The organism is Flavobacterium sp. 103, from assembly GCF_003096795.1.
Classification (GTDB): Bacteria; Bacteroidota; Bacteroidia; order Flavobacteriales; family Flavobacteriaceae; genus Flavobacterium.
In genome coordinates, this window is record NZ_QENX01000001.1 from 2,917,501 (window position 1) to 2,975,171 (window position 57,671).

Genomic DNA, 57,671 nt, shown 5'->3' on the forward strand with positions numbered 1-57,671 from the left:
AAACAATCCATTGGTGTGCATGTTCGCGTGGAGCCCAGGTGTTAAAGGCACTCAGGTGCTTTTTATATTGTCTTTGAAGTTTTTTACCATTGACACCGAAGAAGCCTCCAATGGTATGGCAATCAGTAGCGCTGCTATCTATTAATTTCTTTTAAAAAAGCCGCAAACTCTTGAGTCATGCGGGTTCCCTTGGCTGCTAACTGCCAATCTCTTTTAATAATTTCTCCTGTGGTTTTATTGGTCCAGCGACGTCTTTTGATGTGCAGATACACATACTTACCCCGCAGAGGAAAGTCCTGAATAGTAATCTGATCCTGAAAGCCCTTTGAGACTAATTCAAGTGCGTCAAACTCTTTTGGTGGCTTGGCATTCTCTTCAAAATATAGGTGTACTATTTCTTCTGTGTTAGTAGCGGAAATCACTTCAAAGTGATCTACTAAAAAATCAGGTAGCATAAATTTTAAAAGGTCTATAGGAGTCATCTCTAATTCTTAGATTACAAATTTCTAATTTTATTTTGACATTTCCTCCCCAGGTTTTGTTCTTGATCCAATAGCAATTTTAAAAACTATTCAAAATTACCCTAGATAGATACTAAATTGTCTTAATATGTAATATATCGTTTTCGTAAGGTTAAAATAGCATTTGTATCGGAAAATGCAGTTGTGTTTTAAACAGAATTATGATACTACTTTAGCAATAGAAATTATTACTAATTTAAAACAACAGTATTATGAAAGCGATTTTAAAACTTAGTCTGGTAGTATTGGTGGCAATGACCACGATGAGTACTTATGCAATCGATGGTGATTTTTTACTTAATGTAAAAAAAGGAACGGGTAAAGAAATTAGTTTTTCGGTAAATGAGATTCAGAAGGCCAATGTAACGATTTACGATAAATTCCACAATGTAATCTATTCTGAGACTGCCACGGGAAAAGGGGGGATTTTGAAAACCTACAGCCTTGAGGAGTTTCCTGACGGGGTTTATTTCCTGGAAGTGGAAACCAATCTGAAGAAAGTGACGCACGAGATTGTGATCACCAATGAGGTTTCTACACTATCGAGAAAATCAGTGGCCGAGGTGTACAAAGGGGATCTGAAAATGAAGAACCAAAATGTGGCCACGGTGAATTAATTGGGTTATTTTAAAAAAAGTGCTTACTTCGAAATCACAAAAAACACCTCCTCTTTGGGGCTTTTTTTTTGTTTATAGGACAATACTAAATTTAATCATTAAATACTAAATACGGTTATGGAAACGTGATTGCATGAGGGATGGGAATGGCATCTCCCGATTTAGAAAAACAAGGCTTTTCTGCCGTAGTTTTTGTTAATCGGGAATACAATGCACAGCCCGACCCGTAGGGACATGCCATAAAAGAAATCGAGAATTTAACTAGGGTTTTTGTGGTATTAAAAGTTTATCATCATTATGTTTTACGCTTCTAGTTTTCTATGTAGGTAATCAGAATAGTATCCTGACAATATTAAGGCAATGACTGTGGTTAATCCAAAAAAGGGATTAATATTAATCAGTGAATCTTCAGAATTGACTACTACAAATGAACCGTAGCCGAGATATCCGTATATTGATGATAAAAGGGCGAACATGGAGGCCAAGATAGATACACCTCTAATTCTAAAACGAAACGTGGCCCATAATAATATTATAATAAATAGATATTGATCATTTGGATGATCATAAGCAATTAGTAAACATACTAATACTGTTGCTAATCCTAAGAAAATAGCTTCTAGAAGTGAAGTGGAGATAATTTTTATGTGATGACGATAGAACCAAGATATTAGAAAAGGAGTTATAAGTATTGTACCAATTAAATCACCTTTCCATAGAGTTGTCCAATTGGAAATAAAGTGGTTTGGTACACTTAGACCCCAAAACGAAATAGCTGAAACGCATAACAAAGAACAAATACCACAATATAAAACGCTTATTCCTAAAAAGGATATAACTGAAGATCCTGATTTTAATGGATATTCGCCTTTGTTGATTGAATTAATTAAGTAAGTACTTATTATTACTGCGATTGCGACTCCTGTAGCTACTGATGCTGAAGAGAGTATGGTTTCGAGTAATGATTTGTCCAGCATTTTGCAAACATCCCAAAAAGAAAACATATTTGCGACAAATGATCCTATCCAAACTCCAACTATTGCTTTGCGTCCTATAATTAATACAGCAGCAAGTGCAAATCCTACGTCGGGGAAAATTGGAGATAGATTGTCTGGGGAGACAGTTATTCTGAAGCTCAAAAAAGCAAGTACATTGAAGATAAATGCAACCAAAATAATTTTAAATGTTGAAGATTTTAAAAAAAAAGGCGTGTAATAATCGTTTGCATCTAACTTGTACATAATTAATGGATTTTTTTTACTCTATTGAAATTCAGAAAGCTAATGTAGCAAATTTAGTATTTAATTTTTAATTGTATTTTCTTTAATGACTTAAAAAGTGTTTCTACAACTTATTTTTGTACAAAACTTTACTATTCGTTTCGTGTAATTAGTGTCCCGAAATTTATCTAGCAGTGTATATTTATGATTTAACCAAAAAAATAGAGGCTGCCTTTTCAGACAACCTCATAATATATTTTTAAATAAAATTGGAATTACATTGTAATAGGAAATTCAATTCCGTTTTGAGTATAAGTGCCTTTATTGTCACAATCTCCATTGCCATAATTAATTGTTCCGTTTAAAATAGTACTTTCTACTTTTAGTTTTCCTTTGGATACATAATCACAAGAGAAATTTTTAACTAAAGGTTCTAAAACCGTTAAAGTGATTTTGGCACCATTCTGTTTGGTAACAGTATGAGTTCCTTCAATCATTTCGTACGTGTTGTCTGTTAATGTAGGTGTTGTTGCTCCAACAGTTTGTTTTATTGTATAAGAGCCTGCGTTTTGATATACATCCCCTTTAGTATCTGTAAATATACCATCGGTAACTGTTCTTGTCCATTGAGGTACAGTTGTAGTTGTGTTTTTGTACACAATTTTTCCTGCTACTTTATTGCCATTTACAGAGTAGTCTACCCTTTCAACAGTCATGGTGCTGCCTGTCTCCGTAATATAATTAGAAAAAGTGATTTTCAATTTTCCTTTTCTGGTGATGCCATTAGTTACGCATCCTGTTGTTCCAAAATCTACATAGAATGTTTTAGGAAAAGTTGATGTTATTGGATCCATTGTCACGGTTCCACATGAACTGGTCAAAGATTTTCCTGTTTTTTTAGCAGTTAATTTGTCGAATGATACTTGAGTTCCTGTTTGAATATCCATTTCATTTACCGCATCAATAGAAGCTGATGCTACTACTGAACTATTGTCGGTAGCACTCAAAGAATCTTCTTTTGTACATGAAATAAATAGAAAACAAGTAAGGGTAAATGCTGCTGATAAATAAAAGTTTTTCTTCATAAAAAATAATTTTTAGGTTAGGTTTATTTAATTTGGGTAAGCAAATTTATTATTTTATGTGAAGTATCAATGGTTGTGACTGTTAAATATTGAATTAAATGTTAATATTTTGTTTTTTTGTAGTAAAAACAATCAATTAATGGAATTTGAAATGACTGGAAACATTTGGTAATTCAGCCAAATCAAGTTCCAGTTCAGTAGTACCATCATCAACAAATGCTCCTACAGTAAAGGAACCATAAGCATAAAAATTAAGTTCGGCTGATTGTTTGTCTACTTTTACGAGCTTGAAAGGTGGGTCGTCAAACGTATTATGCAAAGCGAATAAAACTAGGTCGCCGTTTGTTAATGGATTATTTTTGGGATTTGTAGAAACTATCTGGAGGTTTATTTTATACAATCCTTTGGTTTCTTCAATAACAGTTGCTTTTAATTCTCGCTCATTATTTATGGCACTTGATTTCCATTGTCCTTTTTGAGGATCATCATGATGGGTGATAAGGCCTTTATGCAGTTTCATTTTGGCTTCATTAATCATTTTATCCACATGCAACTCTATATTTCCGTTCCCTTTTTTGAATTCGTCAGAATCGACTAGTTTTTTAACAACAGCTTTAATGTTGGAATTAGACATAGTTGGTGCGTTTACCTTGTCGATTAACGCTTTGACCAATTGCTCTTTTTCATGAACCAAACTTTGAAACTCGATAATCTTTTTATCTTTTTGTTTATTCTCTTCTTTTGCTTCAAGCAGCTTTTCCTTTGTAATTTCCAGTTCTCTGCGGATCAAATTGTCGTCAGCATATTTGTATTTGTTGGATAAAACCAATCTCATATAATTGTATCCGATAAATAAACCTAAAAAGCTGAAATAGAAAAGGATGCCAATTGTGTAGATATTCAATAATTGGTCATTATATTTTGCAGCTATTCTTATATATTCTGCAAAGGAATTGATATATCCAGGAATTTCTTTTAAATTGATTAAAATAAAACCGACAATTATTTTAGTTAACCAGTCTGAGATTCCGATTAAGCCATTGTTGAGTGCATAATCTTTTCCTGTTTTATTGCCTCGCCTAGGCATTCCAAATAAAGTGCCCAAAAAAAATGAACTAATAAAAGCTGCTATTCCTAGTGTTAAACCTATAAAAAGAATTTTTCCGCCCATTTCTGGAATTGTGATGGGAAAACCAATAAGAGGAATCATTCCCAAAAAAAGACCCATATATAATGTGAGTAAAACCGAAGTTTCAGCTTCTTTACCTGTATTTTTTTCTTTCTCTAATTCCGTTTCATTTTGACTTTTGGTTTCGTGATTCGTCATAAGCGTAGATTTTAATTAGGTTCTAAATCAAATTAGTTTTTAATTGGTTTGTGAAGCTTAATTTTAAATAAAGAAATGAACTCATTTTCCCGAAAGGAGGGATGTTTTTTAAAGAAAGAAATGAAGACTGCTAGATTCTAAGAAGCCAAATAAACGATTCGTTTATTTCTTTCAATTCTTAAAATTAAGCAAAAAAATAACAAAATGGAAGCATAAGTGCTTATTTTAAATAAATTAGCTTTGGTTTTTGAAAAAATTAAGCAAAAAAAGCAATGATCTTGGGGCATAAAAAAACCTGCAAGTTTGAGCTTGCAGGTGTGGATTTTCCCTTTTAAAAAGCAAAGTAAAATTATTTGATCAAATCAAAACTTCTCTTCACGAAAGCCGTAAGTTCTTCGCCTTTCAAAAGGTTTTGAGATAATTTAGCCAAATCCAAAGCTTGTTTTACCAAACTTTCCTGAGCCGATTTGTCTTTGTTATTCAAAATGCTTGTAGCCAAATCTGAATTGGTATTTACAACCAAATTATACATTTCCGGCATATTACTCATTCCAAACATTCCACCACCACCAGACTGGCTCATTTCCTTCATTCTACGCATAAATTCAGGTTGCGTAATGATAAATGGAGCTGCATTGCTGTCTAACGCTTCCAATTGTACGGTATATGCTTTTGGAATATAAGTTTCTAATGAAGTTTTTAAACTTTCTTTTTCTTCTTCAGATAATTTAGAAATTGCAGCGTCTTCTTTCTTGATTAAGTTATCAATATGGTCAGAATCGACACGAACAAAATGCAATCCACTATTATCACCTTCAATTTTTTGAATTAAATGTGAGATAATTGGAGAGTCCAAAAGCAATACTTCATATCCTTTATCTTTTGCAATTTCGATATAAGAGTGTTGCGCTTCTTTGTTTCCTGCATATAAAACAACCAATTTTCCGTCTTTGTCGGTTTGTTTTTCTTTTAGGTTTTCTTTTAATTCTTCAAGAGTGAAGTATTTGTCATCTACTGTTGGGTATAAAACAAAAGCTCCAGCTTTTTCGTAGAATTTATCCTCAGATAGCATTCCATATTCCAGAACAATTTTGATGTCATTCCATTTTTGCTCAAAATCTGCTCTGTTTTCATTGAATAAAGATTTCAATTTATCGGCAACTTTACGAGTGATATAGTTTGATATTTTCTTAACAGCGCCATCAGCTTGTAATCCTGAACGGGAAACATTCAAAGGAATATCTGGGGAATCAACAACACCGCGAAGCATCATCAAAAATTCAGGTACAATTCCTTCTACATTATCCGTTACGTACACTTGATTTTGGTACAATTGAATTTTGTCTTTCTGAATTTGTAAGTCAGAACCTAATTTTGGGAAATATAAAATACCAGTTAAATTAAAAGGATAATCTACATTCAAATGAATATGGAATAATGGCTCCTCAAATTGCATCGGGTACATTTCACGGTAGAAATCTTTGTAATCAGCATCCGATAAATCAGTTGGTTGTTTTGTCCAAGCTGGATTAGGATTGTTGATGATATTGTCAACTTCTACTTCTGTAAAAGTATTTTCTTTGTCTTCAGATTCAACAAACTCGCCTTTCTTTTGTTCTATTTTTTCTTTTTTTGTTCCAAATTTAATTGGAATAGGCATGAACTTATTGTACTTGTTTAACAATCCAGAGATTTTAAATTCTTCCAAGAATTCAAGAGAATCTTCTGCGATGTGCAAAATAATTTCAGTACCTCTAGTCGTTTTGTCAGCTGGTTCCAATGTGAACTCTGGACTTCCGTCACAGGTCCAGTGTGCAGCTGGTTCGTCTTTGTATGATTTGGTAATGATTTCCACTTTTTCCGCTACCATAAAAGCAGAGTAAAAGCCAAGACCAAAATGACCAATGATTCCTGAATCTTTGGCAGAATCTTTGTATTTGTCCAAGAACTCTTCAGCTCCAGAAAAAGCAACCTGATTGATGTATTTTTCTACTTCATCGGCAGTCATTCCCAACCCTTGATCAATGATGTGGAGTTTTTTGCCTTCTTTGTCAATTTTAATTTCAATAATCGGAGAACCATATTCAACTTTAGCTTCACCAATACTGGTAAGGTGTTTTAGTTTTAAAGTTGCATCGGTTCCGTTTGAAATCAATTCACGCAAGAAAATTTCGTGATCACTATAAAGAAACTTCTTGATTAAGGGAAAGATGTTTTCAACCGAAACATTAATTTTACCTGTTGTCATGTTTTTATATGTATTAATGGTTTTACAATTGGTAAAAGTAACTTTCAAATAGAGTACCAATTACTTTGAAAGTGACAAATTGTCGTAAGTAAATTATATAAACAAAAAAATAAATTTTAATAATTTTCATATGTACCTTTGTGCTTACATTAATTTAAAATTGAAAAAAAAATGAGGAAAATTCTTTTAATATGCACTATGGCCATTTTGGTTTTTGCATGTAAATCTGCGTCTACTGCGCCTGCAACACCGGAGCCAGTTTCTAACGCTCCTATAACAAAATTAGACAAGACTTCTCAGGTCGCAATAAAAGGAAATTGGCAGATTACGAATGTTAGTTATCCAGGTTCGGATTATATTAAAGTAAACTCTTTTAATCTTGCTGATTCAAAATGTTTTGTGGGAAGTACATGGAAGTTTATTTCAAACAACAATAAAGGGAATATGACTTTGAACAGCCCTAGTTGTGCTGCTTTTACATCTGATATCACTTGGTATGTGAATAAAGAAGGACAGTTTGTTCTAAAGATTTTAGACGAAGGACTGAAGTCTAAAAAAGTAAAAACTGGTTTCGTTCTTGGGGTTAGAAATCAAACAGAAACTTCATTTGAATTGATTGACAAAATAAACGTAGGGAATAATCCAACTGCTGTTGTTTACCAATTTCAAAAAGTTAACTAATTTATAATATAAAAAATAAGATGAAAAAAATAACGATTTTAGGATTAAGTAGTTTATTGGTGTTGAGTTTTCTTTTTACAGGTTGTGATTCTGTAAAGAATGCTAATAACACACAAAAAGGAGCAGGAATTGGAGCAGTTGCAGGAGGAGTTCTGGGTGCTGTGTTAGGAAATAATATTGGAAAAGGTGGAAACGCTGCATTAGGAGCTGCTATTGGAGCAGTTGTTGGTGGTGGAACCGGAGCTTTGATTGGAAACAGCATGGACAAACAGGCAAGAGAGATTGATCAAGCTTTGCCAGGTGCCGATGTTGAACGTGTAGGAGAGGGAATTCATTTGGTTTTGAATGAAAATGCAGTTCGTTTTGATGTGAACAAATCATCTTTGACACCTCAGGCTAAAGCTAATTTGGATAAATTAGTTCCTGTGTTTAATTCTTATGCAGATACTAATATTGAAATTTTTGGTTATACTGACAATACAGGAAAAGCAGATTATAACTTAACGCTTTCTCAAAAAAGAGCTGAATCAGTAAAATTGTATTTAGTTTCAAAAGGATTGGTGGCTAGCCGTTTCAAAACATCAGGATTTGGTATTGCAGATCCAATTGCTTCAAATGATACTAAAGAAGGTCAAAGTCAAAACCGTCGTGTAGAATTTGCAATTACTGCCAACCAAAAAATGGTTGAAGAAGCCAAAAGTAAACAATAGTAACATCTTAGAATGTTGAAAAAAAACTGCTTTATTATGAAGCAGTTTTTTTTTGGATTTAAATCAAATATGAACAAATTATTTTTCATAAAGAAACTATATTTGTTCTCTCAAATTTTAATGTTATAGAATGCTTCAAGTTCAAAATATTTCATTCGGATATACCGAAAAAATCATTATTCAAAATGTGGATTTCACCGTCGCCAAAGGACAGAATATAGCTATTCTTGGAGAAAGTGGTTGTGGAAAAAGCACCCTTTTAAAACTTATTTATGGCATGTATGACCTAAATGAAGGACACATTTTTTATAATGAAACGGAGATTCGAGGACCTAAATATAATTTGATTCCGGGGATGCCATTTATGAAATATTTGGCTCAGGATTTTGATTTGATGCCCTATGAAACGGTTGCCGAAAATGTAGGTAAGTTTCTTTCCAATGGTTTTTTGCCCTTAAAAAAACTGCGCATTCAAGAATTACTGGAAATGGTTGAAATGACCGAATTTTCCAATGTGAAAGCCAAATTATTGAGTGGAGGACAACAGCAACGTGTTGCATTAGCGAGAGTTTTGGCGTTGGAACCCGAAGTGTTGCTGCTGGATGAACCTTTTAGCCATATCGATAATTTTAGAAAAAATGCATTACGCAGAAATCTATTTGCCTATCTGAAGAAAAAAGGAATCACCTGTTTTATTGCAACCCATGACAGTGTTGATGCTCTTTCTTTTTCTGACGAAACGATAGTTTTGCATCAGGGAAGAATTATGGAAAAAGGGCCGTCTGCAGATGTCTATAATTATCCTTTGAATAAGTATGTTGCCTCTCTTTTTGGAGAAGTAAACGAATTGAGATTATCCCAATTGATGCCAATAGAAGGAGAAGATGAAATTATATTATTGTATCCACATCAGTTAAAAGTTGATCCAAGCGGTACTTTGCAAGCAGTGGTAAAACAATCTTTTTTTAAGGGAAGTCGCTATCTAATAAAAGCTGCTTTTGACAGGAAAGCTATTTTCTTTGAACATGAAACTGCCCTAGAATTCAATCAAGAAGTGTTGCTGAAAATTATCTAAATAGTGAGATATTAAATTACTCTTAGATTTATAAATAATAAGGCAAAACTACTAATGTCTAAAAAAACACTATATTGTGCTCTTGTTTTTTAAAAGATATTTAAATTTGTACCCTTGGTTTTAATAAAATAATAAAAATATGTACCATTCAAAAATAACGGGATTGGGATATTATGTCCCAGAAAATGTAGTGACTAATGATGATTTGTCTAAAATCATCGATACTAATGACGAATGGATTCAAGAAAGAACAGGGATTCAGGAAAGAAGACATATCATTCGTGGAGAGGATACGACGACTTCAATGGGTGTAAAAGCCGCAAAAATTGCTATGGAGCGCTCGGGTGTTGCTGCTTCAGCTATTGATTTTGTTGTTTTTGCAACACTAAGTCCCGATTATTATTTTCCAGGACCTGGGGTTTTGGTGCAACGTGATTTAGGTTTGAGAACCGTTGGGGCATTAGATGTACGTAATCAATGTTCTGGTTTTGTGTATGCTCTTTCTGTGGCGGATCAATATATTAAGACAGGAATGTATAAAAATATTCTTGTGATAGGTTCCGAAGTTCAATCAACAGGATTGGATATGACAACACGTGGAAGAGGCGTTTCTGTGATTTTTGGAGATGGAGCGGGAGCGGCTATTTTGAGTAGAGAAGAAGATTTGACTAAAGGAATTTTATCGACACATTTGCATTCCGAAGGAGTTCACGCCGAAGAATTGGTTGTGACAGCTCCGGGTATGGGAGGTCGTTGGGTAACAGATATTTTGGCTGACAATAATCCGGATGACGAAAGTTATTATCCTCATATGAACGGACAATTTGTATTTAAAAATGCTGTGGTTCGTTTTGCAGAAGTAATCAACGAAGGTTTGGAAGCTAATAATTTGCAGGTTTCGGATATTGATATGTTGATTCCTCATCAGGCCAATCTGAGAATTTCACAATACATACAAAAGAAATTTGGATTGAATGATGATCAGGTATTCAACAATATACAAAAGTACGGAAACACAACTGCAGCTTCTATTCCAATTGCTTTGACCGAAGCTTGGGAACAAGGAAAAATAAAATCAGGAGATACTGTGGTTTTAGCTGCTTTTGGTAGTGGATTTACTTGGGCAAGCGCTATTATAAAATGGTAATATATTCTGTTATTGATTAAAGAATTCTATAACTGTCGAAATAAAAACTCACAATAACATTCTTTTTAAACATAAGAAACCCCAGAGTTGGCATTCTCTGGGGTTTCTTTTTTGCAACCTAATTATTAAAACTAATCTTTAGAACCCGCCACTTCCTTGGGTTTCATTTTTATCTCTTTCTTTTCTTTGAATCGCTTTGTTTTTTCCAGTTCCAAAACGATAATTGAATCCTACATAGGCAGTTTGACTTTCCCAATGGAATTCACCAGTTTGTACTTTGGGTTTTGTGGCATCAAAAGCAAAATGCATACTATCAAATAAATCGCTTACTCTGGCAGTTATGGTTCCGCTACCTTTAAGGACTGTAAGGCTTGAACCTAAATCGACTCTCCACATTGGTTTTCTTAGGAATTGCAATCCTAAATCTTCACCACGGTACATTCCTGTCAATTGAAAGCGTAAATTTTTACTGGCTTTAAAAGTGTTGCTTATGCGAGAGTTAAAAGTAGTGACATCCACTTCCACGTAATCCGTTTCTACGTAACCTTTTGTTTTTTTGTTATAAACATCAAAACTAATATTTGCAGTATACCATTTTGTAAAATCAAGATTTCCTGAAAGTTCCACTCCAAAAGCATTGTTGTCGCCCAAATTGGCATAAGATAAAATTTGTCTTTCTGGGTCATTTGGATTCTCAAAAATGGTTCGTGAAATCTCGTCATTGATTTGGCGGTAAAACACTCCTGATGTTAGGGAACCTATTTTGGTTTTTCGAGTATAATTTAATTCAACCGAATTGGTGAATTGGGGACGTAATTCTGGATTACCTTCTGAGTCTATCAAAGGAGTACTCCATTCGCGTATTGGATTTACTTGGTCGATACTCGGTCTGTCTACACGTTTTGAAACACTAAGATTAAAGGAATCATTATCATTTGGAGCATAATTTAAAAACCCTGATGGGTACACCGTGAATAGATCATCATTAAAAGCACCATCGGCTTCATTTACTTTTTTGAATAAAGCATCAGCGTTGTATTTTTCAAAACGGGCTCCAACTTGTGCATTCCATTTATTCCACTGTTTTGAAAAAGTGGTATAGGCTGAATAAATTTTTCTTTCGTAATTGAAATTTGAGTTATAGGCACCATCCAAAAGGAAGTTGTTTTTGGTGTTTTCAATTCTCGTTTCTAATCCAGCTTCAAGCTTGATGGTTTCCGTCAAAGGATTGGTGTAATCCAAATTGAGTAAAACATTTTCCCCTTTATTGGTAATGTCATTCGTTTTAGGAGTGTTGAATACACTGTTTTCGGTATTGTCGTTGTTACTGTAATTACCTTCAAACTCAAGAGTATGTCCTTCTTTTTTGAATTTTTTCTTATAATCTAGATTATAGGTTTGCGTATAATTGTCGTTTTTAGTGTCTAATAATTGATTGATACTTGGTTCTGTAGGGTCTGAAAAATCTACATTTACTTTAGATTTTCCATTTTCGTCATTAATGTTTTGGGTTGTGTAAACAGAAATAGTATTGGTGTCATTCAAATAAAAGTCTAGTCCCACTTTGGCTAAGTGAGAGGTGTTCTCATTTGAAAAATCAAATTTTTGAGTATTTTCAATAGCTCCATTGTCATCAAATGTTTCTACTTGTCCATGATTATGATGTTTACCTGTCGTTAAGCCATAATTGGCATACATGTTCACTTTACCATTACGGTAATTCATGTCAAAAGAAGAGTTTGTTTTTGGGGTTTCACCAAAAGTTACTCCGCTGTTTATGCTTCCGTTAAAACCTATTTTAGCATTTTTGTTTAAAACGATATTGATAATTCCACTCATTCCTTCGGGATTGTATTTAGCAGAAGGGTTGGTAATTAATTCAATTTGTTTGATTGAAGTGGATGGAATTTGCTGCAATAACTGAGCCGCATCAACAGTACTTGGTTTACCGTCTACAAATACCCTAACGTTCGAATTTCCTCTAAGGCTCACTGCGTTGGTTTGTGGATCGACACTTACCGAAGGAATGTTGTTCATGATTTCGGCGGCAGTTGCTCCTGCGCTCAGTAAATCTTTCCCGACGTTGATGATTTTTCGATCTGTTTTTTGTTCGATTAAGGAATGCTCTTTGATAATATCAACTGATTGGAGTTCTGTAGCTTCTTCTTCCAAAAGGATTTCTATAGTGGAACTTTTTTTTGAAGAACTCAATTCAAACGAAGTAGTGTATTTTTTGTACCCAATGAACTCTACTTCTAAAGTGAATTTTTTCAGTTCTAAGTTTTTTATCAAAAAAGAGCCATTTTCGTCAGCAACAATTCCGGTAATTACTTTTCCGGCATCTTTTATTACTATTGAAGCATACTGTACGGGTTGGTTTGTTGCTTTATTTGTTACTTTTCCCGAAATAATTCCAGGGTTTTCGGCTTGTGCAATTCCTATAAAACTCAATAGGAAAAACACTAATAGTTTAATTTTCATAATTTGTTTTTTGATTGATTGTTTTGATTGATGATTGCAAGTAAGACTGTTTTGTCTTCTTTTTGTAACACTATTTCATGAAAAAATTGATAGATCTTTCCAAAAAATATTGGGAAACTTTGATTTTTAGCATTTTGTAACTAAATTTTTTTTTGATATTTTTTGGGCTTAAGTAGTTTTAAAATGCTTTTTTTTTATTTTTTAGGAGTAGTATTCTATATAAATTAGATTATGTCGAGAGTTAATATTCCTATTGAATGGAAGTAATATTTTAGGACACTTTCTTTTTATAAGAACTACCAACTAGAATGTTATTTTTCACTTTCTATATTTGGCGAATAAGCCTTATATTTGCACACTTAAAAAAATCAAGTATACATGTCATTATCCAATATTCTTACCCCATCTATAGAGAAAGCTATCCAAACTTTGTTTGATGTAACAATTGATAAAATAGAGTTTCAAACCACAAGAAAAGAGTTTGAAGGCGATATTACGATGGTTATTTTTCCATTACTTAAATTGGTAAAAAGCAATCCTATTGAATTGGGAAATAAAATTGGAAATTATCTTGTAGAAAATGTTCCGGAAGTCGCTCGTTTTAACGTGGTTTCCGGGTTTTTGAATATTGTGATTGCAGATCAATATTATTTGAATTTCTTCAACGAAATAAGAAGTGCTGAAAAATTTGGATTTGTGACGCCTTCGGCAAATGACAAAGCGGTAATGGTAGAATATTCTTCGCCAAACACTAACAAGCCTTTGCACTTAGGACACGTTCGTAATAATTTATTGGGTTATTCGGTAGCTGAGATTATAAAAGCTTCTGGGAAAAAAGTATATAAAACACAAATCATCAACGATAGAGGAATCCATATTTGCAAGTCAATGTTGGCTTGGCAAAAGTTTGGAAATGGAGAAACTCCTGAATCTACTGGATTGAAAGGCGATAAATTGGTTGGTAACTATTATGTGGCTTTTGATAAAGCTTACAAAGCAGAAATTACCGAATTGATGGAAACCGGAAAAACTGAGGAGGAAGCAAAAAAAACAGCTCCAATTATTCTCGAAGCGCAACAAATGCTTTTGGATTGGGAGAATGGAAAACCAGAAGTTATCGAACTTTGGAAAACTATGAACCAATGGGTTTATAATGGTTTTGCCACTACCTATAAAAATCTAGGTGTAAATTTTGACAGCTATTACTACGAAAGCAATACCTATTTATTGGGGAAAGATGTAGTTCAAGTAGGATTGGACAAAGGAATTTTTGAAAAAGATCCTGACGGTTCTGTTTGGATTGATTTAACCGATGAAGGATTAGATCGTAAAATTGTATTGCGTTCAGATGGGACTGCAGTTTATATGACTCAAGATATTGGTACTGCGATTCAACGTGTAAAAGACATGCCAGATGTTGGAGGAATGGTATACACTGTTGGTAACGAACAGGATTATCACTTTAAAGTATTGTTTTTAATTCTGAAAAAATTAGGATTTGACTGGGCCTCAAGTTTATTTCATTTATCGTACGGAATGGTAGATTTGCCTTCTGGAAAAATGAAAAGCCGTGAAGGTACTGTAGTGGATGCCGATGATTTGATGCAGGAGATGACTGATACAGCTCAAAAAATTGCCGAAGATTTAGGGAAACTAGAAGGTTATTCTGCTGAAGAAAAGTCAAAATTATACAATACAATAGGTCTTGGAGCGCTTAAATATTATATTTTGAAAGTAGATCCAAAAAAACGAATTCTGTTTAATCCAGAGGAATCTGTTGATTTTGCTGGTAACACAGGGCCTTTCATTCAATATACTTACGCCAGAATTCAATCAATTATCCGTAAAGCCGATTTTGATTTTGCATCCAATGCAGGAATTGAAGAACTTCACGAAAAAGAAAAAGAATTGGTAAAACAATTAGAATTGTTCCCAGAGGTGATTCAGAATGCGGCCCATAATCATAGCCCTGCTTTGATTGCTAATTATACATATGATTTGGTTCGTGAATACAATTCTTTTTATCAAGCCGTTTCCATTCTTGGAGAAACTGATTTGGCTAAAAAAACATTCAGAGTGCAATTGTCCAAAAAAGTGGCAGATGTTATTGCAGATTCCTTTAGTTTATTAGGGATTAATGTTCCAGAAAGAATGTAATTTTATAAATAAAATTTAAGGAGAGGCTGTCTATGTTTTTAGACAGCCTCTTTTTTAGTTGTTAGGGACGGGGGAATTTTGGTTTAATTGAGAATCATTGCAATTTTAATTCATTGCTAATTCATTGTTTGTTTTAACAATTTCGCCTGTTGAACTAATTTGTATATTTTGAGTTTGATTATCTTTTTTAAGTTTCAAATGGTATGTTTTTTTTAATATTGCTCCTTTTTGTTGAGAATATTCAAACTTACTTTTTGTAATTGTCCATTCAGGATACCACATAAAGACAAAACGCATTATTTCTCTTGGTAATTCTGCATTTGCATATTTTTCGTTAACCCTTACTAATACTCCGTGTTGATTGTAAGTTGCCACCAAGAAGCCTTTTTCATTTTCTAAAGTCACTAAATACTCGTCGAAATTTCTGCACTCTTCATTATCTACATTGTACGAAATGAATTCGTTTTGAGTGTTTCTGATAACTGCATCAGGATTGTTGTCTGGAATGTATTTTGAAACATTTTTAGTGTGTGAAACTAATACTTCTGGTAATACTTCCATTTTTAAAGTTTCTGCTTTTCTATCAGCTGTTTTTTGGTCTTGCGAATACGTCGCAGAAAAGAAGCTTAAGCAAAGGGCAAAGGTGATAATTGTTCTCATGATCTTGTATTTTTTTTATATTGTTTTTTTAATGATTTTTATGTTTTTTTATAGTATAAAAGTACATTTATTTTTGAAATAGTAAAAATATTTTTTTATTAATTTTTCAAAAAAACAAATATTTTTTTGCAAATACAACAATCTTATGTGTTTATTTTAATTTTAAATTTAATTATTCTTTATTTTTTAACACTAAGACATTATTTAAAAAGCTTCTTTTGGCAAACTGTAAAACAAATGAAAACGTTTGATAGAAATTAATGCTAAAAGCGTAAAATCCGACTTAATTATCAATCAGAAGACATGAAAAACTAGTCTTAAATTGTATAAAAAAATGATGCTTTTTTAAAACTAAATTTACACATTCAAGTTTGAATGCATAATCATATTTAACCTTTCTTTCCATAAAAAATGCCCCCAAATAGTGTCTAACTTTTTGGGGGCAGTCTATAAGCGGGACGGATTTTTTTATGTGCTGTCTCTATGTCTGTTTATCAATTTGAAACAATAAGATAATTGATTTCTACCGGTTTCAGTATTCTGTCTTCGCTGACACAATCTACCAAAAAGCGTAATTCCTCCAGTTCTTTTCTGTTAAGCAGAATAATAAAATTAGACTGTAAAGTTGGAATCGGAATCTTCTTTTCATAAATTGAATTTTTATATTGCCTTTCCCAATAATCAACATCTATTTGGTCCAAATAATTGGCAAAACTCGTCATTTCTATACTGCTCAAATCAAATGTCAAATTGTTAAACAGCAATTGATACATGTTTCTATGTTGGCAATACAAGAGAATTCCATTAGAGGTTCGGTTTAATACTTTTAGATTGCACATAAGCGAAATTCTTAATTATTTTATGAGTAAAGAAATCTGATTTTTGTTGGTTTCATTAGTCAATTTTCAATTGAAAAAAAGTCATTGAATGTTATCGTAGCATTATTTAATTAAAAATAAAATATTTGTTTGTAAAAAAGGAATTGACAGCAAATAATATGTATAATCATTTTTAGTTGGTTTTACTGTTTTTGGAGAAAGGAGGCTGGATTTATCTGGCCTCTTTTTATTGTTTTGAATTTTATTTTAAAACAATTGCTTTTTTATTTCTAATACTATTTAAACTTCAATATCAAATCATTAAATTTGCGCCTTAATTAAAGAGAAATACAATTATGTTCGATAATTTAAGCGATAAACTAGACAAAGCCTTTCATATATTAAAAGGACACGGAAAAATCACTGAAGTAAACGTAGCCGAAACTTTGAAAGAAGTACGTCGTGCTTTACTCGATGCCGATGTCAATTTTAAAATTGCCAAAGATTTTACTACCAAAGTAAAAGAGAAAGCAATAGGTCAAGATGTATTAACGACATTGCAACCTGGACAATTATTGGTAAAGTTAGTCAAAGATGAGCTTACTGAATTGATGGGTGGAGATGTTGCAGGAATCAATCTTTCAGGTACACCATCTGTTATATTAATGTCAGGATTGCAAGGATCTGGAAAAACTACTTTTTCTGGTAAATTGGCGAATTATCTTCAAACAAAAAAGAATAAAAAAGTGCTTTTGGTTGCCTGTGATATTTACCGTCCAGCGGCTATTCAGCAATTGTATGTTGTAGGAGATTCTATAGCTGTTGAGGTTTACTCTGAACCAGAAAATAAAAATCCGGTTGAGATTGCACAAAATGCAATTAAGCATGCAAAAGCAAATGGATTCAATGTGGTGATTGTCGATACTGCCGGTCGTCTTGCTGTTGACAAGGAAATGATGGATGAAATTGCCAAAGTGCATAAAGCCATTCAGCCACAGGAAACCTTATTTGTTGTGGATGCCATGACAGGTCAGGACGCTGTGAATACAGCAAAAGCTTTCAACGATATCTTGAATTTTGACGGGGTTATTTTAACCAAATTAGATGGAGATACTCGTGGTGGAGCTGCAATTTCTATTAAATCGGTAGTGAACAAACCAATTAAGTTTGTGGGTACAGGTGAGAAAATGGACGCAATTGATGTTTTCTATCCAAATCGTATGGCAGAACGTATCCTTGGTATGGGGGATGTTGTGTCGTTGGTGGAAAGAGCACAAGAGCAATATGACGAAGATGAAGCCAGAAAAATCCAAAAGAAAATCGCTAAAAACGAATTTGGTTTTGATGATTTCTTGTCTCAAATTCAACAAGTGAAGAAAATGGGTAATATGAAAGACTTGGTAGGGATGATACCAGGTGCTTCCAAAGCGATGAAAGATATCGAAATTGAAGACGATGCTTTCAAACATATTGAAGCAATTATACACTCAATGACTCCAATTGAAAGAAGTAAGCCTGCAATAATTGATGTAAAAAGAAAAGCTAGAATTGCAAAAGGATCTGGGACAAAAGTGGAGCAAGTGAACCAATTAATGAAACAGTTTGAGCAAATGAGCAAAATGATGAAGATGATGCAAGGCCCAGGAGGAAAAAACCTGATGAAGATGATGGGCGGAATGAAAGGAATGCCAGGTGGAATGCCGAGATAAAATAAGAATGTTTAAGGTTTAAAGTTTCAAAAAGATTGAAATTTTAGACCTTAAATTTTTTAAATTGAACAGAGAATAATTATATAATTTGAGTTTCGCCTTTTAAACTTGAAACTTTAAACCTCAAACATTTAACTTTTTAAAAAATGCAAATACTAGACGGAAAAAAAACATCGCAGGATATTAAAAATGAAATTGCTGCTAAAGTAAAAACAATGAAAGACAATGGGGAAAAAGTACCTCATTTGGCTGCTGTAATTGTTGGAACTGATGGAGCAAGTTTAACTTATGTGGGAAGCAAAGTACGTTCTTGTGAACAGATTGGCTTCGAATCTACATTGGTAAGTCTACCTGCCGATATTACCGAAGATGCATTACTTGCCAAGATTAAAGAATTAAACGAAGACGATAATTTGGATGGTTATATTGTTCAATTGCCATTGCCAAAACACATCGACGAGCAAAAAATACTTATGGCAATTGATCCTGAAAAAGATGTGGATGGTTTTCATCCTGCTAATTTTGGAAAAATGGCTTTGGATATGGAAACATTTTTGCCTGCAACACCGTTTGGAATAATGGAATTGTTAGAGCGATATAAAGTAGAAACTGCAGGTAAACATACCGTAGTTATTGGTCGTAGCCACATTGTGGGAAGACCTATGAGTATCTTGATGAGTCGCAAAGGTTATCCTGGGGATTCTACAGTAACACTTACTCACAGTAGAACTAAAAATATTGAAGAATATACTAAAAGTGCCGATATCATCATCACAGCTCTTGGTGTTCCAAATTACTTGAAAGCCGATATGGTGAAAGATGGAGTTGTAGTAATCGATGTTGGTATTACTAGAGTAGAAGACGCTTCACATCCAAAAGGATACGTAATAACAGGTGATGTTGATTTTGATGGAGTAAGTAAAAAATCTTCTTTTATAACTCCAGTTCCAGGAGGAGTAGGGCCAATGACTATCGCAATGTTGTTGAAAAATACGCTTTTGGCAAGAGAAATCAGAAGTAGAAAATAGAATAATATTTAAACTGTAATAAATTAGACCTCAAGCGAAAGTTTGAGGTTTTTTTGTCTTAAGACTACCATAATTATCATTACTTCCTGATTTTTTAAAAATATAAAGAATACTTTTGCAAAACTTAAAATAAACAACCCCAATGGACGATTATTATTCGGAAAAATTGAAAGAATAAAGCACTTGAAAAACATTCAAGATGCTATAACTTAACCTATAGAATTTTGAAATGAAAGCTTTTTACAAAAACAATAACGGATTAATCGAGTCTAATGAATGGACTCCAAACTGCTGGATCAATATTGAATGCCCATCTCCAATAGAGAAAAAATACCTCCTGGAAGAATTGCAAATTCCTGAAGAATTCTACAATGATATTGAGGATATTGATGAAAGACCCCGTATAGAAGTTGAGAACGGTTGGACATTGATAATTATTAGAATCCCGGTAAGTACAGATAATGTGAAATTGCCTTTTAATACGATTCCGGTTGGAGTCGTTTTTAAAGGAGAAATTTGCGTTACCATTAGTTTTTATAAAACAGAAATGCTAACGGATTTTGTTATCTATACTCAACGTAAAAATAAAGATATCAAAGATTATTTTGATTTGGTTTTAAAGTTACTCTTATCATCAAGTGTTTGGTATTTAAAATATTTGAAACAGGTCAATCAAAAGATAAAATTAGCCGAGGATAATCTGGAAGAGTCTATTAAGAATGAAGAATTACAGGCTTTACTCCAAATAGAAAAATGTTTGGTGTTCTTTATGACTTCCTTGAAAGGTAATGATATATTGCTTCATAGAATCAAGAATGTCAAATCACAAAGGGATTATTATGACCCTGATTTGTTGGAAGATGTTGAGATTGAGTTGCGCCAAGCACAGGAAACAACAAATATTTACAGTGACATCCTAACGGGTATGATGGATGCTTATGCCTCAGTTATTTCCAATAATTTGAATGCCATTATGAAGCAAATGACTTCTATTTCGATCATTTTGATGATTCCTACGGTAATGGCTAGTTTGTATGGAATGAATGTGCCAAATAACCTTGAAGACAATAAATATGGTATGCCTATTGTTATACTTGTCTCTGTTTTACTATCTATGTTTGGTGTTTTCTTATTCAAAAGAAAACGATGGTTTTGATATAAACGAAAAGCCGTTTCATTTAATTGAAACGGCTTTTTAGTATTTAATAATCTCCTCTTTTCTTAAATCGAGGGTCATCTCTTTTGATGAATTCGGTTCTTCGTTTTGGAGCTTCTGTTTTAGGTAAACTGGCTTCTTCGGTTTTACTAGAAGGCTCAATAAGAGCATTGAGTTCTTTTATTTCAGCATCGGTTAAATCGCGGTAGCGACCTACTGGGACGTCTAGTGAAATATTGATAATTCGGATACGTTTTAAGGCTGTAACTTCGTAGCCTAAATATTCACACATTCTGCGGATTTGGCGATTCAGTCCTTGAGTCAGAATGATTTTGAAAATGTATTTACTGATCTGCTCTACTTTACATTTACGGGTAACAGTATCCAAAATAGGTACGCCATTGCCCATTCGCTCTATAAAACGGTCGGTTATGGGTTTGTTTACAGTTACGGTATATTCTTTTTCGTGATTGTTTCTGGCACGCAATATTTTATTGACGATATCTCCGTCATTGGTCATAAAAATCAAACCTTCACTGGCTTTGTCCAATCGGCCAATTGGGAAAATACGTTTTGGATAATTGATGTAATCTACAATGTTATTGCGAACCTCCAGATTGGTGGTGCATTCTATTCCTACGGGTTTGTAGAAAGCCAGATAAACTGGTTTTTCGTTTTTCTCACGGATTAGTTTTCCGTCTATGCGTACTTCATCATCCGGTGAAACTTTGGTTCCCAGTTCTGGCACCACCCCATTGATGGTTACTCGGCCTTCTTCGATAAATTTATCGGCCTCGCGACGGGAACAATAGCCCGTTTCTCCTATGAATTTATTGAGGCGTTTTAGATTTTCTTCCATACTGCAAAAATAGTCTTTTTTTAGACTCCTTGAATTTTTAGATTATTAGAAAATGTGGGTATGTTTCCTGAGACAAAAAAATAAAACCCTTTAGCCCCGATAGAAGTGAAAATCCTTATGTGCCGGGGTTCGGCACATAAGATTGTAACGGATAGCGGGAACCCATAATTACAAAAAAGCCTATTCTTCGGCTTCAAATAAAAAGCGATATATTTCTTGGTACAAATCATCGTCGTGCATCGAATGGCCTAAATCTTGGGTTGTGATGAATTTTCCTTTTTTCCAGCCACTTGCGATTTTTTGGCCTTCTTCAAATGCGACCACTGTGTCGGTGGTGTCGTGGGCAATGATTCCTGCGATTTTAATATGTTTTGCAAATGCGCCACCGGAGAAATCTTCTAATTTAAAATTAAAATTTTCTAAATAGCGTTTTTCTAAAAGGCTGAACATTTTGCGATTGAGACTCAACATTTGGATATAATTGTCGATCAACGTTTTTAAATCGGAGGGAGCACCGAGAATCACCATTTTTTCAATGCTAGTTTCGGGGTGTAAATATTGATGATAGATACAGGCCGCGCCACCTATGGAGTGACCAATGATGATGCTTGGGTTGTATTTTTCGACCGCTTTGTTAATGAACTCGGCATAACGGGGTACGTTGAATTCCTTACCACTGCTTTGTCCGTGAGCGGGAGCGTCTATAGCAATGATGGTGCTTCCGGATTTTTGTAGATAGGGTAGCGTTTTCTCCCAACGGGCCGAATTGCTTTCCCAGCCATGAACTAAAAGGATTCTGGTGTTATTTCCTTCCCACGTATAGGTTTGAAACTGGTGTTCGTTGTACAGGAAGGTTTCTTTGATTGTGTTTTGCAGGATTTTTGGAAGTTGGTCATTGGCTATTTTTCCAATTCTGGGATTTGTAAACAGTGTATAGGATAAATGCAACGCCTTTTTTGGTTGAATCAAACTAAGTAGGTTGATGTAAAGACCAACGGATTTGACTGTTAGAAATCGGATGCTTTTTTTTAGACTCAAAATGTAGGGGTATAAAAAAAGCCTCGAAATTCGAGGCTTAGATTTTTTTAGAATTTACAAAACAATTGTTCCATTTTCTCTCTTTCTTCTTCAGCCAAAACACTGTCGACTAAGATTCTTCCGGAGTGCTCATCGATTAAGATTTTCTTTCTTGAAGCAATTTCTACTTGTGTTTGTGGTGGAATCGTGAAGAATGATCCTGCTGATGCGCCTCTTTCGATAGAAACAACTGCAAGTCCGTTACGAACACTGCTTCTGATTCTTTTGTAGGCTACCAATAAACGTTCTTCAATTAATGCTTCATATTCTGCAGATTTCTCAGTCAAGAAGATTTCTTCTTTTTGAGTTTCGGCCATGATAGCATCCAATTCTGATTTTTTATGTTTCAAGTGAGATGATTTAGACTCCAATCTCTCTTTTGAAGAAGAAATCACTTCTTTTTTATGCTCGATAGAAGCTTTCATTTCTTTGATTTGCTTTTCAGCCAATTGAATTTCTAATTCTTGAAATTCGATTTCTTTAGTCAAAGAGTTGAATTCGCGGTTATTACGAACGCTTTCTTGTTGTTTAGTGTATTTTTTGACAGCTTCTTTGTGTTCGTCAATTGCATTCTTTTTTTCTTTGATAAGGTTTTCGATAACTTCTAATTCCCCTTTCAATTTCTCTGAACGAGTGCTTAAACCTGCAACTTCATCTTCTAAATCCTCAACCTCTAAAGGAAGTTCTCCTCTAACGTTTCTGATTTCGTCAATTCTAGAGTCAATTAGCTGTAAATCGTAAATTGCTCTTAACTTGTCCTCAACACTTAATTCTTTCGTATTCGCCATATTCTATAAGTACTTAACTGGATTTGTATTTTCTTCCGATAAAATGATTGCAAAATTAAGGATTTTTTTTCTAAGATAATCAACAATATACTCTTTTGTATAGCGTTCACTTTCAAAATGTCCAATATCGGCTAATAAAAGTTGATTTTCGGCTTCATAATATTGGTGATATTTCAAATCGGCTGTCAAAAATACATCAGCACCGGCTTGAATGGCATTTTTTATCGCAAAACTTCCTGATCCGCCCAAGACTGCCACTTTTTTTATTTTTTTTCCTGTAAAGGCCGAATGACGAATTCCGTTGGCTCCCATTTTGTCTTTTGCATACTGCAGAAAATCCTTTTCATCCATTGGCTCTTCTAGTTCGCCAATCATTCCCAAACCAATATGATTAAAAGTGTTTTTCATATTGTAGATTTCAGTGGCAACTTCTTCGTAAATATGGTTTTCCCTTAATGCTTTTATGATTTTTGCTTCTAAATGCTTGGCATAAACAACTTCGATTTTAACCTCGGTACCTCTAGACATTACACCTCTTTCGCCAATGGTAGGCTCGCTTTTTTCATTTCCTTGGTAGGTGAAAGTCCCTTCAGAGTTGAAACTACATTTGTCATAATTTCCGATGCTTCCCGCTCCAGCTTCAAATAATGCATTTCGAACTTTTTCGGCATTGTCTCGAATGGTATAGGTAACTAATTTTCGGATGTGATTTTGTTTTGGGATTAAGATTTGAGTGTTTATAAGTTCTAAAGTGTCACAAAATATTTTGTTTACGCCTTCTGGATGGTTGTCTAATGCGGTATGGACAGCATAAATGGCAATATCATTTTTTATAGCTTTGAGAATCGCGCGTTCTACATAATTTTTTCCGGTTATTTTCTTTATACCATTGAATAAAATAGGATGAAAACAAACAATCAAATTGCATTTTTTGGCAACTGCCTCGTCAATTACATTTTCTAAAGCATCATGGCAAACTAAAACGCCTGTTGCTTCGGTATTTTCATTTCCTATTATTAAACCTACATTGTCAAAATCTTCGGCATAAGCCAATGGAGCCATTTCTTCAAGAACAGAAAGAATTTCTTTTATTGTAATCATTTGTTTAATCTTTTCGGGGTATTTATTAATCTGTATTTTATAAATTAATAACGCAAATTATTTGAAATTAATTTGTAGAAGTTACTATTAGTTTGTTTTTAATAATTTCCGCTCAAAGATAAAATATTATATTTTCGAAAAATGAATTTATTTCGAAAAATATTGCTTCTGTTTTTTATTTTGTATAACGTTTTTTGTAGAGCTAAATTTGCTATATTATGGGTTAATTTAGAGTTCGATATATGGAAAAACATCTGCATTGGAACATCTGTCCAAAACGTATTAATAAGCTTGTAATTTGTTGGTAGGGATTAGTTAGTTGTAAAAAAAAATCTTCTAATCAAACGATGTTATTTTGATTAGAAGAATTGATGTATTAATAAACAGCTTTAGCTTTTAAGTCTTTATATTCGGCTGTCATATCCAAAGCATTGTACACGCTCAAAAGACTTTGTAAAATCTCTTTGTCTTTCGGGTCTATTTCGACTGCTTTTTTGAGGTAAGGAATTACGCCTTTATAAATTTCTTCTTTTTTTGTTTTTAAGACATTGTATTTTTTCATGTCTTTTGCAGAAGCTCCTAATTTATCCATTTCATCATTTATTGTTTTTAGTCCTTCCAGTTTTAAAACAGATAAATTAATGTAAGCTTTAATGTATTGCGGGTCAATAGAAATTGCTTTCAAGTAAAAAGTTTCGGCTTCGGTTGGATTATTTGCTTTTGCGCTTAGTACTCCTAGATTGAAAACTAAATTCACATCATTTGGGTTCTTTTCCAAAATAGCAGCTACCATTTTTTTGTACAAATCATAGTCTTTTGATTCTAAATATAAGTCTGCTTCTGTTAAAGCCAATGAATAGTCCTCTGGATTTTTTTTCCGTGCATCCGAAATTGCTTTTTTAGCCTTTTCTGTTTCCCCGTTTTGAACATAAATCAAGGCAATGTTTTTATAAATTTCGCCTCTTTTTGATAATCCTTTTTCGGTTCTTGGTTTTTCATGGGTGCCAGCTTTAACAAAAATGTCTCTTTCATTAGCTGTCGGGAAGCTATCGTCTACTTGTGTTGTTTTGTTATATGCATAATAATTTGTTCCAATTCCAGAATAATTGATGGTTTTAAGTGTTTCGTAGTGTTTAAGTGCGGAAGTAAAATCTTTTCCACTTACAAAGGCCGATGCTGCATAATATAAGTTAATTGTGTCTTTCTTGTCCATTAAATAGGCTTCGTAGAGTTTTGAGCCACATTCAATAAACTTGTCTGCTTTGGAATCTTTTATTGCACTATTTACTAATCGTCCTTTAATACTTTTAAAGGAAACTTGCACCTGACTGGAATATTTTATTTTTCCTGATTCGGATTCGGCTTTGATTAATTCTTGGAAAGATTTTGCAGCCAAAGCTAAATTTTTTCCCTCTTCAATATTTTTATCGGCCAATCCTAAATAAGAACTTCCTTGAACAAAATAAAATAAGGTTTTGTCTTCATCATTCGAATTATAGATTTGATATTCGATACTTTTAAGGATAATAACGGCATTCTGAAGATTCCCACTATTCATTTCTTTTTCAGCTGCTTTTATTTTATCTTTTTGAGCTTGAATAGTTCCTGCAAACAATAACAATGTAATACCAATAATGTAGTTTTTTTTCATGTTGTGAAGATTGTAGGTTAGGCAAATTTGAGACTTTTATTACATTTTAAATTTTGATTATATCTATGTTTTTAGTGTAAATAATGTGTAATTGTTTGATTTTTAACAAAAATACAATTAAAATTTAATTGATAGCTCTTTTTTAGAAAAAAAATAGTGTAGTAAAATCGATTTCATAATTAGTTAAAAAATGGTATGCTAATTTGTGTTTATCTTAATCTCGGGTATCATTTTTTATTAAAAACGAATATGAAAAAAAAGCTTTTTTTGTGTGTTCTTTAATGTAGTTTTAAATTCTTACAAAATGAATATTCCTATTTTTTGAATATTTTAGACTTGTAATTACTTTCTGCATTATCATAAAATGTTTTACTTTCGTAAAATGAATTTACTGCGAAAAATATTGTTTCCATTTGCCATTTTGTATGGCTTTATTACCAGTATTCGGAATTTTCTTTTTGATACAGGAATTTTAAAATCCTATTCTTTTGATTTGCCCGTTATAGCAGTGGGAAATCTAAGTGTGGGTGGAACGGGAAAGACTCCTCAAATTGAATACTTGATACGGTTGCTCTCGGATAAGTATAAAGTGGCAACATTAAGCAGGGGTTATAAAAGACAATCTGAAGGATTTGTTTTGGCTAATTCAAATTCAAATGCTTTAGAATTGGGTGATGAACCGTTTCAGTTTTATCAAAAATTCAAAAACATTCAGGTAGCAGTTGATGCCAACAGAAAGAATGGAATCGAGCATTTGCTTTCCAATTCGAATTCTCCAGAGGTTATTTTATTGGATGATGCTTTTCAGCACAGAAAGGTGAAAGCAGGGTTTTATATCATGCTTACTTCTTATGGTGATTTGTACTGCAATGATTTTATGTTGCCAACCGGAAATTTAAGAGAGAGTAGAAGTGGAGTGCAAAGAGCCAATATTGTTATTGTCACAAAATGCCCATCAAATCTTTCTTTGAAAGATCAAAAAGCAATAAAAAAACAACTGAATCTCTCTTCAAATCAAAGTTTGTTCTTTACCTTTATTGACTATGATGATGTAGTTTATTCCTGCGAAAAAACGATAAAAGTTGCAGAATTAAAAAGTATGGATAAAATACTTTTGGCGGGAATAGCGAAGCCCGAATCGTTTTTTGCCCATTTGAAAAAAGAAAATGACGAATGTTTGACTTTTGCAGATCATCATCATTTTAGCGAAAGCGAATTGCAGGAAATTAAGAAAAAAGCAGGAGATAAGATTATTGTAACAACCGAAAAAGATTATGTGCGTTTGAAAGGAAGTATTTTAAGTAAACAGCTATATTTTTTACCTATAAAAAGTTCGTTTCTTTCAGATGGTGATAATTTTGATAAAAATATTTTGAAGTATGTGGGAGAAAGTACAAGAAACCGTTAGTTATATAAAAGCTAAAATAAATTTCACGCCTGAATTTGGTGTGATTTTGGGGTCTGGATTGGGCGGATTTACGGATGACATTATAATTGAATATACATTGCCGTATGAGGAAATTCCAAATTTTCCCATTTCGACTGTTCAAGGACATAAAGGGGCTTTAGTTTTTGGAACTATTGGTGGTAAAAAAGTGGTGGCCATGCAAGGGCGTTTTCATTTTTACGAAGGATATTCCATGAAAGAGGTGACTTTTCCGGTTCGTGTGATGAAGTATTTGGGTATTGAAAAGTTAATAGTTTCCAATGCCTCTGGAGGTGTAAATCCGAACTACAAAGTGGGTTCTATTGTGATTATCAAAGATCATATCAATTTTATGCCAGAACATCCTTTGCGGGGAAAAAACGATGAACGTTTTGGGCCAAGGTTTGTGAATATGAGCCAACCGTATTCTGTTGAAATGATTGCTAAGGCAAAAGAAATAGCACAAGAATTAAGTATTGAAGTTCATGATGGGATTTATTTTGGACTGCAAGGACCAACATTTGAAACCTTATCTGAATATAGAATGGTTAAGATTATGGGTGCCGATTGTGTAGGAATGTCAACGGTTCCGGAGGTAATTGTGGCTCGTCATATGGAATTGGAAACGTTTGGTGTTTCTATTATCACTGATATGGGAGATGCCGAAAGTATACTGACCATTTCGCATGATGAGGTTTTGGCGGCAGCGAAAAATGCAGAACCCCATTTGCGTAAGCTTATCAAAGAATTGATTGTAAGGGATTAGGAATTGGTTATGTTTTGGGCAATAATGGAGTAAAAATCTTCGGCTACAAATGGTTTTGTGATTACATCTGTCATGCCAAAAGAAAGTAACATTTCCCTGTTTTCATTTAATGAAATAGCTGTAAGGGCAAGTATAGGGGTTTTGGTGTCAAACTCCCTAATTTGTTGTGTTGCGATTGTACCGTTGATTCCCAACAAATGAACATCCATTAAGACCATGTCGAATGCTTTGCTTTTTAGCATTTGAATAGCCTCTTCACCATTGTCTAAAATGGTACATTTCATCGCTTTATTTGTCAACATTTTTTTGGTAATCATTTGGTTGATTTTGTTGTCTTCAACCACCAATATTTTTTTGTCTTTGAAGATTTCTGGATTGTAATTTTTGATTACAACTTTATTTAGCAAAGGTTTGCTGTCTACTTTGAAATTTAATTCAAAGGAGAAAGTAGAGCCTTCACCAACAATGCTTTTCAGCCTTATTCGACCTCCTAAGATACGAACCAATTTTTTCACAATGGTTAATCCTAATCCCGTACCTCCAAATTTTCTATTGATTTCTACGGATCCCTGTGAGAAACTTTCAAAGACTGTTTTTAATTTATCTTCCGGAATTCCAATACCCGTATCAATGATTTGGAAAAAGATAGTAGCATTTTCATTTTGATAATTTCTTAACCGGGCAAAAACACTGACTGTTCCATTATTGGTAAATTTCAGTGCATTATTGATTAAATTCATGAAAATTTGAGACAGTTTTGTGGGGTCGCCTATTAAATTTTCAGGTATGGCAGAATCTATTTTGAGAATGAATTTATTGTTGTTTATGGTGGCAATTTCTTTGAGAGAGTTTTGGATATCTCCCAATAATTGTTTGAGATTAAAATTAATGTATTCTATTTCTAATTTATTGGATTCAATTTTATTTATTTCTAAGATATCATTGATAAAGTTAGTTAAGTAGTTGCCTGAAAATTTTAATGAAGACAAATAATGCATCTGTGATTTTTTTGGATGTTCTTCCAATAGTAGGTGCGTAATTCCATTGATTGCATTTAATGGTGTTCGGAGCTCGTGACTCACTGTAGATAGAAATTCAGATCTTGCTTTTGAAGCCTCTTCGGCTTTGTTCTTGGCCGCAATTAATTCATTGTTTTTTTCTTTCAATAATGAATTGGTTTGATTACGAATGATGTTGTTCTTATAAAGTGATAAACTCAAAAGTGATAAAATTGAAATAATTGCAATAGCCAAAATACTGATGAGCTTGGAAAATTTATCTGCTTTTTCCTTTTCTCTATTTTCTTTTTCAATTAATAATTCTTCTTTTTTTCGTTGAGATTCTTTAAAAGTTTCATAGTCGTTAGTGCCAAGTTTTTCTTCATTTGCAAGTACTATGCTTTCCTTTAGATTCAGGTGTTTTTTTAAGTAGGTATAGGCGGTAGATTTGTCCAGTAATTTGTCATAAACCAAGCTTAAGGCCAATAAAATATTAGACTTTTGATTTAGGTTTTTAGTTTCCTTATTTAATTCTAAAGCTCGGTTGAAGTAATTCAAAGCCAGGTTGTATCTATTGTTGGCGACTTCAATCGTTCCCATTTGATAAAAGGCTTCGGCTTTTGAATTTGTTAAGTCAGGACTGTCTGGTTTTGCAATAATATCGTTAAAAAGGATTGAGGCCAATGCAGTGTCGCCCCTTAATTTTGAAAGTACTCCTTTTTGTAGTCTGATCAGATCCGCCTTATCCTTTATTTTTAATTTTTTTTGAATTTCTTCGGTTTTGAGAATAGAACTTTCAGCAAGGATGTAGTTTTTTCTCTCTACGCAGGACAAGCTTATATAGTAATAGGCAAGAGCGACTTTATCGTTGGGCTTTTTGGAAATACTGTTAAATAATACAATACTTTTGCTTAATAATTCGATAGCATCATTATGGAGGTTTAGGTCAAAATATATTTTACCTAAGTTGAATGTTTGCGAAGCTTGTGCCTCAATATTTTTATTTTTTTTGCAATAATCGATTGATTTTTGAGTGTATGATAAACCCTCTTTATAATTATTGTTTTTAATATTCTCGCTCGCTAATTTAGAGTAATAAGTAACGCTGTCTACTTTATTCTCTATTTGAGAATAGAGCAGTGAATGAAAAAAAACAGTAAATAATAAAAAGTGTTTCATGTTTGATGGAAATTTTTATTATTATTTAACAATAAAATCAAATCAATGATTCTGGAGGAATACCCAATTTCATTATCATACCAACCAACTACTTTTACCATTTTATCGATTACGGATGTAAGTTGTGAATCAAATATACATGAATTTTTATTACCAATTACATCTACTGATACAATAGGGTCATCTGTATATTCTAGAATTCCTTTCAAATTGGTTTGTGAGGCCAACTTAAAAGCGTTGTTTATCTCTTGTATGGTAACCGGTTGTTTTACATTAAAAGTAATATCAGTCAATGAGCCATCGGGAACAGGTACTCGAATTCCGCAGCCGCCCATTTTGCCATCCAGAGATGTGAAAATTTTAGTTAACGCTTTTGCTGCTCCAGTTGTTGTTGGGACAATGGATTGACTTGCCCCTCTTGCCCTGCGTAAATCTTTATGAGGTTGATCATGTAAACTTTGATCGGTAGTGAAAGAGTGAATAGTAGTAATGTAGGCTTGTTCAATTCCGCAAAGCTCTTCAATCACTTTAATCATTGGAGCTGCATTATTGGTGGTGCAACTGGCATTGGATATAATGGTTTCTGTCCCGTCAAGAATGGATTCATTAACTCCTAAGACCACAGTTTTTATATTGTCCACTTCTGATGGAGCTGAAAGAATTACTCTTTTGGCACCAGCCAAAACATGGGCATTTATCTCTTCAAAAGTTTTGTATTTACCGGTAGACTCTACAACAAAATCAATGTTAATGCTTTTCCAATCAAGATTTGGGATGCTTTTCTCGTGGAAAAATAAAAAGTGTTTCCCGTCAACCACAATTCCTTTTTCATCATGGCTTACTGCAACGGGCAAAACTCCGTGAATGCTATCGTATTTTACTAAATGAGCCATTGTTTTTTTATCTGCAATGTCATTTATGGCAACTACTTCTATAGTGGGATGGTTTAAAAGCAAGCGGAATAAATTTCGCCCAATTCTTCCAAATCCATTAATCGCGATTCTTGTTTTCAATTTCTCGTTGATTTGTTTAACCGTTTAATCGTTTAACCGGTTTGACAATTAAACGATTAAACTTTTTTATAAAATATGTTTTTGTGCCTTGTAAGAAGATCTAACCAATGGACCACTTTCTACATGGCGGAATCCTAACTCCAAACCGTATTTTTCATATTTCTCGAATTGATCCGGTGTTATGAATTCTTTTACGGGAAGATGTTTTTTACTAGGTTGTAAATATTGACCAATAGTAACAATGTCAACATTGGCTGCACGTAAATCACGCATAGTTTGAAAAACTTCTTCTTCTTGTTCGCCAAGACCCAGCATAATTCCAGACTTAGTTCGATTGATTCCTTTTTCTTTTAGGTATCTCAAAACTTCGAGACTTCGGTCGTATTTGGCCTGTATACGTACTTCGCGAGTTAGTCTTCTAACGGTTTCCACGTTATGTGAAACCACTTCAGGATTGGCTTCTACGATACGGTCGATGTTTCTTTCTATGCCTTGGAAATCAGGAATTAAAGTTTCTAGGGTAGTGTTTGGATTCATTCTGCGAATGGCTTTTACAGTCTCAATCCATATGATTGAACCACCATCTTTCAAATCATCTCGGTCAACACTGGTAATTACTGCATGTTTGATGTTCATGATTTTTATAGAACGAGCAACTTTTTCAGGTTCATCCCAATCTACGGTTTCCGGTCTTCCGGTTTTTACACCGCAAAAACCACAAGAACGCGTACATACATTTCCTAAAATCATAAATGTTGCAGTTCCTTCTCCCCAGCATTCTCCCATATTTGGGCAGCTTCCAGAAGTGCAAATTGTATTTAGGCTATATTTATCTACCAAACCGCGAAGCTCAGTGTATTTTTGTCCTATTGGAAGTTTTACCTTCAGCCATTTTGGTTTAGCTACGCTCGATTCGGCTCCGCCTCGGGTTCCAACGGGTAATGTATTATCTAAAACAGTTTCCATATTTCAATTTTCAGAGTACAAAGATAAGCAATGTAGTTTTAGAATTCGAACTCACTATTTGCGAATTTTGATAAAACTTGTTTGGTAATCAAGTCAATTTTTCGATTTTCGCATTAAAAGAGTTTTTTTAGAGAAATATAATTTAGGGGTTTATAGTGTTAAATTTTGAATATTAAATAAAACAGGATTCTGTAATTTTTAAAGTTGTACTATATTTGCGCTTTAAAAAAAATAAAATAAAAGATGAATAGAAAATCATTATTATTGGGTGCTTTTTCAATATTGTTTGGGTTGTCTGCAGCCCAAGCACAAATTAATTTTGGAGAGAGAGCATTGAGTGCTGTTCAAAAAGGAATGACAGGATTTACTTTTACCGATGCGGATGCTGCCGCATTGTCAAAACCGGCCGTTGACAAAATGGATGCCGAAAACAAAGTGGCAGGACCGACAGATCCTTATGCTATCCGTTTGGCTAAAGTTTTTGGAAAATATACAAAAGGGGAGTTTTATACGTTGAATTATAAAGTGTACCTTACTAAGGACGTCAATGCTTTTGCAACGGCTGATGGCAGTGTACGTGTTTTTTCAGGTTTGATGGATGTAATGGATGACAACGAATTAATAGCGGTAATTGGTCATGAAATCGGACATGTTAATAACCATGATTCCAGAGATGCTATGAAAGCTTTGTATCAAAAAGAAGCTTTGATTGATGCTGCAGCTTCTCAATCTACTAAAGTTGCTGCTGTTACAGATAGCCAACTGGCTAAAATTGGTAGTGCAATGATTGATAGTAAATACAGCCGTAAGCAAGAATCTGAAGCCGATTTGTTTGCGTATGAATTTATGAAAAAAAATGGGTACGATGTAAATGCTGAGGAATCTGCTTTTAGAATATTAGCAAAAATGAGTGAAGGTGCTCAAAGTTCGTTTATAGATCAAATGATGAGCTCACATCCTGATTCCAATTTAAGAGCGGATGAAGCCAAAGCTAGGGCTGAAAAGGATGGTTTGTATAAGCCTTATGTGAAAAAGCCAACAGTGACAACTCCTGTAAAGAAAACTACAACGACAAAAAAGAAGACCACAACTAAAAAGAAATAATAAATTTTCTTTATTATCGAGTCTATAAAAAAGAGAAAGCTGAACCTCAAAAGTTCAGCTTTCTCTTTTTTTTTATAATAAGTGAAATTAATTTGGTTGAATTGTGATAGGTAAATTATAAGAAGTTCTAACTGCTTTGCCTTCAAACATGCCTGGTGACCATTTGGTTTTTAAAGATTTTAAAACACGAATGGCTTCAGCTCCAAGCCCATAACCGGGGTCTTTTAAAACTTTTATGTCTGTCATGCTTCCGTCTTTTTCAATAACAAAAGAAACACTTACTCGGATTGCGTTTTCGCTGTCTATTTCGGGTTTTTCAAAATTATTACCCACATAAGTGTAGAACTTTTTGATTCCGCCCGGAAATTCGGGCATTTTATCAACCATATTGCTTGTTAGGATCGTGTTCTCAGTAATGCCGGGGCTGCTTGCAACAGCTGTGCCTGTTGAAGGGGTTGTTCCTACTCCTGAACCAGCTACTCCCGATGTGTTATCGCTAGGATTGGTTTTTAGATCGATGTTGGATGCAATATCCTTTGGGGTTGCTGCATCAGGATGAACGATTTGTGGATTTATAAGTTGTGCATCGGTGTTGGTGTTCTGTGTAATTGGTTTTTTAGCTTGAGGCATAGGTTCTTCAACTTTTGCTTGAGGCGGTACATAAGGGGTGAAATCCGCGACTACAACTGGAGGTAAGTCTGGGACTAATGATGGAATCCGATGTTCCGGATTTAGATAATTATAAACCATTGGTATACTAATGGCCGCAGTCAAAAGTGATACTCCCATAAAGAGCGCAAAAAAGGATGTCTTGGTGTTTTCTTGGCGTAAATGATACGCGCCATACTCTTTGTTTCTGTTTTCGAATACAAGGTTAATCCAGCTAGTTTCGAAGATGTTTGATTTAGACATAATTCATGGATTTAATGGTTAAGTAATAATTAAATCATAAGCTAAAGTGGTTTTAGTTTCTAACGCAAATAACAGGAAATTTATTATGTATGAATGTGGTTATTTTTTAACAGAATTGTTAAATAGATATTGTTAAAGGTAAATATAAAAATATTTATTGAATATAACTATGATTATTTAACAAATTAAGTTCTGTTAATGCAAGTGGCTTTTAAAGATTCTAATGCAGTTGGGGAGTGTGTTTTTCCGAGTATTGTTTAATAAGATCTTTTGATGAAATTATCGTCTGTTTTGGATAATTTCAGAAAGTAATTTTTTGGCACGAAGTAATTTGATCTTTACATTGCTTAGTGGCTCGTCTATTTTATTGGCGATTTCCTGGTAACTCATTTCCTGAAAATAACGTAGCTGAATCACTTCCTGATAATGAGGTTTCAATTCTTTGATGAATTGTAATAGTTGCGAAAGATTTTGTTCGGTAATTAAAACGTCTTCAGCTGATGGAGTAGTGTCGGCTACATTATAGGCCGTTTGGTCTTGCTCATCTGTAATTTCAATAAAAAGGCTTGATTTTTTTTTGCGGATTAAATCGATATGAACATTCTTGGCAATCGAAATCAACCAAGTATTGAATTGAAATTCCGAGTTGTATGTGGCTATTTTGTCAAATGCCTTAGAAAAAGTTTCAATGGTAATATCTTCCGCCGTGGTTTCGTTTTCAGTGCGTTTTAGCATGAAACCGTACACCTCATTCCAATAGTAATCCAATAGAAAAGTAAAGGCAACTTGATTTCCTTTTTTCGCTTTTTCTATTTGTTTGCTTATTTCCAATTCGCAGGTTTTGAGAAGATATTGGTTATAAAGATATTAATTTGAGTGAATATAAGTATAATTTCTATAATAGGATACCAATACATCACATCTTTTTCTTTTAATTTTCCTGCGGCAAATCCAATAACAATCCAAGTAATTAAATATCGAGAACCAATAAGGCTTAATACCAATATCCATTGAAACTGAAAAGCTAACAAGACTATCGGTAATAACAGAAACAACAGTTGGGAACTAAAGAAAAGACCTAGTTGTATTTTGTCAAATGCTTTGTAATGTTTGGCAGTGGCAACATGTCTCCTTTTTTGAGTAAACCAATCTTTAAAAGTGGTTTTTGGAGCTGAATACGTGAAGCTTTCGGGAGAATAAGCAATTGTTGTATTGTCTGAATCTGCTGCTTGATTGATGAATAAATCATCATCTCCAGAGCGTACTTGGATATGATCGATAAAGCCGTTTACATTGAAAAATTCTTCTTTTTTGTAGGCTAAATTACGACCCACGCCCATATAAGGCTTACCCATTTTTGCCCAAGAAAAATATTGCGTGGCGGTAAGTAAAGTTTCGTATCGGATTATTTTGTTCAAAAAAGAATTGGCTATTTTTTCATAACCTCCATAACCTAAAACAATGGTTCTTTGTTTTGTAAACTGGGAGCTCATAGCTGTTATCCAATCTTTGGAAGTAGGGTAACAATCAGCATCAGTAAATAACAGATATTCTTTTTTTGCGGCTTTGATACCTAGCGTTAAAGCATATTTTTTATTTCCCCAAAAAGCCTCGTTATTTTTTACTTTAACCAAGCGAATATTAGGGTATTGTTTCTCAAATTCTTCAAAAATCTCTAAAGTATTATCTCTGGAAGCATCATCAATCAAAACGATTTCAAAATCTGGATAATTTTGTTCAGCCAATAAAGGGACGTATTTAATAACGTTTTCTTCTTCGTTTTTGGCACAAACAATTACAGAAATTGGAATGTTTTTGGCTTCAATTTCCTGTGCTCTGGCAAAAGAAAATTTACCAAAAACAATTAGATAGTAAAAAAGTTGAATGACAACTATTGCAATAAAAAAATATAAAGTAAAGGTTAGCATCATTGTATTTTTTTGGCTTTTAAAAACGATTGCAAATGTAAATAGCAATTGTCAATTATCAATATAAAATCAGTAATTACTTTCTATATTTAGCCATTTCTTTTGCTACAGCCATAGATTGAGGGTTTTCTGTTTTTTCTAATTCGGAAATAATATTCGAATAATTTTTGTCATCTCGGTTTTGTGACATTTTATTTTGCGCTTGTATTTCTTCTATTTTAATTTCAAAAGCTACAATTCCACGGGTCTGCATCATCGTTTTCTTTGATAAATCAGCGACTCGAACGGGACATTTGGAGTTTTGTTCGTATTTGTCCACTAATTTGGTCAATGAATTAATAACGGCATCTCCTTCAATGATTTTTATCTTTCCATAAACATGAACTGCTGTGTAATTCCAAGTGGGAACATTCTCATGATCGTACCAAGATGGAGAAATATAGGAGTGAGGTCCTGTAAATACAGCCAAAACTTGGTTATTCGATTCAAATGCTGTCCACTGCGGGTTCTCTTTTGATATATGTCCCATTAAAACTTCTTCTCCTGCTATATTGATTTCCAGTTCCAATGGAATGTGTGTTGCCCATAATTTTCCATTGGTTTGATTGATTAGAATACCAAAAGCATTTGCTTTTAGAAAGGTTCTGATAGCTTCTTTATCTTCGTTTTTATATAAATCTGGAATGTGCATATTTGTAATTTTAGATTGAGGATTAACGATTTTTGATTTTAGATAGAAAGTAGATAATAGTTAATTGAGTGTTGCTAGCTGTGTCTTCTGTTTTCTATTTTCTGTTTTCTGCAATCTGAATTCTGCAATCTATATTATATTCACTTCGGCTTCAATGTGTATGCCAAATGTATTGAAAACTGTGTCTTGGACAGTTTTCGAAACATCCAAAATTTCTTGTCCTGTTGCTCCTCCGTAATTCACTAAAACTAATGCTTGATTTTTATGGACTCCGGCATCTCCAAAACGTTTTCCTTTCAAGCCAGCTTGCTCAATTAGCCAACCAGCTGGAACTTTGACTTCGGTTTCTGAAATATCAAAGAATCTCATTTCCGGAAATTTTTGATGAATGGCTTTAAAATCTGATTTTAAAAGTATTGGGTTTTTGAAAAAACTGCCACTGTTTCCTAATTCGGCAGGATCAGGTAATTTACTTTTTCTAATGGCTATTACCGCATTGCTCACGTCTTTTAAGCCAGGAGTTGTAATATTGTTTTTTGCTAATTCGGCGGTGATATCTCCGTACGAAGTATTTATTTTATGATTTTGTTTCGTGAGTTTGAAAACTACAGAAGTAATGATGTATTGGTCTTTTACCTCGTTTTTGAAAACACTTTCTCTGTATCCAAAATTACATTCTTCCTTAGTGAAAGTTCTTATTTCCTGATTTTCGATATTTATCGCGTCGCAGGAAACAAAAGTATCTTTGATTTCAGTGCCATAAGCACCAATGTTTTGTACTGGTGTTGTGCCAACATTCCCTGGAATAAGTGACATGTTTTCGAGCCCGCCAAAGTTTTGATCTATTGCCCAAAGCACAAATTGATGCCAATTTTCACCTGCTTGACTTTCTACCCAAACATAATCGGCATCTTCTTTCAGTATTTTTTTTCCTTTTAAGTCAATATGGATCACTAGAGCTTCGATATTTTTTGTCAAAAGCATATTGCTTCCTCCTCCAAGAACGAATTTCTTTTGGTTTTTGTTTTGTTCCAAAATGCTTTTCAATTCAGATACGCTGTGAACGGCAACAAATTGTTCGGCTTTGGCTTCAATGCCAAATGTATTGTAGTTTTTTAAAGAAAAATTATTTAAAATCTCCATAAAGAATTGTAATTAAGTAGTGTTTATCTTTGGATTTATTCCGAATATAAAGCTCTGTCGATAAAATTATTGAAAGGTTTCAATACTAGCATTTTTTCTGTCATTATGGACACGAAATCTTTTTGAGTAACCAGTTTTGTATCGAAAGGTTGAGTGGCTGTAAAGCTTTTCAATTTCAAAAATTCAATGGCTGGATCTTCTTTATCGTAGCCTTTTGGCGGATTTTTTAAAGTCGAATTCTCGTCCCTGTTCAGATTTTGATAAATGGATTTAAACTTTTTGTCACTTAAAATTTCCTGTAAATCATCATAGAAAAAGTGAATTTCTTTTCTGATTTTTTGGAGTTGGTCAGGCTGTGGGCAATACAATCCACCGCCTACAAAGCATTTTCCATTTTCTATATGTAGATAATATCCTGAGGCTTCTGCATTTTTGGCTCCTGCGGATATCCAAACACCTAAATTCGTTTTGTAGGGAGATTTGTCTTTGGCAAACCTGACGTCCCTGTTGATTCTAAAGGTGCAGTTTTTGACTTCCAACATTTCCAATGAAGGATCAAGTGGTTTTAGTCTGTCAAGAAAAGAAGCGACCAATTGATGGTAATCTTTCTTTACGGAGTCATAGCGTTTTTTGTTTTCAAGAAACCAATCACGATTGTTGTTGGCTTTTAAATCTTCGAGAAATTGTAAAGTGTCTTTTGAGAGCATAGGCCGGATTATTGCAATTGGTTTTTTAAATCTTCTTCACTAACGAATCCTGATTTTTGCCATTTGATTACTTTATTTTCATACAATACTAACGTAGGAAGTTCACTGATTTTCAATTCCTGCATAATAGTTTTATTTTCGTCGGCATTTAGTCGGATGACAACAACTTTGTCTGCCATTTCTTTTTGCATTTTTAGGATATAAGGCTCCATTTTTTTGCAGGGAGCACACCAAGGTGCGTAAAAATTCACTAACACTTTCTTGTCGGATTTTAATAATTCCGCATATTCCTGAGGGCAAACGCCAATGATTTTAGTATCGGGTTTTGCTAAACCCGCTGCTTCCCATTTTAGCATTCCGCCGTCAAGGTTGTAAACAGTTGTAAAGCCTAATTCAGCTAATTTTTCGGAAGCTTTGATGCTTCTTCCTCCACTTTTGCAATATACAAAAACGGGTTTTGTTTTGTCGTATTTGTCTGTTCTTAAAACAAAACTATCGCTTAGCCAATTCACATTGTCTGAGTTTTCGATATGCCCTGTTGCATATTCCTCAGGTGTGCGAACATCTAGGATTTGGGCATTTGGTGTTGTTTTTATTTTCTCTGAATATGTTGCAACATCAACGGTTTTTACAGCTGGTGAGGTTTGTGCGTTGCAGGAAAATACCAGAAAACAGATAACGAATAAATATAGGGGATTAATTTTCATCGGGGTGTAAGTATTAATATTTGTGTAAAATTAAGCATTTTTTGCTTTTTTGAATCTTTAAGTAATCTTAAATAAAAGTTACAAATTGAAAATAGTATAACTCTGAAGCGTCGATTTTACGATTACTTCTGTGCGTTCGGGATGTGTGTCTGATATAAAAAGTTGTCCAAAGGTGTCGTTGTTGACCATTTCGATGATTTTGGATACACGATTTTCGTCTAATTTATCGAAGATGTCGTCAAAAAGCAGAATGGGCTTTACGCCACTTTGTTTTTTTAGGAATTCAAATTGTGCAAGTTTTAAGGCAATCAAAAATGATTTTTGCTGTCCTTGTGAACCAAATTTCTTGATTGGATAATTGTCGATTTCAAAAGAGAGATCGTCTTTATGAATACCCACACTGGTGTATTGCAGTATTCTATCTTTGTTGATGCTTTGCTGCAAGAGCGTCAGTAAATCATTTTCGAATAAATGGCTTTCATAAATCAATTGTACCGATTCCTGCGAACCTGTTATGTTGTGATGATGAAAGTTGAAAATAGGAATGAACTCAGCGATGAAAGCTTTTCTTTTTTCGAAAATGGATTGGCCAAATTCGGTTAGCTGTTCATTATATATTGATAAGGTGTCGTTGTCATAAGTATGGTTCAGTGCAAAATACTTTAATAAAGCATTGCGCTGGCTCATTACTTTTTGATATTGGATGAGTTGCTGCAGATAGTGCGGATCCAATTGGGAAATCACGCTGTCCATGAACTTTCTTCGAGTTTCGCTTCCTTCTACAATTAAATCTCTGTCGGCTGGCGAAATAATGACCAACGGAATGAACCCGATGTGGTCTGAGAATTTATCGTAGGCTTTTCCGTTGCGTTTGAGTATTTTTTTTTGGCCTTTTTTGAGACTGCAGACAATTTGTTCGGTTCTTTCGTTCTTTTCAAATTCGGCGTCAATTACAAAAAACTCTTCGCCGTGTTTGATGTTTTGAACTGCTAAAGGATTGAAATAACTTTTTCCATACGACAAATGATAGATGGCATCCAGTACATTGGTTTTTCCGATGCCGTTTTTGCCAACAAAACAATTTATTTTGCTGTCAAATTCGAAATTGGCTTCGGAAAAGTTTTTGTAATTGAATAACGATATTTTTTTTAAATACATCTGAAGTTCTTGCTGGAATTGTTGACTTTGAAGCCTTTTTTGGGCGGTTTCTAAGAGGGTGCAAATTATTGAAAAATATCGATATAAAGGATGGGAAATTGTGTTTTCATTTTTTTATTACGACCGTTCGCTTGCGTGAGGGACAGGAGCAAGCTACCGAAGTAGCGCGGATGGCCCGACAGCAGCTAGGAAAAAGGGCGCTGACGACAAAGTGAATAGCCCTTTTTTCTAGTTGGTGGCACGCCCTAATTATTCGGATATTAGGGGGTGTTTTTTCAGTAAAAATAAGGGATTAAAAATATTTTTCTAAATTTTAATATAAAATTCATTTTTTTTACGTGCATTAGAATAAAAATTTTATTTTTGCCGTTCACTAAATTAAATTTTAAATGGCTACTTACAGTAAAAGAGGATATAAAACACCAAAAGAAAAGGAAGTAAAAGACGATGCAGTTGAAAATGTATTGATTGACGAAAAAGACAGCGCTACGGCTGAGGTTTTTTCGAAATTAGACGAAACAGCTTCTAAAACAGAAGACTGGGTTGCTAAGAATCAAAAAATTATAATTGGGGTTGTTGGTGCTATTACATTGGTAACTGTTGGATATTTTGCTTATCAAAAATTTATCGCTAATCCTAAAGAAGATGATGCTGCTAACGAAATGTTTGTTGCTCAATCTAACTTTGAAAAAGCGACTAACGGTGTTGCAAGTGATTCATTGTACAAATTGGCATTGAACGGGTCTGAAGGTAAATTTGGATTTGTAAAAATCGCTGATGAATATTCTGGAACAGCTGCTGGAAACTTGGCTAACTATTATGCTGGAATTGCTTACTTGAATACAGGTAAATATGATGAAGCGATTACTTATTTAGGTAAATTCAGTTCAAATGATTTGATGTTGAGTGCTTTGGCAAAAGGAGCAATCGGAGATGCTTACTCTCAAAAAAATCAACCAAAAGAAGCTTTGGAAAACTATATTAAAGCAGTTGAAGCTAGCAAAAATGACTTCACTACTCCACGTTTCTTGATGAAAGCAGGTAAAGTTGCTTTGGCATTAGGAAATAAAGCGGATGCTTTGAAATACTTCACTGATATTAAAGAAAACTACGAAAACGCACCTGAAGCTGCAACAGTGGATGGTTTGATAGGTTTAGCACAATAATAGAAAGATTTAAGATTGTTTGATTTTTGATTACAAAACTCTATCTTTAATATCTGAAATCTAAATTCTAAAATTAAATGGCAACCGTAAATAAAAATTTATCGGATTACGATAAAAACACAGTCCCAAACGCGAAAGACTTTCGCTTTGGGATTGTTGTTTCAGAATGGAATGATACTATCACAGAAGGGCTTTATAATGGAGCGCTTACTGCTTTGTTGGAAAATGAAGTGCCTCCGCATCACATTATCCGTTGGAATGTTCCTGGGAGTTTTGAGTTGATATATGGTTCTAAAAAAATGTTGCAAACTCAAAATGTAGATGCTGTAATTGCCATTGGATGTGTGATTCAAGGGCAAACCAAACATTTTGATTTTGTATGCGAAGGAGTAACCCAAGGGATTAAAGATTTGAATGTTCAAACCGATGTTCCTGTTATTTTCTGTGTATTGACAGATGATACTATGCAACAATCTATTGACAGAAGTGGTGGTATTCACGGAAACAAAGGAACAGAAGCAGCAATAGCGGCCATTAAAATGGCTTATATTCGTCAGCAAGCTTCGTTGTCTCACCAAATTGATAATCAACATTTATTATCTGCAGGTGCTTTGCGAATTGAAAATCAACCTTTGCAGATAGAAGAATAAAAAATAAAATAAAATTTCTAATGACCTATACTTTTCGTTGAATTGTATAGGTTTTTTTTATGACTATATGCGACTGTCACATCTGCTACTGATTTTTTTATAAATTGTATCCTTACCGTTCTTTGCGTCTCTGCGTCTTTGCGTGAAATTGGGCTCGCAAAGACGCAGAGACGCAAAGAATATCGCAATATTAAAACATATTTTTTGAGTGATGAGGAGCCATTTTTTTTATGCTTTTTTTGTGATTTCCGAAATTTTACGGAATCTTCTTAATTGTTATATTTGATGCTAAACGTTTTAAAACTGAAAATGATAATTTCGATTGTAAATAGATATTCACTGGTTCTTTTGTTGTTTGTATTTGGATTCTGTCATGCACAAGGAATTATTGATGAAGGCTTGAAAAAAGAGTTGGACGGGATTTACAAATCGGACCAAATTCTTCGAGAATATATCGATTCAGAAACTACCGATAGCAGAAAGTTGCAGATTCTTAACGAAACTGGTTACTCCAATGACGATTTGACAAATGGCAAGGTATATATGATACTGAATAAGCGAGATTCCATTAATCTTATTCGGATTGAGGAAATTATTGCAAAGTATGGTTATCCTGGAAAAACATTGGTTGGAGAACCAACAAATGAAGCGGCTTGGTATGTAATTCAGCACAGTAAAAAAATAGCAGATTATTTCCCAATGATTCAGGAAGCGGGAGCAAGCAACGAAATACCTTTTACCAAAGTGGCCATGATGCACGACAGAATGCTGATGCAGGAAGGGAAGGAACAGCTTTATGGAACGCAAGTGTCGGGACAGTATATTCTAAACGCAGCAACAGGGAAGAAGGAGTTTTGGTATTGTGTTTGGCCTATTTTAAACGCGGAATCCGTAAATGAATTAAGGAAAGAAGCGGGGTTTACCAACACTGTTGAAGAGTATGCAAAAAGCATGGGAGTAGAATATAAACGCTATACACTTGCTGAAATAAAGCAATTAACAATAAAAGAATAATAGCATTATTGTTGGTTTTAAAAGGGTTAGCTTTCGATTTAAATTTGCTTTTTTTTATGAGTGTCAAAGAGCTAAAACCCAACAGAAATTCATTAAATTTGTCCTCCTTGATTTTAATTATTATTTAAAATCTGAAATTTACAATCCTAAATCTAAAATTTTTCAATGTCGAGTATAATTCAATTGCTTCCTGATCATGTTGCCAACCAAATTGCCGCTGGTGAAGTGGTGCAAAGACCTGCTTCAGTAGTAAAAGAACTATTGGAAAATGCAGTGGATGCAAAAGCAACAGACATTAAGTTGATTATTAAAGATGCCGGGAAGTCATTGGTACAAGTTATTGATAATGGCTCGGGGATGAATGTTACTGATGCACGTATGTGCTTTGAGCGTCATGCTACTTCCAAGATTCGCCAAGCCGAAGATTTATTTTCATTGCATACCAAAGGGTTTCGTGGAGAAGCATTGGCCTCTATTGCGGCGATTGCCCATATGGAAATGAAAACCAAATTGGAGCAGGAAGAATTAGGAACTCACATCGTTATTGAAGGGAGTAAATTCATGTCCCAAGATGTGGCGGTTCTACCCAAAGGGACTTCATTTGCTGTTAAAAACTTATTTTTCAATATACCCGCACGCCGTAATTTCCTTAAATCTGATACGGTAGAATATCGCCATATCATTGATGAATTTCAACGCGTTGCTTTGGCGCATCCCAAGATTCATTTTACTTTTTACCACAATGGTAGTGATATGTACAATTTGCCTCCCTCGAGTTTAAGGCAGCGAATTGTTAACTTTTTTGGTGGAAAAACCAATGAAAAATTAGTTCCTGTTGTAGAAGATACAGAGATGATGAATATTCAAGGTTTTGTAAGTAAACCTGAATTTGCCAAAAAGAATAGGGGAGAGCAGTTTTTCTTTGTCAATGACCGTTTCATAAAAAGTCCCTATTTGCATCATGCTGTTATGGCTGCTTATGAAGGGATTTTGAAAGATGGTTCACAACCCAGTTATTATTTGTATTTAACGGTTCCGCCAAATACAATCGATATCAATATACATCCAACAAAAACCGAAATCAAGTTTGATAATGAAAGTGCAATGTATGCTATTCTAAGAGCTTCGATAAAACATAGTTTGGGGCAGTTCAATGTGGCTCCTGTTTTGGATTTTGAAAGGGATGCTAATTTGGACACGCCTTACCATTATAAAAATCTAGACGCGGAGGTGCCAACTATCCAAATAGACACAAATTTTAATCCTTTTGCAGAAGATAAACCCAATAAGCTTTTTTCGACATATAAAAAAGCGGAACCAACAGCCAGTTGGGAGAGTTTGTATGTGGGAGTGAAACACGATACAGCTGTTGTTTCAGGCGGTAGCGAATTTGCTTCCAGCAACAACGATTATTCTTTTGAGAACAATGAATTTACTTTTGAAAACGAAGAGGTAACTTCATCGTTATTCGATGATGAGGAAGTGGAACAAACGGTCCATAAAACGTATCAAATACATAAGAAATACATAGTTTCTCCTATAAAATCCGGAATGGTGATTGTGGATCAAAGTAGAGCTCATCAGCGTGTTTTGTACGAACAATTTCTAGTGAATATGACAGTTCAGCATGCATCAAGTCAGCAATTGTTATTTCCTATTAATTTGTTTTATTCAGCAACCGAAATGGAACTTATTGCGGAACTTCAACAGTCGTTAGTCAATACGGGTTTTGTTTTTGAGGAGTCTAACTCTGACCATGTTGTGATTTCTGGAATTCCTGTAAATATTACAGAGAGTGAAGTTGCAGCAGTTTTAGATCAGTTATTAAGTGATTTGCATAACGGAATTCCGGAGAATAGTTTCAGTCAGAATGATACTATTGCCAAATCGATGGCCAAAAGTTTGGCTGTCAAAACGGGTGCATACTTAACCGAAAAAGAACAAGAGAATTTAGTAAATGGACTTTTCGCATGTAAGGATCCTAATGTTTCCCCATTTCAAAAACCGACTTTCATCACCATGCGTGTGGAAGACTTAGATAAAAAATTTGCATTATGATGAATATTACACCTACAGTAAAACAGTTGTTAATTATAAATATATTGTTTTATATAGGCTCGATGATTGTTGGGGAGCCTGCCTATAAATTACTTTCGATGTATTTTTTCGAGAGTCCCGATTTTCATTTTTGGCAACTCTTCACGCATATGTTTATGCATGCACCATTGCCAAATATCATGCATATTGCTTTTAATATGTTTGCTTTGTATTCTTTTGGTTCTGCGTTAGAACATTTTTGGGGTGGTAAAAAAATTATATTCTTTTACATTTCCTGCGGTTTAGGAGCTGCTTTATTGCACACTGCCGTGAATTATTATTTTTTTGAAAATGGAATCACTCTTTTAGTGGAGAATGGTTACCAAAAAGTTGAAATATTAAAAATCTTAAGTGAAGGGAAATTTGATACCAAATGGCAGGAATTATTAACTCCTTCCGATTTTCAGGCATTCATGGGCGCTTATTTAGGTAATGTGGTAGGAGCTTCTGGTGCTATTTATGGTCTATTGGTAGCTTTTGCTTTTATGTTTCCTAATGCTGAATTGGCCCTGATGTTTATTCCAATTCCAATCAAAGCAAAATATTTTGTTCCAGGATTGTTATTAATTGATTTATATTTGGGTGTTTCTGGAGGCTCCTTATTTGGTGGATCTAGTGGAATTGCCCATTTTGCACACCTTGGAGGCGCATTGGTTGGTTATTTGATGATGTGGTATTGGAAGAAAAATCAGTTCGATAGCCATCGTTGGAATTAATGCTCTTAAGCCAAAAAAGATAAACTAAAAGAGGAAATGATAACCCATAACTGATTCTATCAAATATGAATATCTTAGACGATTTGAAAATGCAATATAAATTAGGTGGTATCGCCTTAAAAATGATCTATTGGAATATAGGTTGCTTTTTGGTATCCCTAGTTTTTTTCTATCAATTTAAGATTGGGGCTTTTGATTTTCCCAATTGGATTGCTTTGTCATCAGAGCCAACCATTTTTATATTAAAACCATGGACTTTTCTGTCCTATGCTTTTTTTCATGATGGTTTTTTTCATTTGCTTTTTAATATGTTGGTACTGAATTTTTCGAGCTATTTATTTTTGACTTTTTTTTCCTCAAAACAGTATCTGGGATTATATTTTTTAAGCGCCATTTTTTCGGGGTTGATTTTTGCTCTGGGTTTTAATCTGATGCATTACAGTGGAGCCATAATTGGGGCATCGGCGGCAATAATGGCTGTTTTGGTGGCCGTAACAACTTATAGTCCTTTGATGAATGTGCGATTGTTACTCATAGGAAATGTGAAATTATGGCATATTACAGCGGTAATTATTATTTTGGATTTAATGCAATTCCGATTGGAAAATTCGGGTGGTCATATTTCTCATTTGGCGGGCGCTTTTTTTGGGTTTGTATATATTAAATTGCTTCAAAACGGAACTGATTTGAGTAAGGTTGTGAGTACTGTTTTGGATTTCTTTACCAATTTGTTCAAAAAGCCTTCTACACCTTTCAAAAAAGTACATAAAAATTATAGAAAACCAATAGAAAAACCAATTTCAAAAATAGTCGTAAAAGATAAAAAGCAACAGCAAATAGACGAGATTTTGGATAAAATTAGTCAGTCTGGTTATGAAAGTTTGAGTCAAGAAGAAAAAGAATTCTTGTTTCAAGCCGGAAAATAACCTATTTTTATCTAATTATAGAATTGTAAATCGTGAGCTTTTTGATCTTAAAGTTTAAAACGCATTAAAAATGAAGAACCTTTCATGGTTTAATAAAGGAATGTTTTTTTTGAATTTAGTACTTATTGTGCTAACATTCATCGCCTATTTACTCCCGTTTTTGGCGCCAAAAATTTTTCCCCTTTTGTCGGTTTTCACTTTATTTATGCCTTTGTTTTTTTTAGCAAATGGATTGTTCTTCTTGTATTGGGGAATTCAATTTAAAAAACGCATGATTTTATCCGGCCTTGTCCTTTTGGTTGGGATTACTTTTTTTAATAAGTTTTATAAATTTTCTGCCAAAGAATTTGAGGAAAGCGATAAAGATTTTACGGTTATGAGTTATAACGTAAGATTGTTTAATGTTTTTAAATGGTTGGATCGTGACGATATTCCGGACGTGATTTTAGAATTTATCAACACAGAAAACCCAGACATATTGTGCATTCAGGAGTTTTCTAATTCCGCAAATATTGATCTAAAAGTATATCCCTATAAATTTGTTTTGATGGAAGGAAAACAAATTAAAACGGGCCAGGCAATATTTTCTAAATTCCCTATCATTGAACATGGGAATATTGTATTTCCGAATTCCAATAATAATGTGGTTTATGCCGATATTAAAAAGGGAAAAGATATTATACGAGTTTATAATATGCATTTGCAGTCCATAAAAATTTCTCCGGATGTCAATGAAATTTCCGAAAATATAGATGTAATTGACCAACAAAAATCCAAGTTTCTTTTTATTCGAATTAGTAAAGCGTTTAAGCAACAACAAGAGCAGGCCGCTATTTTTAAGGAGCATGAAAAGAATTGCCAATACCCAATTATTATTTGTGGTGATATGAATAACAGCGCTTTTTCCTATGTGTATCGGAATATAAAAGGAAAGCTTAAAGATAGTTTTGAAGAAGCTGGAGTAGGTTTTGGTGCTACCTATAAGTTCAAATATTATCCGGCTCGAATAGATTATATTTTTGCCGACGAAACTATGGAAGTAAAACAATTTGAGAGCTTCCCCGAATTTCAAAACTCAGATCACTATCCCATTATGGCAAAGTTATCTATGAAATAGTTTTAATTTCCTTTTAGAAAAATTATAAACCCTTCCTAAATTAAAACATATTTAGGAAGGGTTTGTAATTTTAAACTAGTTAATGAGTATTAAATTTTATTTGATGATTACTTGATTTTTTAAATAATCCATTGCAAATTTCCCCTCATTAAATAATAAATCAAGCACGCTTAGATTGTTCATAAATCCGAATTTGTCATCGAATACTTGAGTGTAGTTCTCAAAAACGGAATGGTCTTTTTTCCCGTTTACCAAATAGCGAAAATCGCTCGTTCGAGTGTTATCTATTTCGTGGAAATATTCGGTAGTGGTTTCAAACTCTAATTTCATTCGCAAACACTTGCATGTTATTTCTAATGCTTCAAAATTCAGATCCATCAAAAACGTATGTTTCTTTTGAAAAATAGGAAGTAAATCATCTTCAAAATACTCAAAAAAAGGAGAACTTCTGTAAGCAGCTTCCAACGATTTGAAATGTTGTTTTTGCCAGTCAAATTCTGGTTCTATTTTAATGTCTTTTGTCTTTTGATGTGCTAGATTAGAATGCTTTATGGGGATATTTAATAACTGAATCCCATTTGGACTATAAATGTAAGCTCTGTTGCGATTGGTTTGTTTCTGAAAATTATCCTCCATTTCGAACGTAATACTTTCCGATTGAGCCATAGCAACAAAATGGCTTACCGACGGAAAATAGGAGGGATGTATTAGAATATTCATTGCTTTTAAGGTTTTGAGATTAGGAGTTTAGAAGGTTTAGTGATGTAATCTAAGGCTCCTAAATAATATATACTTCTAAACTTTTTTTTCTTTTCTTTTCTTCCAAAAATACTCACCAACGAAAAAGGCTGCTAGAGCGATTAAGAAATGAATTAAATAAGATTTAGGTTCCCCATTATTTAGAAAAGAGAAAACTCGATTCCATCTTACTTTCTGAATTCCTTTTCCATCTTTATCCCAGCTAAACCAAATGAAGACAGGTTTGCCAACTACATGATCAAAAGGAACATATCCCCAAAATCTTGCATCTAAAGAGTTTTGGCGATTATCTCCCATCATCCAATAATAATCTTGTTTAAAAGTATAGCTGTTAACTGGTTTTCCGTTTATTATAATTTTATCACCGTCAATCTGCAATGTATTTTTTTCGTATTCCTGAATAATGCGTTTGTAAAATGGAAGTGTTGTTTTGTCTAATTTAATTGTCACTCCTTTTTTAGGAATATAAATAGGTCCAAAATTGTCTATGTTCCATCTTAACGAATGAATGTGTGGAAATACATCGCCATCTTCTCCTTTTGGGAGTAAATACTTTTTGACACTTTTAACTACTGGATTGTTCGCTATTCTGAGTGCTTCGTTATCGGTTAAAGTCAATACATATTCTCCATTATTGGTCAATCCAAAATTTCCATTCCCATCCTTCAAACCATCTCTAGCTCCATACATTTTTACTAGAGAGTTTTGATCCATACTTGTCCCTTGAGTATTTACAAAAAAGTTATATTGGAGTTTTGCACTTTCTGGTAATTTGCTTAGTTTTCCATTGATGTAAACGTCTCCTTCACGAATCTGTAAAGAATCTCCGGGTATAGCAACACAGCGTTTTACTAAATTTGTCTTTTTATCAATTGGTTTGTAATAATTTCTTGCAGGTTTAAAATTATCCATATCCAATAAAGTATCCGCGGGCTGATTAAACACTACAATTTCATTGCGTTTAATCGTTTCAATAGCAGGGAACCTAAAATAGGGTAATTGAAACTTGTTCAAAATCGAAGTTTCTTTTTTTGTAATATCATCATTGAACAGGTACGATTTAACGCCTAAAAGTGGGATTGAATCATGCACCATAGGCAATGCAATTGCTGTCATAGGAGCCCGTGCTCCAAAATTTAATTTGCTTACAAATAAAAAATCACCAATGTATAATGTCTTTTCTAATGAAGAAGACGGAATCGTAAATGGCTGTATAATATAAGTGTGAACCAAAGTGGCAACAATAACAGCAAAAAGTAGAGAACTAACTGTATCGGATGTTTTATTTTCGGGCTTTAAGTTTCGATCTGCTTTGTAATTTAATTTTTGTGTGTAATTGAGGTAATAAATATAAAAACCTAAAGTGATAATGACCAAAAAGGTGTCTAAACTTGAATTTTTTCCGAAGCTTCTTATTGTTTCGACCCAAATAACGGGAAACATGATAAGATTGATGATTGGAATAAATAGGAGAAGAGTCCACCAAGTAGGTCTGCCAATGATTTTCATCAAAATGATTGCATTGTAAACTGGAATTAAAGCCTCCCAGCGTTTTCTTCCTGCAATTTCATATAGTTTCCATGTTCCTAAAAAATGGACTATTTGTATGAACAGAAAAAAAAGAAACCATTGGTATATTGACATACTAGCCTTGTTTTATAATTCTTTTTTTACTTTTCTTTTTTTCCAGAAATACTCACCAACAAAAAAGGCAGCTAGGGCAATCAGGAAGTATTTAAAATAAGATTGAGGTTGTCCTTCACCGCTAACAGTTGTGAATACCCTGTCCCAACGAACTTTCCAATTACTCTTAGGCCCATTAATACCATCGATACTCATCCAAATAAAAATTGGCTTTCCTACGATATGATTTTCAGGAACATAACCCCAGTAACGACTGTCTTCAGAGTTATGACGGTTATCTCCCATCATCCAGTAATAATTTTGGTCAAAAGTGTAGGTCGTGGCCACTTTTCCATCAATTCTAATTTCATTGCCATTTACTTTCAAGTCCTTTTTCTCATAATCGCTTATGATAGTTTTGTAGAAAGGCAAAGTTTCTAGGTTTAAGGCAACAGTTTTTCCTTTTTGTGGGATATAGATTGGACCAAAATTATCTCGGTTCCATTTGTTGATGTGTGGAAAAATACCATCTTCAACATTTTTGGAAATAATTCTGTTTACAGCTTTGATTCCTGGGATATTTTTGAATCTCTCTGCATTGGCAGCAGTTAAAGCACTGATGAATAAAGTGTCTCTTGTTTGTTGGTTTAAGAAACCAGCTCCATCGGTGATGTCCATGTCTTTGAAAAGATATTCAAAGTCAATAGGTGTTTTACCATCCAAAACGACATTGTAAGAGAACTGTGGTTTAGCACGTTCTGGTAAAATCAATTCTTTTCCATTGATGTAAACTAATCCATCTTTTATGGATAAGCTATCGCCAGGAATACCAACACAACGTTTTACATAATTTGATTTTTTGTCGATTGGTTTGTCTACTCTTAGTCCAGATCGATCCCTGAATTTGTATACGGTATCTGCTGGCCAGTTAAAAACAACTATATCTGTACGATTGATAGTTTGAAAGCCAGGAAGTCTAAAATAAGGTAATTGAGGCCAAGTCAAATAAGATTTTCTTTTGGTCAATGGAATAGTATCATGTACCATTGGCATGGCTACTGTAGTCATTGGAACTCTCGCCCCATAATTCATTTTACTCACAAACAAAAAGTCACCAACCAATAATGATTTCTCTAATGAAGAAGTGGGAATAGTATAAGGCTGGATAAAATAGGTGTGAACAATAGTGGCCACAATTACGGCAAAAAGTAATGAGCTAATAGTGTCAGCGGCTTTATGGTCTGGACTTAAATTTCTATCTGCTTCGTAATTTAAAGTCTGAGTGTAATTAAGGTAATAGATGTAAAATCCTAAAGTTCCAATTACAAGTACTGTGTCTAAAAAAGATTTTTTTCCAAAACTACGAATAGTCTCTACCCAAATAACGGGAAACATAATCAGGTTAATGATTGGAATAAAAAGTAAAAGTGTCCACCAAGTTGGTCGACCGATTATTTTCATTAAAACAATTGCATTGTAAACTGGAATTGCTGCTTCCCAACGTTTTCTTCCTGCGCTTTCATATATTTTCCAAGTTCCTAAGAAATGAATAACCTGAACGGCCAAAAAGAATACAAACCAGAGATATAGTGTCATAATTTTAGATTTTAAACTTTAGATTTTTAGATCAAATTTCTATTAGAATTTTGGGATTTTATTGTTTGGAACTTAATTCTTTTCTATTTAGAATTTAAATTCAATACGTCTTTCATAGTATAAATACCGTGTTTTCCGGCAAGCCATTCGGCAGCAATTACAGCGCCAAGAGCAAAACCCTCACGATTATGAGCGGTGTGTTTTATTTCGATGGAATCCACCTCAGAGTTATAGGTTACAGTGTGGGTTCCTGGAACTGTTCCTACTCTTACAGCTTCAATATGAATCTCTTTTTCTTTTGGAGTGTCTAATGTCCAATTAGTGTAATTGCTGTTTTCAATTACACCTTTGGCTAATGAAATAGCAGTTCCGCTTGGTGCATCTAGTTTTTGATCATGATGAATTTCTTCCATTTCTACTTTGTAATGGTCGAATTGAGACATGATTTTGGCTAAATATTCGTTGAATTCAAAAAATAAATTCACGCCAAGACTAAAGTTGGAACTAGAGATAAAACCTCCATTTTTTTCTTTACAAAGAGCAATCATTTCATCATAATGTTCCAACCAACCTGTTGTTCCGGAAACCACGGGAACATTGGCATTGAAACAACTGGAAATGTTATTTACTGCGGCTGATGGAACACTGAAATCGATGGCAACATCGGCAGAGGAAAGTCCATCATAGGTGTTAAATTCGTCTTTTCTCAAAACAATTTCATGTCCTCTTTCTAAAGCAATTCTTTCAATTACATGCCCCATTTTTCCGTATCCTAAAAGCGCAATTTTCATTTGTATATATTTTTGATTTTTTAAAAAGAAACGAATATTGTTCGAATCTAAAAACGATAATTAAGTGTTAGTCCTAAATTTGATTTTAATGTTACAGGATCTGGGGTGATTTCTGGCTGAAAAGATAAACTCTGATTGACATTAAATTGTATTAAGGCAGCGTCAACGTTGGCATCAATGATGTTTAGTACATAAAAACCAATCACAAAAAGCCCTGATAACGAAGCGTTTCTTTGGTAAAACTCTTGAGCTGAAATTAACTGTTTGTCAGAGAGATAGTCGTAATTAGGGTCTGGATTTCCTGCTAGACGACTTTTGTAAGCATCTCTATATTCATTGTATTTTTTCTTGTTGTCAACATATAAATATAAACTGGTTCCCATAGCTCCATAAACTAAAGGAATCTTCCAGTATTTTTTATTGTACGCTTGGCCTAAACCAGGTAATATAGCCGAATAGAAAGCCGCTTTTGCAGGTGTCAAAGGGTCTATCTCTGTTGGTTTTAAAGTGTCTTTTGGCTTTAAAACAGCTTCGGTTTTTGCTTGTGCAAAAACCGAAGCGTTTCCTAAAAGAAAAAGCAATAGCCCTATGGATATGATTTTGCTCACTACCCTTCTATTAATTTTATAATTCTGTTGAAGTCTTCTTCAGAATGAAAAGGAATTGTGATTTTTCCTTTCCCGTTTCCGGCAACTTTTACATCGATTTTTGTTCCGAAATACTTGTTGAAAGTACTTACATCTTCGTCATTAATTTCAAAAGAAGAGGACTTTGTTGGAATAACTGGTTTCGGTTTTAAACTTTCGTGGTAGTTTTTAACCAAAGTCTCCGTCTCTCTAACCGAAAGATTCTGACTTACAATTTTTTGGTAAATATCAGTCTGAACATCATGATCTTCAATGTTGATGATAGCACGACCGTGACCCATACTGATAAAACCATCACGAATTCCGGTTTGAATGATTGGATCTAATTTTAAAAGTCTTAAATAATTGGCAATAGTAGAACGTTTTTTACCAACTCTTTCACTCATTTGTTCTTGAGTTAATTGAATTTCATCAATCAAACGTTGGTAAGAAAGTGCAATCTCTATTGGATCCAAGTCATGACGTTGGATGTTTTCAACCAAGGCCATTACTAGAGACTCGTTATCGTTTGCAATACGAATGTAAGCAGGGACAGTTGTAAGTCCAATTAATGTGGAAGCGCGTAAACGACGTTCCCCAGAAATTAATTGGTATTTATTGAAGTCTAATTTACGAACAGTGATAGGTTGAATAACGCCTAATTCCTTGATGGAAGTGGCCAATTCGCGCAATGACTCTTCGTTGAAATTACTTCGGGGCTGAAATGGATTTATTTCTATAGCATCAATTTCAAGCTCTATAATATTTCCTACTACTTTATCTGCATTTTTATCTTCTACCGATTGGATATCGTTTTCAGGATCTTTTAATAACGCAGATAAACCTCTACCTAAGGCTTGTTTTTTTATTGCTTTTGACATACAACTATTTACTGTTTTTCTTTATAATTTCTTGAGCTAAATGAATATAATTTACCGCTCCTTTGCTGGTTGCATCATAGTTGATAATGCTTTCTCCAAAACTAGGAGCCTCACTCAATTTTACATTTCTTTGTATCACAGTTTCAAAAACCATATCGTTAAAATGTTTTTGAACTTCTTCTACAACTTGGTTTGATAAACGCAATCTAGAATCAAACATTGTCAATAATAGACCTTCAATATCCAAATCAGGATTGTGGATTTTTTGGATACTTTTTATGGTATTCAATAATTTACCCAAACCTTCTAATGCAAAATACTCACATTGAATCGGAATTACTACAGAATCCGCAGCAGTTAAGGCATTTAATGTCAAAAGTCCAAGAGATGGCGCACAATCAATTAAGATATAATCGTATTGATCTTTTACACTTTCCAATGCTTTTTTAAGCATGTATTCTCTATTTTCTTTGTCGACAAGTTCAATTTCAATCGCAACAAGATCAATATGTGCAGGAATTATATCAACATTTGGCGACGAACATTTTATGATGGCCTCCGATGGAGTGTGACTATGTTCTAGAATTTGATAGGTTCCAATTTCAACGCTTTCTACATCAATTCCTAAACCTGATGTGGCATTTGCCTGAGGATCAGCGTCTATTAGTAATACTTTTTTTTCTAAAACACCCAATGAAGCAGCTAGGTTAATTGAAGTAGTTGTCTTTCCAACTCCGCCTTTCTGATTCGCAATCGCTATGATTTTGCCCATTTATTTTCTAAATTTTGAACGGTAAAAATACAATTATTTATGGGTTTTGAAAATCTATTTTGTTAACAAAAACAAATAGTTTTCACTGTCCCCAATTTATCTTGACAATACTGTGTATTCTCTGCTTTTTTAGTAATTATTATATCTGAAAAAAGAGAACTGTATAAATAGTTCTCTTTTTTGTTTTATTATTTAGGTGTTATTTCTGATTATTTTCAATAGTTATTGATGTTAATCGGTGATTATCGCAAGTGGTTAACTCCTTTTCTTTGCTTTAATCATCATTTCCAATTGATCCCAAAGTTCTTCGGGTATGGCTTCCAATAGATTGAATTGTCCTGCACCTTTCAGCCATTCACCCCCATCAATAACAACCACTTCACCATTGACATAGGCGGAAAAGTCAGAAACTAAATAAGCGGCTAAATTGGCCAATTCTTGATGGTCACCAACTCTTTTTAATGGCACTTTTTTGGCCATGTCAAATTTCTCGGCAAGGTCTCCAGGTAATAAACGGTCCCAAGCACCTTTGGTAGGAAACGGTCCGGGGGCAATTGCATTGGTACGAATACCGTATTTTGCCCATTCTACTGCAAGACTTCTTGTCATAGCCAGAACTCCTGCTTTTGCAGTGGCACTCGGAACTACATAAGCGGAACCTGTCCAAGCATAAGTAGTGACAATATTTAAAATACTTGCCGAAGTTTGTTTGGTGTCTATCCAATGTTTTCCAAAGGCAAGTGTACAGTTTTTGGTTCCTTTCAAAACGATATCAATTACAGTGTCAAAGGCGTTGGCTGATAAACGCTCCGTTGGAGAGATAAAATTTCCCGCGGCATTATTCAACAATACATCGACTTTACCGAAGGCTTTTAATACGCCCTGAAGCATATTTTCAACTTCCTCATAATGGCGAACATCGCATTGTAGCGGTAAACATGTTCCGCCTGTTTCGGCTTCAAGTTCTTGAGCAGTGTTTTTTAGTTTTTCCAAATCTCTTGAAGTAATAGCTACTTGAGCTCCTAATTCTAAGAAATATTTGGTCATAGCTTTTCCTAAGCCACTTCCGCCTCCAGTAACTACTATTACTTTGCCTTTTAAAGCATCGTCTCTCAACATTTTATCGGTATAACTCATAATTTATTTTTTTTTGGATTGTAAATGTAGTAAAATAAAATAGTATGCATGCATAATTTTTTTAAGTTACTTAGGCGCTGAGTTTCTAAGAAAATGAAGTGCATGTGCTAAAAAAAACTCAGACTCTTAGAAACTTAGCGTCTCAGCGACTATATTGCTTGCAATCTTTTTGCTGCTTCCTCCAAAGTTTGATTGTCTTTAGCGAAGCAAAAACGTATTAATTTTAAATCTTTTCCATCGGCATAAAAAGTGGATATGGGAATTGCAGCGACACCATAGTCCGTAATTAAGCGTTTGCAAAAATCAATATCATTCTCGTTGGAAATATTGGCATACGAAACTACTTGAAAATAAGTTCCTTCGCAGGGCATCAATTGGAATCGGCTGTTTTTTAATAGTGATTTGAAGTAATCGCGCTTTTCCTGATAGAATGAACTAATTTCATTTACATCGACTAAATCCAGATATTCTGAAACTGCTACTTGGCAAATGCTATTGACGCTAAAAACCAAAAACTGATGCACTTTTTTGATTTCTTTCATCAAATAGTCAGGAGCTACAAGATAGCCTATTTTCCAGCCAGTCACATGAAATGATTTTCCAAATGAAGAGACTGTAATGCAGCGGTCGAGTAGTTTTGTTCTAGTATGTGTAGAAATGTGTTTTTGTTCGAAAGTGATGTATTCGTAAACTTCATCGGAAAGTAATAGTACATCAGGATGTTTTTCCAAAAGTGTTTCCAGATTCTCTAAATCGGATTCATTTAGAATTTTCCCCGTAGGATTATGCGGATTATTGATGATAATCATTTTGGTTTTCTCCGAAAAGGCACTGGCGATAGTATTCCAGTTTGGTGTGTAATCATCATTGAGTGATACCCGTATCGGTTTTGCTTGGCTTAATAATATTGGAGCTTCGTAGCAATCGTAGCTTGGGTCGAGAATAATTACTTCGTCATTTGGTTTTAGCAAAGCCAGCAATGTGGT

The 57,671-nt window shown here is 34.0% G+C and carries 53 protein-coding genes (1 of these 53 running past the window's edge); 20 read left to right on the forward strand and 33 right to left on the reverse strand.

The annotated features are described in order from the left end of the window. Positions 1-19 precede the first annotated feature (19 nt). The gene (locus C8C85_RS18650) at positions 20-145 is read left to right on the forward strand and encodes a hypothetical protein (RefSeq protein ID WP_262498022.1); all 126 of its coding nucleotides are present in this window, start codon (positions 20-22) and stop codon (positions 143-145) included. On the opposite strand, the gene C8C85_RS12185 is transcribed toward C8C85_RS18650, so the two are convergent. Beyond that, positions 135-482 carry a transposase gene (locus C8C85_RS12185; protein ID WP_116797296.1) on the reverse strand — a complete coding sequence of 116 codons (348 nt, stop codon included), beginning with the start codon at positions 480-482 and terminating at the stop codon, positions 135-137. The two genes, C8C85_RS18650 and C8C85_RS12185, sit on opposite strands and share 11 nt — an antisense overlap. A gap of 251 nt (positions 483-733) precedes the next feature. Here C8C85_RS12185 and C8C85_RS12190 point away from each other — a divergent pair, with 251 nt between their 5' ends. After that, complete coding sequence (locus C8C85_RS12190; protein ID WP_116796936.1) at positions 734-1,138, forward strand: secretion protein; 405 nt, start codon at positions 734-736, stop codon at positions 1,136-1,138. Positions 1,139-1,440: 302 nt separating this feature from the next. Here the strand turns inward: C8C85_RS12190 and C8C85_RS12195 are convergent, their stop codons facing one another. The 4 genes from C8C85_RS12195 to htpG form a co-directional block, all read right to left on the reverse strand. After that, complete coding sequence (locus C8C85_RS12195; protein ID WP_116797297.1) at positions 1,441-2,379, reverse strand: MASE1 domain-containing protein; 939 nt, start codon at positions 2,377-2,379, stop codon at positions 1,441-1,443. 254 nt (positions 2,380-2,633) lie between these two features. Then, entirely contained in the window at positions 2,634-3,443 is an 810-nt protein-coding gene (locus C8C85_RS12200; RefSeq protein WP_116797298.1) for a hypothetical protein, read from the reverse strand. A gap of 136 nt (positions 3,444-3,579) precedes the next feature. Further along, on the reverse strand, positions 3,580-4,770 hold the full coding sequence (locus C8C85_RS12205) for a pYEATS domain-containing protein (protein ID WP_116797299.1): 1,191 nt from the start codon (positions 4,768-4,770) through the stop codon (positions 3,580-3,582). Between the two features lie 349 nt (positions 4,771-5,119). Continuing rightward, complete coding sequence (gene htpG / locus C8C85_RS12210; RefSeq protein ID WP_116797300.1) at positions 5,120-7,018, reverse strand: molecular chaperone HtpG; 1,899 nt, start codon at positions 7,016-7,018, stop codon at positions 5,120-5,122. Positions 7,019-7,189: 171 nt separating this feature from the next. Here htpG and C8C85_RS12215 point away from each other — a divergent pair, with 171 nt between their 5' ends. The 4 genes from C8C85_RS12215 (at position 7,190) to C8C85_RS12230 (ending at position 10,631) form a co-directional block, all read left to right on the forward strand. Next, the gene (locus tag C8C85_RS12215; protein WP_116797301.1) at positions 7,190-7,699 is read left to right on the forward strand and encodes a lipocalin family protein; all 510 of its coding nucleotides are present in this window, start codon (positions 7,190-7,192) and stop codon (positions 7,697-7,699) included. Between the two features lie 20 nt (positions 7,700-7,719). Beyond that, positions 7,720-8,409 (forward strand): OmpA family protein, encoded by a 690-nt coding sequence (locus C8C85_RS12220; protein ID WP_116797302.1) that lies wholly within the window; start codon positions 7,720-7,722, stop codon positions 8,407-8,409. A gap of 130 nt (positions 8,410-8,539) precedes the next feature. Continuing rightward, on the forward strand, positions 8,540-9,484 hold the full coding sequence (locus C8C85_RS12225; RefSeq protein ID WP_116797303.1) for an ABC transporter ATP-binding protein: 945 nt from the start codon (positions 8,540-8,542) through the stop codon (positions 9,482-9,484). Between the two features lie 139 nt (positions 9,485-9,623). Further along, positions 9,624-10,631, forward strand: a complete 1,008-nt coding sequence (locus C8C85_RS12230) for a 3-oxoacyl-ACP synthase III family protein (protein WP_116797304.1) — start codon at positions 9,624-9,626, stop codon at positions 10,629-10,631. Between the two features lie 138 nt (positions 10,632-10,769). Here the strand turns inward: C8C85_RS12230 and C8C85_RS12235 are convergent, their stop codons facing one another. Beyond that, positions 10,770-13,112: an outer membrane beta-barrel family protein gene (locus tag C8C85_RS12235; RefSeq protein ID WP_116797305.1), complete on the reverse strand. Its 2,343-nt coding sequence runs from the start codon at positions 13,110-13,112 to the stop codon at positions 10,770-10,772. A 378-nt stretch (positions 13,113-13,490) separates the two neighbouring features. Here C8C85_RS12235 and argS point away from each other — a divergent pair, with 378 nt between their 5' ends. After that, positions 13,491-15,269: an arginine--tRNA ligase gene (gene argS / locus C8C85_RS12240; protein ID WP_116797306.1), complete on the forward strand. Its 1,779-nt coding sequence runs from the start codon at positions 13,491-13,493 to the stop codon at positions 15,267-15,269. Between the two features lie 105 nt (positions 15,270-15,374). On the opposite strand, the gene C8C85_RS12245 is transcribed toward argS, so the two are convergent. Both C8C85_RS12245 and C8C85_RS12250 read right to left on the reverse strand, forming a co-directional pair. After that, entirely contained in the window at positions 15,375-15,929 is a 555-nt protein-coding gene (locus C8C85_RS12245; RefSeq protein ID WP_116797307.1) for a hypothetical protein, read from the reverse strand. A gap of 494 nt (positions 15,930-16,423) precedes the next feature. Then, entirely contained in the window at positions 16,424-16,768 is a 345-nt protein-coding gene (locus tag C8C85_RS12250) for a DUF6686 family protein (protein ID WP_133243385.1), read from the reverse strand. Between the two features lie 335 nt (positions 16,769-17,103). Between C8C85_RS12250 and ffh the strand changes: the two genes are divergently transcribed. The 3 genes from ffh to C8C85_RS12265 all read left to right on the forward strand — a co-directional run bounded on the left by ffh (position 17,104) and on the right by C8C85_RS12265 (position 20,640). Next, on the forward strand, positions 17,104-18,456 hold the full coding sequence (gene ffh / locus C8C85_RS12255; RefSeq protein ID WP_077375394.1) for a signal recognition particle protein: 1,353 nt from the start codon (positions 17,104-17,106) through the stop codon (positions 18,454-18,456). Between the two features lie 146 nt (positions 18,457-18,602). Beyond that, positions 18,603-19,484 (forward strand): bifunctional 5,10-methylenetetrahydrofolate dehydrogenase/5,10-methenyltetrahydrofolate cyclohydrolase, encoded by an 882-nt coding sequence (locus tag C8C85_RS12260; RefSeq protein ID WP_116797309.1) that lies wholly within the window; start codon positions 18,603-18,605, stop codon positions 19,482-19,484. A 229-nt stretch (positions 19,485-19,713) separates the two neighbouring features. Beyond that, positions 19,714-20,640 carry a magnesium transporter CorA family protein gene (locus tag C8C85_RS12265; protein WP_116797310.1) on the forward strand — a complete coding sequence of 309 codons (927 nt, stop codon included), beginning with the start codon at positions 19,714-19,716 and terminating at the stop codon, positions 20,638-20,640. A gap of 46 nt (positions 20,641-20,686) precedes the next feature. On the opposite strand, the gene rluF is transcribed toward C8C85_RS12265, so the two are convergent. The 5 genes from rluF to C8C85_RS12290 form a co-directional block, all read right to left on the reverse strand. Then, positions 20,687-21,499 (reverse strand): 23S rRNA pseudouridine(2604) synthase RluF, encoded by an 813-nt coding sequence (rluF, locus tag C8C85_RS12270; RefSeq protein ID WP_116797311.1) that lies wholly within the window; start codon positions 21,497-21,499, stop codon positions 20,687-20,689. Between the two features lie 180 nt (positions 21,500-21,679). After that, the gene (locus tag C8C85_RS12275) at positions 21,680-22,537 is read right to left on the reverse strand and encodes an alpha/beta fold hydrolase (RefSeq protein WP_116797312.1); all 858 of its coding nucleotides are present in this window, start codon (positions 22,535-22,537) and stop codon (positions 21,680-21,682) included. A 47-nt stretch (positions 22,538-22,584) separates the two neighbouring features. Then, the gene (locus C8C85_RS12280) at positions 22,585-23,364 is read right to left on the reverse strand and encodes a zinc ribbon domain-containing protein (protein ID WP_116797313.1); all 780 of its coding nucleotides are present in this window, start codon (positions 23,362-23,364) and stop codon (positions 22,585-22,587) included. Between the two features lie 3 nt (positions 23,365-23,367). Beyond that, complete coding sequence (locus tag C8C85_RS12285) at positions 23,368-24,462, reverse strand: Nif3-like dinuclear metal center hexameric protein (RefSeq protein ID WP_116798475.1); 1,095 nt, start codon at positions 24,460-24,462, stop codon at positions 23,368-23,370. 379 nt (positions 24,463-24,841) lie between these two features. Beyond that, positions 24,842-26,116: a tetratricopeptide repeat protein gene (locus tag C8C85_RS12290; RefSeq protein ID WP_116797314.1), complete on the reverse strand. Its 1,275-nt coding sequence runs from the start codon at positions 26,114-26,116 to the stop codon at positions 24,842-24,844. A gap of 382 nt (positions 26,117-26,498) precedes the next feature. On the opposite strand from C8C85_RS12290, the gene lpxK reads away from it, so the two are divergent. Both lpxK and C8C85_RS12300 read left to right on the forward strand, forming a co-directional pair. After that, positions 26,499-27,524, forward strand: a complete 1,026-nt coding sequence (lpxK, locus tag C8C85_RS12295) for a tetraacyldisaccharide 4'-kinase (protein WP_116797315.1) — start codon at positions 26,499-26,501, stop codon at positions 27,522-27,524. Further along, positions 27,496-28,308: a purine-nucleoside phosphorylase gene (locus tag C8C85_RS12300; protein ID WP_116797316.1), complete on the forward strand. Its 813-nt coding sequence runs from the start codon at positions 27,496-27,498 to the stop codon at positions 28,306-28,308. The genes lpxK and C8C85_RS12300 overlap by 29 nt, the downstream gene beginning before the upstream one ends. Here the strand turns inward: C8C85_RS12300 and C8C85_RS12305 are convergent. The 3 genes from C8C85_RS12305 to lipA form a co-directional block, all read right to left on the reverse strand. Next, the gene (locus C8C85_RS12305; protein WP_116797317.1) at positions 28,305-30,485 is read right to left on the reverse strand and encodes an ATP-binding protein; all 2,181 of its coding nucleotides are present in this window, start codon (positions 30,483-30,485) and stop codon (positions 28,305-28,307) included. The genes C8C85_RS12300 and C8C85_RS12305 overlap by 4 nt on opposite strands. Next, complete coding sequence (gene gap / locus C8C85_RS12310; protein WP_116797318.1) at positions 30,482-31,498, reverse strand: type I glyceraldehyde-3-phosphate dehydrogenase; 1,017 nt, start codon at positions 31,496-31,498, stop codon at positions 30,482-30,484. Before gap ends, C8C85_RS12305 begins: the two co-directional genes overlap by 4 nt. 66 nt (positions 31,499-31,564) lie before the next feature. Beyond that, positions 31,565-32,464, reverse strand: coding sequence for a lipoyl synthase (gene lipA / locus C8C85_RS12315; protein WP_116797319.1), 900 nt, complete (start codon positions 32,462-32,464; stop codon positions 31,565-31,567). 243 nt (positions 32,465-32,707) lie between these two features. Here lipA and C8C85_RS12320 point away from each other — a divergent pair, with 243 nt between their 5' ends. Continuing rightward, the gene (locus C8C85_RS12320; protein WP_116797320.1) at positions 32,708-33,568 is read left to right on the forward strand and encodes a M48 family metalloprotease; all 861 of its coding nucleotides are present in this window, start codon (positions 32,708-32,710) and stop codon (positions 33,566-33,568) included. Positions 33,569-33,655: 87 nt separating this feature from the next. On the opposite strand, the gene C8C85_RS12325 is transcribed toward C8C85_RS12320, so the two are convergent. The 8 genes from C8C85_RS12325 to recF form a co-directional block, all read right to left on the reverse strand. Next, positions 33,656-34,480, reverse strand: a complete 825-nt coding sequence (locus C8C85_RS12325; protein WP_116797321.1) for an energy transducer TonB — start codon at positions 34,478-34,480, stop codon at positions 33,656-33,658. Between the two features lie 279 nt (positions 34,481-34,759). Beyond that, entirely contained in the window at positions 34,760-35,311 is a 552-nt protein-coding gene (locus C8C85_RS12330) for an RNA polymerase sigma factor (protein ID WP_116797322.1), read from the reverse strand. After that, positions 35,302-36,408 (reverse strand): glycosyltransferase, encoded by a 1,107-nt coding sequence (locus tag C8C85_RS12335; protein ID WP_116798476.1) that lies wholly within the window; start codon positions 36,406-36,408, stop codon positions 35,302-35,304. Before C8C85_RS12335 ends, C8C85_RS12330 begins: the two co-directional genes overlap by 10 nt. A 76-nt stretch (positions 36,409-36,484) precedes the next feature. After that, entirely contained in the window at positions 36,485-37,099 is a 615-nt protein-coding gene (locus C8C85_RS12340) for an FMN-binding negative transcriptional regulator (protein WP_116797323.1), read from the reverse strand. Between the two features lie 129 nt (positions 37,100-37,228). Next, positions 37,229-38,242 (reverse strand): UDP-N-acetylmuramate dehydrogenase, encoded by a 1,014-nt coding sequence (gene murB / locus C8C85_RS12345; RefSeq protein WP_116797324.1) that lies wholly within the window; start codon positions 38,240-38,242, stop codon positions 37,229-37,231. A gap of 35 nt (positions 38,243-38,277) precedes the next feature. Then, entirely contained in the window at positions 38,278-38,949 is a 672-nt protein-coding gene (locus C8C85_RS12350) for a DUF2461 domain-containing protein (RefSeq protein WP_116797325.1), read from the reverse strand. Positions 38,950-38,957: 8 nt separating this feature from the next. Continuing rightward, positions 38,958-39,656: a thioredoxin domain-containing protein gene (locus tag C8C85_RS12355; protein WP_116797326.1), complete on the reverse strand. Its 699-nt coding sequence runs from the start codon at positions 39,654-39,656 to the stop codon at positions 38,958-38,960. Between the two features lie 78 nt (positions 39,657-39,734). Further along, a complete protein-coding gene (gene recF, locus C8C85_RS12360; protein WP_116797327.1) occupies positions 39,735-40,814 on the reverse strand; it encodes a DNA replication/repair protein RecF in 1,080 nt (359 codons plus the stop codon). A gap of 389 nt (positions 40,815-41,203) precedes the next feature. Here recF and C8C85_RS12365 point away from each other — a divergent pair, with 389 nt between their 5' ends. From C8C85_RS12365 to C8C85_RS12395, 7 genes are all read left to right on the forward strand, one after another. After that, entirely contained in the window at positions 41,204-41,980 is a 777-nt protein-coding gene (locus C8C85_RS12365; RefSeq protein WP_116797328.1) for a tetratricopeptide repeat protein, read from the forward strand. Between the two features lie 77 nt (positions 41,981-42,057). Continuing rightward, on the forward strand, positions 42,058-42,630 hold the full coding sequence (gene ribH, locus C8C85_RS12370) for a 6,7-dimethyl-8-ribityllumazine synthase (RefSeq protein ID WP_116797329.1): 573 nt from the start codon (positions 42,058-42,060) through the stop codon (positions 42,628-42,630). Positions 42,631-42,915: 285 nt separating this feature from the next. Then, complete coding sequence (locus C8C85_RS12375) at positions 42,916-43,644, forward strand: DUF6624 domain-containing protein (protein ID WP_116797330.1); 729 nt, start codon at positions 42,916-42,918, stop codon at positions 43,642-43,644. A 165-nt stretch (positions 43,645-43,809) separates the two neighbouring features. Next, on the forward strand, positions 43,810-45,702 hold the full coding sequence (mutL, locus tag C8C85_RS12380) for a DNA mismatch repair endonuclease MutL (RefSeq protein WP_116797331.1): 1,893 nt from the start codon (positions 43,810-43,812) through the stop codon (positions 45,700-45,702). Then, positions 45,699-46,457, forward strand: a complete 759-nt coding sequence (locus C8C85_RS12385) for a rhomboid family intramembrane serine protease (protein ID WP_116797332.1) — start codon at positions 45,699-45,701, stop codon at positions 46,455-46,457. Before mutL ends, C8C85_RS12385 begins: the two co-directional genes overlap by 4 nt. Before the next feature lie 65 nt (positions 46,458-46,522). Beyond that, complete coding sequence (locus C8C85_RS12390) at positions 46,523-47,383, forward strand: rhomboid family intramembrane serine protease (protein WP_116797333.1); 861 nt, start codon at positions 46,523-46,525, stop codon at positions 47,381-47,383. A 70-nt stretch (positions 47,384-47,453) separates the two neighbouring features. Then, the gene (locus C8C85_RS12395) at positions 47,454-48,500 is read left to right on the forward strand and encodes an endonuclease/exonuclease/phosphatase family protein (RefSeq protein ID WP_116797334.1); all 1,047 of its coding nucleotides are present in this window, start codon (positions 47,454-47,456) and stop codon (positions 48,498-48,500) included. A 96-nt stretch (positions 48,501-48,596) separates the two neighbouring features. On the opposite strand, the gene C8C85_RS12400 is transcribed toward C8C85_RS12395, so the two are convergent. From C8C85_RS12400 to C8C85_RS12440, 9 genes are all read right to left on the reverse strand, one after another. After that, on the reverse strand, positions 48,597-49,220 hold the full coding sequence (locus C8C85_RS12400; protein WP_116797335.1) for a WbqC family protein: 624 nt from the start codon (positions 49,218-49,220) through the stop codon (positions 48,597-48,599). Between the two features lie 75 nt (positions 49,221-49,295). Further along, positions 49,296-50,903: a signal peptidase I gene (gene lepB, locus C8C85_RS12405; RefSeq protein ID WP_116797336.1), complete on the reverse strand. Its 1,608-nt coding sequence runs from the start codon at positions 50,901-50,903 to the stop codon at positions 49,296-49,298. Positions 50,904-50,915: 12 nt separating this feature from the next. Then, positions 50,916-52,478, reverse strand: coding sequence for a signal peptidase I (gene lepB / locus C8C85_RS12410; protein WP_116797337.1), 1,563 nt, complete (start codon positions 52,476-52,478; stop codon positions 50,916-50,918). A gap of 83 nt (positions 52,479-52,561) precedes the next feature. Further along, complete coding sequence (dapB, locus tag C8C85_RS12415) at positions 52,562-53,269, reverse strand: 4-hydroxy-tetrahydrodipicolinate reductase (RefSeq protein WP_116797338.1); 708 nt, start codon at positions 53,267-53,269, stop codon at positions 52,562-52,564. A 47-nt stretch (positions 53,270-53,316) separates the two neighbouring features. Beyond that, a complete protein-coding gene (locus C8C85_RS12420; protein ID WP_116797339.1) occupies positions 53,317-53,877 on the reverse strand; it encodes a DUF5683 domain-containing protein in 561 nt (186 codons plus the stop codon). Further along, complete coding sequence (locus C8C85_RS12425) at positions 53,877-54,776, reverse strand: ParB/RepB/Spo0J family partition protein (protein WP_116797340.1); 900 nt, start codon at positions 54,774-54,776, stop codon at positions 53,877-53,879. The genes C8C85_RS12420 and C8C85_RS12425 overlap by 1 nt, the downstream gene beginning before the upstream one ends. A gap of 4 nt (positions 54,777-54,780) precedes the next feature. Then, positions 54,781-55,548 carry a ParA family protein gene (locus tag C8C85_RS12430; protein ID WP_116797341.1) on the reverse strand — a complete coding sequence of 256 codons (768 nt, stop codon included), beginning with the start codon at positions 55,546-55,548 and terminating at the stop codon, positions 54,781-54,783. 255 nt (positions 55,549-55,803) lie between these two features. After that, positions 55,804-56,685: an SDR family oxidoreductase gene (locus C8C85_RS12435; RefSeq protein WP_165818119.1), complete on the reverse strand. Its 882-nt coding sequence runs from the start codon at positions 56,683-56,685 to the stop codon at positions 55,804-55,806. 149 nt (positions 56,686-56,834) lie between these two features. Then, on the reverse strand, positions 56,835-57,671 hold the 3' portion of the coding sequence (locus C8C85_RS12440; protein ID WP_116797342.1) for a methionine aminotransferase. 291 nt of this gene lie beyond the right edge of the window; the window shows 837 of its 1,128 coding nt (coding positions 292-1,128); the start codon falls outside the window, past its right edge; its stop codon occupies positions 56,835-56,837.

What these genes read in the sequence shown, in the direction of transcription:
- C8C85_RS18650 (WP_262498022.1), top strand. Translation starts at nt 20, where the DNA reads ATGTTCGCGTGGAGCCCAGGTGTTAAAGGCACTCAGGTGCTTTTTATA.
- C8C85_RS12185 (WP_116797296.1), bottom strand. Translation starts at nt 482, where the DNA reads ATGACTCCTATAGACCTTTTAAAATTTATGCTACCTGATTTTTTAGTA.
- C8C85_RS12190 (WP_116796936.1), top strand. Translation starts at nt 734, where the DNA reads ATGAAAGCGATTTTAAAACTTAGTCTGGTAGTATTGGTGGCAATGACC.
- C8C85_RS12195 (WP_116797297.1), bottom strand. Translation starts at nt 2,379, where the DNA reads ATGTACAAGTTAGATGCAAACGATTATTACACGCCTTTTTTTTTAAAA.
- C8C85_RS12200 (WP_116797298.1), bottom strand. Translation starts at nt 3,443, where the DNA reads ATGAAGAAAAACTTTTATTTATCAGCAGCATTTACCCTTACTTGTTTT.
- C8C85_RS12205 (WP_116797299.1), bottom strand. Translation starts at nt 4,770, where the DNA reads ATGACGAATCACGAAACCAAAAGTCAAAATGAAACGGAATTAGAGAAA.
- htpG (WP_116797300.1), bottom strand. Translation starts at nt 7,018, where the DNA reads ATGACAACAGGTAAAATTAATGTTTCGGTTGAAAACATCTTTCCCTTA.
- C8C85_RS12215 (WP_116797301.1), top strand. Translation starts at nt 7,190, where the DNA reads ATGAGGAAAATTCTTTTAATATGCACTATGGCCATTTTGGTTTTTGCA.
- C8C85_RS12220 (WP_116797302.1), top strand. Translation starts at nt 7,720, where the DNA reads ATGAAAAAAATAACGATTTTAGGATTAAGTAGTTTATTGGTGTTGAGT.
- C8C85_RS12225 (WP_116797303.1), top strand. Translation starts at nt 8,540, where the DNA reads ATGCTTCAAGTTCAAAATATTTCATTCGGATATACCGAAAAAATCATT.
- C8C85_RS12230 (WP_116797304.1), top strand. Translation starts at nt 9,624, where the DNA reads ATGTACCATTCAAAAATAACGGGATTGGGATATTATGTCCCAGAAAAT.
- C8C85_RS12235 (WP_116797305.1), bottom strand. Translation starts at nt 13,112, where the DNA reads ATGAAAATTAAACTATTAGTGTTTTTCCTATTGAGTTTTATAGGAATT.
- argS (WP_116797306.1), top strand. Translation starts at nt 13,491, where the DNA reads ATGTCATTATCCAATATTCTTACCCCATCTATAGAGAAAGCTATCCAA.
- C8C85_RS12245 (WP_116797307.1), bottom strand. Translation starts at nt 15,929, where the DNA reads ATGAGAACAATTATCACCTTTGCCCTTTGCTTAAGCTTCTTTTCTGCG.
- C8C85_RS12250 (WP_133243385.1), bottom strand. Translation starts at nt 16,768, where the DNA reads ATGTGCAATCTAAAAGTATTAAACCGAACCTCTAATGGAATTCTCTTG.
- ffh (WP_077375394.1), top strand. Translation starts at nt 17,104, where the DNA reads ATGTTCGATAATTTAAGCGATAAACTAGACAAAGCCTTTCATATATTA.
- C8C85_RS12260 (WP_116797309.1), top strand. Translation starts at nt 18,603, where the DNA reads ATGCAAATACTAGACGGAAAAAAAACATCGCAGGATATTAAAAATGAA.
- C8C85_RS12265 (WP_116797310.1), top strand. Translation starts at nt 19,714, where the DNA reads ATGAAAGCTTTTTACAAAAACAATAACGGATTAATCGAGTCTAATGAA.
- rluF (WP_116797311.1), bottom strand. Translation starts at nt 21,499, where the DNA reads ATGGAAGAAAATCTAAAACGCCTCAATAAATTCATAGGAGAAACGGGC.
- C8C85_RS12280 (WP_116797313.1), bottom strand. Translation starts at nt 23,364, where the DNA reads ATGGCGAATACGAAAGAATTAAGTGTTGAGGACAAGTTAAGAGCAATT.
- C8C85_RS12290 (WP_116797314.1), bottom strand. Translation starts at nt 26,116, where the DNA reads ATGAAAAAAAACTACATTATTGGTATTACATTGTTATTGTTTGCAGGA.
- lpxK (WP_116797315.1), top strand. Translation starts at nt 26,499, where the DNA reads ATGAATTTACTGCGAAAAATATTGTTTCCATTTGCCATTTTGTATGGC.
- C8C85_RS12300 (WP_116797316.1), top strand. Translation starts at nt 27,496, where the DNA reads ATGTGGGAGAAAGTACAAGAAACCGTTAGTTATATAAAAGCTAAAATA.
- C8C85_RS12305 (WP_116797317.1), bottom strand. Translation starts at nt 30,485, where the DNA reads ATGAAACACTTTTTATTATTTACTGTTTTTTTTCATTCACTGCTCTAT.
- lipA (WP_116797319.1), bottom strand. Translation starts at nt 32,464, where the DNA reads ATGGAAACTGTTTTAGATAATACATTACCCGTTGGAACCCGAGGCGGA.
- C8C85_RS12320 (WP_116797320.1), top strand. Translation starts at nt 32,708, where the DNA reads ATGAATAGAAAATCATTATTATTGGGTGCTTTTTCAATATTGTTTGGG.
- C8C85_RS12325 (WP_116797321.1), bottom strand. Translation starts at nt 34,480, where the DNA reads ATGTCTAAATCAAACATCTTCGAAACTAGCTGGATTAACCTTGTATTC.
- C8C85_RS12335 (WP_116798476.1), bottom strand. Translation starts at nt 36,408, where the DNA reads ATGCTAACCTTTACTTTATATTTTTTTATTGCAATAGTTGTCATTCAA.
- C8C85_RS12340 (WP_116797323.1), bottom strand. Translation starts at nt 37,099, where the DNA reads ATGCACATTCCAGATTTATATAAAAACGAAGATAAAGAAGCTATCAGA.
- murB (WP_116797324.1), bottom strand. Translation starts at nt 38,242, where the DNA reads ATGGAGATTTTAAATAATTTTTCTTTAAAAAACTACAATACATTTGGC.
- C8C85_RS12350 (WP_116797325.1), bottom strand. Translation starts at nt 38,949, where the DNA reads ATGCTCTCAAAAGACACTTTACAATTTCTCGAAGATTTAAAAGCCAAC.
- C8C85_RS12355 (WP_116797326.1), bottom strand. Translation starts at nt 39,656, where the DNA reads ATGAAAATTAATCCCCTATATTTATTCGTTATCTGTTTTCTGGTATTT.
- recF (WP_116797327.1), bottom strand. Translation starts at nt 40,814, where the DNA reads ATGTATTTAAAAAAAATATCGTTATTCAATTACAAAAACTTTTCCGAA.
- C8C85_RS12365 (WP_116797328.1), top strand. Translation starts at nt 41,204, where the DNA reads ATGGCTACTTACAGTAAAAGAGGATATAAAACACCAAAAGAAAAGGAA.
- ribH (WP_116797329.1), top strand. Translation starts at nt 42,058, where the DNA reads ATGGCAACCGTAAATAAAAATTTATCGGATTACGATAAAAACACAGTC.
- C8C85_RS12375 (WP_116797330.1), top strand. Translation starts at nt 42,916, where the DNA reads ATGCTAAACGTTTTAAAACTGAAAATGATAATTTCGATTGTAAATAGA.
- mutL (WP_116797331.1), top strand. Translation starts at nt 43,810, where the DNA reads ATGTCGAGTATAATTCAATTGCTTCCTGATCATGTTGCCAACCAAATT.
- C8C85_RS12385 (WP_116797332.1), top strand. Translation starts at nt 45,699, where the DNA reads ATGATGAATATTACACCTACAGTAAAACAGTTGTTAATTATAAATATA.
- C8C85_RS12390 (WP_116797333.1), top strand. Translation starts at nt 46,523, where the DNA reads ATGAATATCTTAGACGATTTGAAAATGCAATATAAATTAGGTGGTATC.
- C8C85_RS12395 (WP_116797334.1), top strand. Translation starts at nt 47,454, where the DNA reads ATGAAGAACCTTTCATGGTTTAATAAAGGAATGTTTTTTTTGAATTTA.
- C8C85_RS12400 (WP_116797335.1), bottom strand. Translation starts at nt 49,220, where the DNA reads ATGAATATTCTAATACATCCCTCCTATTTTCCGTCGGTAAGCCATTTT.
- lepB (WP_116797336.1), bottom strand. Translation starts at nt 50,903, where the DNA reads ATGTCAATATACCAATGGTTTCTTTTTTTTCTGTTCATACAAATAGTC.
- lepB (WP_116797337.1), bottom strand. Translation starts at nt 52,478, where the DNA reads ATGACACTATATCTCTGGTTTGTATTCTTTTTGGCCGTTCAGGTTATT.
- dapB (WP_116797338.1), bottom strand. Translation starts at nt 53,269, where the DNA reads ATGAAAATTGCGCTTTTAGGATACGGAAAAATGGGGCATGTAATTGAA.
- C8C85_RS12425 (WP_116797340.1), bottom strand. Translation starts at nt 54,776, where the DNA reads ATGTCAAAAGCAATAAAAAAACAAGCCTTAGGTAGAGGTTTATCTGCG.
- C8C85_RS12430 (WP_116797341.1), bottom strand. Translation starts at nt 55,548, where the DNA reads ATGGGCAAAATCATAGCGATTGCGAATCAGAAAGGCGGAGTTGGAAAG.
- C8C85_RS12435 (WP_165818119.1), bottom strand. Translation starts at nt 56,685, where the DNA reads ATGAGTTATACCGATAAAATGTTGAGAGACGATGCTTTAAAAGGCAAA.